The 55,083-nt window shown below is 39.7% G+C and carries 53 protein-coding genes and 5 tRNA genes; 6 read left to right on the top strand and 52 right to left on the bottom strand.

Going from position 1 to position 55,083, the window contains the following annotated elements; translation table 11 throughout:
- Positions 1-202: 202 nt before the first annotated feature.
- The 38 genes from E7274_RS12360 to E7274_RS12175 all read right to left on the bottom strand — a co-directional run bounded on the left by E7274_RS12360 (position 203) and on the right by E7274_RS12175 (position 37,368).
- A complete protein-coding gene (locus E7274_RS12360; protein ID WP_304176292.1) occupies positions 203-568 on the bottom strand; it encodes a hypothetical protein in 366 nt (121 codons plus the stop codon).
- Between the two features lie 15 nt (positions 569-583).
- Positions 584-1,012: a hypothetical protein gene (locus tag E7274_RS12355; RefSeq protein WP_304176290.1), complete on the bottom strand. Its 429-nt coding sequence runs from the start codon at positions 1,010-1,012 to the stop codon at positions 584-586.
- A 59-nt stretch (positions 1,013-1,071) separates the two neighbouring features.
- Positions 1,072-1,377: a WXG100 family type VII secretion target gene (locus E7274_RS12350; protein ID WP_090482474.1), complete on the bottom strand. Its 306-nt coding sequence runs from the start codon at positions 1,375-1,377 to the stop codon at positions 1,072-1,074.
- A 17-nt stretch (positions 1,378-1,394) separates the two neighbouring features.
- Positions 1,395-1,679: a hypothetical protein gene (locus E7274_RS12345; RefSeq protein WP_090482472.1), complete on the bottom strand. Its 285-nt coding sequence runs from the start codon at positions 1,677-1,679 to the stop codon at positions 1,395-1,397.
- A 64-nt stretch (positions 1,680-1,743) separates the two neighbouring features.
- On the bottom strand, positions 1,744-2,124 hold the full coding sequence (locus E7274_RS12340; protein ID WP_304176289.1) for a hypothetical protein: 381 nt from the start codon (positions 2,122-2,124) through the stop codon (positions 1,744-1,746).
- 5 nt (positions 2,125-2,129) lie between these two features.
- Positions 2,130-3,755 carry a protein kinase domain-containing protein gene (locus E7274_RS12335; protein ID WP_442960418.1) on the bottom strand — a complete coding sequence of 542 codons (1,626 nt, stop codon included), beginning with the start codon at positions 3,753-3,755 and terminating at the stop codon, positions 2,130-2,132.
- A gap of 67 nt (positions 3,756-3,822) precedes the next feature.
- A complete protein-coding gene (locus tag E7274_RS12330; protein WP_304176285.1) occupies positions 3,823-4,605 on the bottom strand; it encodes a PP2C family protein-serine/threonine phosphatase in 783 nt (260 codons plus the stop codon).
- Complete coding sequence (locus tag E7274_RS12325) at positions 4,595-6,076, bottom strand: trypsin-like peptidase domain-containing protein (RefSeq protein ID WP_304176283.1); 1,482 nt, start codon at positions 6,074-6,076, stop codon at positions 4,595-4,597. The genes E7274_RS12330 and E7274_RS12325 overlap by 11 nt, the downstream gene beginning before the upstream one ends.
- Positions 6,077-6,090: 14 nt before the next feature.
- Positions 6,091-9,447, bottom strand: coding sequence for an Ig-like domain-containing protein (locus E7274_RS12320; RefSeq protein WP_304176281.1), 3,357 nt, complete (start codon positions 9,445-9,447; stop codon positions 6,091-6,093).
- 310 nt (positions 9,448-9,757) lie between these two features.
- Entirely contained in the window at positions 9,758-12,766 is a 3,009-nt protein-coding gene (locus E7274_RS12315) for a toll/interleukin-1 receptor domain-containing protein (RefSeq protein ID WP_304176279.1), read from the bottom strand.
- Between the two features lie 23 nt (positions 12,767-12,789).
- Positions 12,790-13,389 carry a recombination mediator RecR gene (recR, locus tag E7274_RS12310; protein ID WP_033152660.1) on the bottom strand — a complete coding sequence of 200 codons (600 nt, stop codon included), beginning with the start codon at positions 13,387-13,389 and terminating at the stop codon, positions 12,790-12,792.
- Between the two features lie 3 nt (positions 13,390-13,392).
- Positions 13,393-13,734: a YbaB/EbfC family nucleoid-associated protein gene (locus tag E7274_RS12305; RefSeq protein WP_028243206.1), complete on the bottom strand. Its 342-nt coding sequence runs from the start codon at positions 13,732-13,734 to the stop codon at positions 13,393-13,395.
- A gap of 15 nt (positions 13,735-13,749) precedes the next feature.
- The gene (gene dnaX / locus E7274_RS12300) at positions 13,750-15,339 is read right to left on the bottom strand and encodes a DNA polymerase III subunit gamma/tau (RefSeq protein ID WP_304176278.1); all 1,590 of its coding nucleotides are present in this window, start codon (positions 15,337-15,339) and stop codon (positions 13,750-13,752) included.
- 33 nt (positions 15,340-15,372) lie between these two features.
- A complete protein-coding gene (locus E7274_RS12295; protein ID WP_033152656.1) occupies positions 15,373-16,446 on the bottom strand; it encodes a 6-phosphofructokinase in 1,074 nt (357 codons plus the stop codon).
- Positions 16,447-16,475: 29 nt separating this feature from the next.
- On the bottom strand, positions 16,476-17,912 hold the full coding sequence (locus E7274_RS12290; protein ID WP_304176275.1) for an aminoacyl-histidine dipeptidase: 1,437 nt from the start codon (positions 17,910-17,912) through the stop codon (positions 16,476-16,478).
- Between the two features lie 20 nt (positions 17,913-17,932).
- Positions 17,933-19,192: a tocopherol cyclase family protein gene (locus tag E7274_RS12285; RefSeq protein ID WP_304176273.1), complete on the bottom strand. Its 1,260-nt coding sequence runs from the start codon at positions 19,190-19,192 to the stop codon at positions 17,933-17,935.
- A gap of 17 nt (positions 19,193-19,209) precedes the next feature.
- Positions 19,210-19,713, bottom strand: a complete 504-nt coding sequence (gene greA / locus E7274_RS12280; protein ID WP_033152652.1) for a transcription elongation factor GreA — start codon at positions 19,711-19,713, stop codon at positions 19,210-19,212.
- Between the two features lie 133 nt (positions 19,714-19,846).
- On the bottom strand, positions 19,847-21,379 hold the full coding sequence (locus E7274_RS12275; RefSeq protein ID WP_304176271.1) for a bifunctional metallophosphatase/5'-nucleotidase: 1,533 nt from the start codon (positions 21,377-21,379) through the stop codon (positions 19,847-19,849).
- A gap of 11 nt (positions 21,380-21,390) precedes the next feature.
- Positions 21,391-22,200 (bottom strand): phosphonate ABC transporter, permease protein PhnE, encoded by an 810-nt coding sequence (gene phnE / locus E7274_RS12270; RefSeq protein WP_044936684.1) that lies wholly within the window; start codon positions 22,198-22,200, stop codon positions 21,391-21,393.
- Between the two features lie 12 nt (positions 22,201-22,212).
- A complete protein-coding gene (phnE, locus tag E7274_RS12265; RefSeq protein WP_033152647.1) occupies positions 22,213-23,037 on the bottom strand; it encodes a phosphonate ABC transporter, permease protein PhnE in 825 nt (274 codons plus the stop codon).
- 4 nt (positions 23,038-23,041) lie between these two features.
- The gene (gene phnC, locus E7274_RS12260; RefSeq protein WP_304176270.1) at positions 23,042-23,815 is read right to left on the bottom strand and encodes a phosphonate ABC transporter ATP-binding protein; all 774 of its coding nucleotides are present in this window, start codon (positions 23,813-23,815) and stop codon (positions 23,042-23,044) included.
- Positions 23,816-23,896: 81 nt separating this feature from the next.
- Positions 23,897-24,955 (bottom strand): phosphate/phosphite/phosphonate ABC transporter substrate-binding protein, encoded by a 1,059-nt coding sequence (locus tag E7274_RS12255; RefSeq protein WP_044936689.1) that lies wholly within the window; start codon positions 24,953-24,955, stop codon positions 23,897-23,899.
- Positions 24,956-25,089: 134 nt separating this feature from the next.
- Positions 25,090-25,317: a hypothetical protein gene (locus E7274_RS12250; RefSeq protein WP_304176267.1), complete on the bottom strand. Its 228-nt coding sequence runs from the start codon at positions 25,315-25,317 to the stop codon at positions 25,090-25,092.
- Between the two features lie 25 nt (positions 25,318-25,342).
- A complete protein-coding gene (atpC, locus tag E7274_RS12245) occupies positions 25,343-25,747 on the bottom strand; it encodes an ATP synthase F1 subunit epsilon (RefSeq protein ID WP_044936693.1) in 405 nt (134 codons plus the stop codon).
- Between the two features lie 13 nt (positions 25,748-25,760).
- Complete coding sequence (atpD, locus tag E7274_RS12240; protein ID WP_044936696.1) at positions 25,761-27,158, bottom strand: F0F1 ATP synthase subunit beta; 1,398 nt, start codon at positions 27,156-27,158, stop codon at positions 25,761-25,763.
- A gap of 22 nt (positions 27,159-27,180) precedes the next feature.
- A complete protein-coding gene (atpG, locus tag E7274_RS12235; RefSeq protein WP_090482445.1) occupies positions 27,181-28,047 on the bottom strand; it encodes an ATP synthase F1 subunit gamma in 867 nt (288 codons plus the stop codon).
- A gap of 15 nt (positions 28,048-28,062) precedes the next feature.
- On the bottom strand, positions 28,063-29,568 hold the full coding sequence (gene atpA, locus E7274_RS12230; protein WP_074792143.1) for a F0F1 ATP synthase subunit alpha: 1,506 nt from the start codon (positions 29,566-29,568) through the stop codon (positions 28,063-28,065).
- Entirely contained in the window at positions 29,565-30,131 is a 567-nt protein-coding gene (gene atpH, locus E7274_RS12225) for an ATP synthase F1 subunit delta (protein ID WP_044936702.1), read from the bottom strand. The genes atpA and atpH overlap by 4 nt, the downstream gene beginning before the upstream one ends.
- Positions 30,119-30,634: a F0F1 ATP synthase subunit B gene (gene atpF / locus E7274_RS12220; protein ID WP_033152625.1), complete on the bottom strand. Its 516-nt coding sequence runs from the start codon at positions 30,632-30,634 to the stop codon at positions 30,119-30,121. The genes atpH and atpF overlap by 13 nt, the downstream gene beginning before the upstream one ends.
- 40 nt (positions 30,635-30,674) lie before the next feature.
- Positions 30,675-30,932, bottom strand: coding sequence for an ATP synthase F0 subunit C (atpE, locus tag E7274_RS12215; RefSeq protein WP_033152623.1), 258 nt, complete (start codon positions 30,930-30,932; stop codon positions 30,675-30,677).
- A gap of 47 nt (positions 30,933-30,979) precedes the next feature.
- A complete protein-coding gene (atpB, locus tag E7274_RS12210) occupies positions 30,980-31,708 on the bottom strand; it encodes a F0F1 ATP synthase subunit A (protein ID WP_304176265.1) in 729 nt (242 codons plus the stop codon).
- A complete protein-coding gene (locus E7274_RS12205; protein WP_304176263.1) occupies positions 31,705-32,151 on the bottom strand; it encodes a hypothetical protein in 447 nt (148 codons plus the stop codon). The genes atpB and E7274_RS12205 overlap by 4 nt, the downstream gene beginning before the upstream one ends.
- A complete protein-coding gene (locus E7274_RS12200; protein ID WP_304176261.1) occupies positions 32,144-32,446 on the bottom strand; it encodes an AtpZ/AtpI family protein in 303 nt (100 codons plus the stop codon). Before E7274_RS12200 ends, E7274_RS12205 begins: the two co-directional genes overlap by 8 nt.
- A gap of 32 nt (positions 32,447-32,478) precedes the next feature.
- Positions 32,479-32,964: a deoxycytidylate deaminase gene (locus E7274_RS12195; RefSeq protein ID WP_033152618.1), complete on the bottom strand. Its 486-nt coding sequence runs from the start codon at positions 32,962-32,964 to the stop codon at positions 32,479-32,481.
- 44 nt (positions 32,965-33,008) lie between these two features.
- Entirely contained in the window at positions 33,009-33,461 is a 453-nt protein-coding gene (locus E7274_RS12190; RefSeq protein ID WP_074792137.1) for an arsenate reductase/protein-tyrosine-phosphatase family protein, read from the bottom strand.
- A 29-nt stretch (positions 33,462-33,490) separates the two neighbouring features.
- On the bottom strand, positions 33,491-34,552 hold the full coding sequence (locus tag E7274_RS12185; protein WP_304176259.1) for an L-threonylcarbamoyladenylate synthase: 1,062 nt from the start codon (positions 34,550-34,552) through the stop codon (positions 33,491-33,493).
- Between the two features lie 86 nt (positions 34,553-34,638).
- Complete coding sequence (locus E7274_RS12180) at positions 34,639-36,381, bottom strand: glycosyl hydrolase family 18 protein (protein WP_304176257.1); 1,743 nt, start codon at positions 36,379-36,381, stop codon at positions 34,639-34,641.
- An 816-nt stretch (positions 36,382-37,197) separates the two neighbouring features.
- Complete coding sequence (locus E7274_RS12175; protein ID WP_090482436.1) at positions 37,198-37,368, bottom strand: DUF362 domain-containing protein; 171 nt, start codon at positions 37,366-37,368, stop codon at positions 37,198-37,200.
- Positions 37,369-37,698: 330 nt separating this feature from the next.
- On the opposite strand from E7274_RS12175, the gene E7274_RS12170 reads away from it, so the two are divergent.
- Positions 37,699-37,905, top strand: a complete 207-nt coding sequence (locus tag E7274_RS12170; RefSeq protein WP_015550586.1) for a DUF1858 domain-containing protein — start codon at positions 37,699-37,701, stop codon at positions 37,903-37,905.
- Between the two features lie 43 nt (positions 37,906-37,948).
- Here the strand turns inward: E7274_RS12170 and E7274_RS12165 are convergent, their stop codons facing one another.
- Positions 37,949-38,695 carry an adaptor protein MecA gene (locus tag E7274_RS12165; protein WP_304176256.1) on the bottom strand — a complete coding sequence of 249 codons (747 nt, stop codon included), beginning with the start codon at positions 38,693-38,695 and terminating at the stop codon, positions 37,949-37,951.
- A gap of 244 nt (positions 38,696-38,939) precedes the next feature.
- Between E7274_RS12165 and E7274_RS12160 the strand changes: the two genes are divergently transcribed.
- Together E7274_RS12160 and E7274_RS12155 are read left to right on the top strand one after the other, a co-directional pair.
- Entirely contained in the window at positions 38,940-40,235 is a 1,296-nt protein-coding gene (locus E7274_RS12160) for a serine/threonine protein kinase (protein ID WP_304176253.1), read from the top strand.
- Positions 40,213-40,842 (top strand): hypothetical protein, encoded by a 630-nt coding sequence (locus tag E7274_RS12155; RefSeq protein WP_304176251.1) that lies wholly within the window; start codon positions 40,213-40,215, stop codon positions 40,840-40,842. Before E7274_RS12160 ends, E7274_RS12155 begins: the two co-directional genes overlap by 23 nt.
- Positions 40,843-40,994: 152 nt before the next feature.
- Here E7274_RS12155 and dnaB read toward each other — a convergent pair whose 3' ends face one another.
- Genes dnaB through E7274_RS12140 form a run of 3 tightly spaced genes read right to left on the bottom strand, consistent with a single transcriptional unit; the run spans position 40,995 to position 44,864 of the window.
- The gene (dnaB, locus tag E7274_RS12150; RefSeq protein ID WP_044936727.1) at positions 40,995-42,347 is read right to left on the bottom strand and encodes a replicative DNA helicase; all 1,353 of its coding nucleotides are present in this window, start codon (positions 42,345-42,347) and stop codon (positions 40,995-40,997) included.
- 16 nt (positions 42,348-42,363) lie between these two features.
- Positions 42,364-42,810: a 50S ribosomal protein L9 gene (gene rplI / locus E7274_RS12145; RefSeq protein ID WP_090482427.1), complete on the bottom strand. Its 447-nt coding sequence runs from the start codon at positions 42,808-42,810 to the stop codon at positions 42,364-42,366.
- Positions 42,807-44,864, bottom strand: coding sequence for a DHH family phosphoesterase (locus tag E7274_RS12140; protein ID WP_044936731.1), 2,058 nt, complete (start codon positions 44,862-44,864; stop codon positions 42,807-42,809). The genes rplI and E7274_RS12140 overlap by 4 nt, the downstream gene beginning before the upstream one ends.
- Positions 44,865-45,158: 294 nt before the next feature.
- Here E7274_RS12140 and E7274_RS12135 point away from each other — a divergent pair, with 294 nt between their 5' ends.
- Together E7274_RS12135 and E7274_RS12130 are read left to right on the top strand one after the other, a co-directional pair.
- Positions 45,159-46,265 carry an ABC transporter ATP-binding protein gene (locus E7274_RS12135; protein WP_304176250.1) on the top strand — a complete coding sequence of 369 codons (1,107 nt, stop codon included), beginning with the start codon at positions 45,159-45,161 and terminating at the stop codon, positions 46,263-46,265.
- A gap of 66 nt (positions 46,266-46,331) precedes the next feature.
- Entirely contained in the window at positions 46,332-47,225 is an 894-nt protein-coding gene (locus E7274_RS12130; protein ID WP_304176248.1) for a PucR family transcriptional regulator, read from the top strand.
- Positions 47,226-47,372: 147 nt separating this feature from the next.
- On the opposite strand, the gene E7274_RS12125 is transcribed toward E7274_RS12130, so the two are convergent.
- From E7274_RS12125 to E7274_RS12110, 4 genes are all read right to left on the bottom strand, one after another.
- Positions 47,373-48,311, bottom strand: coding sequence for a transketolase family protein (locus tag E7274_RS12125; RefSeq protein WP_044936737.1), 939 nt, complete (start codon positions 48,309-48,311; stop codon positions 47,373-47,375).
- The gene (locus E7274_RS12120; RefSeq protein ID WP_074792119.1) at positions 48,311-49,138 is read right to left on the bottom strand and encodes a transketolase; all 828 of its coding nucleotides are present in this window, start codon (positions 49,136-49,138) and stop codon (positions 48,311-48,313) included. Before E7274_RS12120 ends, E7274_RS12125 begins: the two co-directional genes overlap by 1 nt.
- Positions 49,139-49,174: 36 nt before the next feature.
- Positions 49,175-50,602: an ATP-binding protein gene (locus E7274_RS12115; RefSeq protein ID WP_304176246.1), complete on the bottom strand. Its 1,428-nt coding sequence runs from the start codon at positions 50,600-50,602 to the stop codon at positions 49,175-49,177.
- Between the two features lie 249 nt (positions 50,603-50,851).
- Positions 50,852-52,285, bottom strand: coding sequence for a radical SAM protein (locus E7274_RS12110; RefSeq protein WP_304176244.1), 1,434 nt, complete (start codon positions 52,283-52,285; stop codon positions 50,852-50,854).
- Between the two features lie 273 nt (positions 52,286-52,558).
- Here E7274_RS12110 and E7274_RS12105 point away from each other — a divergent pair, with 273 nt between their 5' ends.
- Complete coding sequence (locus E7274_RS12105; RefSeq protein ID WP_304176242.1) at positions 52,559-53,557, top strand: zinc dependent phospholipase C family protein; 999 nt, start codon at positions 52,559-52,561, stop codon at positions 53,555-53,557.
- On the opposite strand, the gene E7274_RS12100 is transcribed toward E7274_RS12105, so the two are convergent.
- The 6 genes from E7274_RS12100 to E7274_RS12075 all read right to left on the bottom strand — a co-directional run bounded on the left by E7274_RS12100 (position 53,554) and on the right by E7274_RS12075 (position 54,992).
- Positions 53,554-54,486 carry a D-2-hydroxyacid dehydrogenase gene (locus E7274_RS12100; protein WP_304176240.1) on the bottom strand — a complete coding sequence of 311 codons (933 nt, stop codon included), beginning with the start codon at positions 54,484-54,486 and terminating at the stop codon, positions 53,554-53,556. The genes E7274_RS12105 and E7274_RS12100 overlap by 4 nt on opposite strands.
- Positions 54,487-54,550: 64 nt before the next feature.
- Positions 54,551-54,623: transfer RNA gene (locus E7274_RS12095), tRNA-Phe, on the bottom strand.
- Between the two features lie 6 nt (positions 54,624-54,629).
- Positions 54,630-54,703, bottom strand: a tRNA-Met gene (locus E7274_RS12090).
- A 13-nt stretch (positions 54,704-54,716) separates the two neighbouring features.
- A tRNA-Tyr gene (locus tag E7274_RS12085) sits at positions 54,717-54,798 on the bottom strand.
- A gap of 25 nt (positions 54,799-54,823) precedes the next feature.
- A tRNA-Val gene (locus E7274_RS12080) sits at positions 54,824-54,896 on the bottom strand.
- 22 nt (positions 54,897-54,918) lie between these two features.
- Positions 54,919-54,992: transfer RNA gene (locus tag E7274_RS12075), tRNA-Asp, on the bottom strand.
- Positions 54,993-55,083 lie beyond the last annotated feature (91 nt).

Genomic DNA, 55,083 nt, shown 5'->3' with positions numbered 1-55,083 from the left:
CTTTATGAGTTTCATCATTTGCAAATGCTTCAAATGATTTGATTAAATCATCTGACATTTCAAGAAACTCGTTATAAACCTTTTGACATTCATCAAAATAACTTCTTAGTGCTGCAACATCCCACTCTATATCTACTTCGCCTACTTCTATGTTCCCCTTCTCGTCTGCGTATGGCATAATAAATCTCCCTTTTATCACATCTTAGGCAATAGTTTGCCCTGTCATTCTTACACTTTCTGTTTGAGCAGTTCTTTTGCTTTCTTCATCAACATTAAGATAGTTTTCTTTAATGTTGTCCATAGTTTCTGTAATCATAAAAACCTGTTCCTTTAACTGCTTTAATAAATCAACCATATTGTGGTCTTCTTCCTCATATTTAGGAACAGTAACATTGTTGCTTGTAAAAGCATCTACTTCTGAATATGCTTGATCTGTACTTATGATTAATTCAGCCTGATCTTCTATTCCTTTAACCAGCTCTTCATATACTTCCTGGTCAATCTGTATTTCTGATGAGCTGGTTCCAGATCCACACTCACGCCTTCCCTTCTCGTCTGCATATGGCATAGCCTGCCTCCCTTACTATAATTGTGATTCCAAATCCGCTATTTTATCTTCTAAATCATCTCTCTTACTATACAATTCAGTTAGTTTTTCATTTGTTGTTTCAATCGCTGAATCAATATCGCTGCTTAAGCTATTTGTATCTGAAATATATAGTGTCTTTTCCGCTTTAGCTGTCATTAAATCGGTAGCCGCAGAATTTTCTTTATTGCCGCCCCACGGAGTATCACCTTTTAAATCATAGCTACCTACATAATCATATACAAATGTAGTCAAATCTTTTTTCATACATACAAGAGAACTATCTTCATTTTGTAGGATTCTAAGGATAGCTTCGTAATATTTGATTGCAGTATTTACCCCAACAAGCTCAATTTTTAATGCTGCTATTGCAGCCATTATGGCAGCTCTTCTAGCAGCTTCTTCTTGTTCTGCTGTTGTTCCCATTTTTGCCTCCCTTTATACAATATTCATATGGCGGACAAAGCCGCCATATGAAAAAAACCTTAGCCTACTGTATATGTAGGAACTGACGCTGATGCAACAGCATCGACTTCTTCAAAATCGTTAGCCTTTTGCTGAAGTCCGCTACCATATACTTCTAACTCTTCAACGTATTGCTTCAGCTTTATATCTAAATCCTCATAATTATCTAATAATGCTGGAGATGATTTTCCCTTTGTTGCATCTGCAATTGTTGTAATATTATTTCTTATTTGATTAAGTCTAGCCTCTAAGTCTGAACTAAAAGTAGTCAGCTTATTACTAGTATCAGCCATATCATCGGTCTGTCCGTAAATAATGTCTGCCATGGTTTATCCCTCCCTTTCTAATATGTATTACTTCCGTCAGTGGCAACTTCTTCATAATTGTTTCTTAATACGACTGTCCAATCATGAATAGCCATAATAGCATCTGACATTGATTTCATATTCTGTCCAAGTTCTGCTAGGTATGCTATATTATCCTCAGCATTACCGCCTTTCCAAGCCTCACTTAAAGGCTCAGCCAACCCAAAAACAGAATCTGCTATAATGTCCAACTCTGCTGCCTCTGTCACTATCGTGTTTAATGCAGTAGTGACTTCTTCCGTATTCATACCTGTTTCTGCCATTATTCTTTCCTCCTATTATAAAATTTTATTTAAACCCATTTTTTATGGTGTTTAATACAATTTGCTATATAGTTCTATCAGTTCCAGTTATTACTATGTCTTCTTCTATCTCAAATCCACTTGGTACCTCTGTCAATAACTGTGTTTCATCATTTAATAATTCTGTTGAAGTATCTAAGATTTCCGTTTCTGGACATTCATACACTTTTTTGGTTTTTAACATCTCAGATGTATTCCAGTTAAGAACAGCGTTTGACTTTTGTACCCCTGGAGTCTTTGTAATCGCTACTTCCTTGTTTGTGCCTATTCTTGTTAATACTCTAATCGAATGAGCTATATCAAATACAAACCACAAAACAACGGCCACTATGAGAAATGTAATCGCTGTAACAGCTAAAACTATGGCTATATTATTGAGTAATTGTGTTTGTTGAACTGTATCCACTTTTATTAATTCTCCTGTTCCGCCAATGAAATACTCTGTCTTGCTTTTTCTATATTGGTTCGCAATTCTTCTTCCATCGTCGTTACTCTTTCGATATTTACAGCGTCTGTGCTATCAATATCATTCTTTACATGTTCCTCAATGTTTTGTAATGCAAGTTCCATATCGTTATATGCAACACCATCTCTATGAAACTTTTCTGCATTGCTTGATATCTGACTTGCAAGCTCCTTATATATAACCAAGGCTGTGGTTGCATTATCCAATTCGGCAATATTGCCATCTGACAATGCCATTAGATCATCCCAGTAGTCACTATATGAGACACCGCCATCACCTGATTTATCTATTGTTCCTAGGGAAATATAATAATCTGCTATACTTCCCAATCGCACAGCTCTCTCCTTTTGACTCTGTTCCAAGTCTCCCTCAGCTGCTTTTTTGAACCAATAAGCTGACTGCTGTTTATTTCCAGTGCCTTCGTAGCTATAGAAATATGCCAAGCCTAATCGATATGCAAACAGTGCATACTCTGACCCATTTTGACTTAGGATATCCTCATATGTGCGATTTCCACTGGTAGTTATCAACAATTGCCTAAGTTCTGTCGCCTCAGCTTCTGAAAAATTTTCATCTGCCAAATAAACTTTATCTACCAGATTTATATATGCATCTGCCTTAGAAGGATCAATATTTATTGCCTCTATATAATTTGTTTCCATATCTGCAGAATTCTGATTTTTATCAGCATTATCTATATGTGTTTCATAGCCTGATTGTTGTAGATTGCTAGCATATACATGACATGTAATTGCAGCTACCCCTGTAATCAGCGCCATGCTCATTGCTGCAACAAAAGTTCCTAGCTTTACTTTTTCTTTTTTACGATAGTTTTGATCCAACTCATAATAGTGTTCTAAATCGTAAATTATAGACGAACATTTTTGATAGCGTTTTTCAGGATCAAGCTGTGTACACTTAAGTATTATTTGCTCCAATCCCTGTGAAAACTCCTGATTCCAATAGCGTATTGGATATATTTCATAAGGTGGCTCACTAGGATTTTTCCCAGTCAAAAGATGATACATAGTTGTTCCAAGGCAATATATATCTGTTCTTGCATCTGTTTGGCCATGACCACCAAACTGTTCAGGTGCAGCATATCCTCTTGTACCAAGACAGGTAGTATCTTCTATATTGTCTACCTTGTACTGTCTTGCTGTTCCAAAATCTATAAGAACAATAGTGCCATCTGGCTTTAGCATTATATTGGATGGTTTCAAATCCCTGTAAATAATCGGCGGATTCTGAGAATGTAAATATCCCAATACGTCACACAACTGCTTTGCCCATTCAATAACAAATTCTTGGGGTTGTGGGCCATATTCCTCCAGTGCTTTTCCTAAAGTATTACCTTCTATATAATCCATTACGATTAGAATGCTATCTTCGTAATCTATTATGTCTATAATGCTTGGCAAATTAGGATGTGATAAGTTTTTTAGCAACTCTGTTTCAGTCTTGATGCTTTGCAGATTTACATCAGAATCTATCATTGCATCTTTTCGGATTTCTTTTATTGCCCATTGCTTATTTGCACGCTCATTCATTGCAAGATAAACAATGCTCATTCCACCTTTGCCAATTCTATTTAGTATTTTGTATTTGTTGTCAATTACACTTCCTATTTCCAGCATTTTAAATACTAATTAATAACCCTGATATGTTATCCGTCTCTCCTCTATTTTTTACTAACTCAGTGAGCTTCTTTAACCCATCCCTTTGGGCTGCAAATTTCACTATTTCATTTGGATCTAGCTTTCTCCATAATCCATCTGAACACAATAAGTAGTTTTCTCCTTTGTTACAGAAGCCTGTATAAAAATCCGGCTTTACTTCTTCGGATGCTCCTATGCACTGAAGAAGTATGCTTTTCTTATCGCTATTCACGGCTTCTTCATATGTCATTTTTCCTAAATCCATTTGCTGCTGCACATAACTATGATCATGTGTTAAAAGACCTATTTGAGAATCCGTAAATACGTATGCCCTTGAATCTCCAACATTCATTACTAAGTATTCATCATTAACAACCACCATTATTACAACAGTTGTTCCTATTCTGAATCCCTGAGTGCGACCATACTCTTTTAGTTTTTCATTCATCTGCTGCACTATTAGATTTAACTGTATTTGAACCTGCTTTAAGGACTTATTATCCATATCGTTGGCGCTAAGCTCTTCCGTTTTTTCCTCTTTACTAAGTGCTCCCGGCAGTTCATTTCTAAACCACTCATCTATTCTACGAACAAAGCTTGAGCTTGCCATTTCCCCTTGGGATAAACCTCCCATTCCATCACATAAACATGCTACACACACTACATCTCCTGCAGCTGTTTTCCCTTGCTTTACCAGTAACGAATCTTGGTTTACCTCTTTTTTTGTTCCTATATCAGTATTGACGTCTGTTTTATAACTCATATTTAAACTCTTCGTTTGAAATCTTAATTACTGAACCATTTGAAAGCTTTTGCTTGCCACCCTTTTCCAGTTTTACTCCATTCAACCATGTTCCATTTGTGGAGTTACAATCCTCTAGGAAAATACCATTATTTGTTTGACGAATTGCAGCATGTTGCCTACTAATCGTTCCATTATCTTTAACATAATAATCTGCATGCAGGCTATCCTTTCCTATGGTGAAATAACCTTTGTTCAATGGTATTTTTTCTCCAGTTTTCACTCTTATAAGAGTTCCCATTTTAATCTGCTGGGAAATTCCTTGCCCTTGACCAAGGATAGTAGTTTCGCTTGAAGCTGGTTTGCCAGCTAATATAACAGTGTCTGTTGGCCCATAGTTGTCATTAGCAGCTTCAAACTTAAACGGGTCTTTTGGAGTTTTTACTCCCGGCTTATTTATAAAGCTTTGCATTCGGGCTTCTTCCTCTTGCTTAAGCTGCTTCTTTGACTTCTTTTTAGGTTTATCTTTATTGATTACAATAACAATTACTGTGGTCGTTATACCTGCAACAACTGCAACTATGCCAACACATATTATTACTATTATGTATGTAGGTATTCCCTTATCTTTTGTATCAGATATCTCAGTTTCAGGGGCTTCCTCTTCCTCTACAGGTCTTTCATATTCACAGGAATATTGAATTCCAAGGCCATCTAAAAGCTTTGTTATTTTGGTTGAGTCCAGTGCACATGAATACATTCCATCACTTGTAAGAAGATTCATTCCTATAACATATCCATACTCGTCTACAAGTGGACCGCCACAGTTATTTGCTCCTACTGCTGCATCACTTTCTATCACTTGAACATTTTGTAGATTTACAAGATTTACGATATGCCCCATGGTCATAGCCACTTGTTCATCTGAATAGTACTGGGTTTTAGAATCATAAGTTATTGCATCCGGATATCCCATAGCATATACGGTATCTCCTATCGCATAAGGCAGATTAGCCACCTCATAATTTTGTGATGTAAGAAGTGTGAGTGGACTCTTTGTATATATAGGCTGTGGCAATTGCAAAACAGCTAGATCCAATTCTGCGCTGGTATTTACAACCGTTGTACTAAGAACAACATCTCCTTCTACTACCACCTCTGTGGAAAATGAAATTTTCGCTACATCTTCCTCTGAATTTGGTAATTCAAGGTATTCTAAAGCTGCAGTAATAGTCTCATCATCAGGATTAAGGATGTGATTGCAGGTTATTACGTACTCACTTCCCTCTGAATCTCCAATTAAAAATCCCGATGCACCACATATAATATGTTTAACATTGCTCTCATCCGTAAATACGGTATTAACTTGAACAACACCATTTTTTGCGCTTTCAGCATTTGATGTGTCATCTGCAGCCTGCACTTTATAAACAGGCGAGAATGCCATTATTAATCCTAACGTAAATATACAAAGAGCCTTAAATCCCTTCATTAATAAATCTCCTACTATCTAGTCTTTATCTTTTTAAAAGCAAATACTCCAACTCCTGCACCTGCTGCACCAAGTGAAGCAACAGCAGCTATTGCTATTGGAAGTGCCGAACCAGCAGCTTTTGGTCCTGGAACTTCACTAATAATCTCGTTATCTCTTAGTTCTTCCGCTTTTTGCGAAACAAGCAAATTGTTATAACTAAGATTTGTTACATTACCAGCAACATCGGAACATGTTATTTCGATATTTTGCAAATCTGCTTTTTCAGGAATAGTCAGAGTCTTTGTTCCACCACTCTCTGCCAATTCCTCGCTTGTATAGCTTCCTAGCTCTTCTCCATTTAGTGTGATAGTCATTGCTGATACACCAATTGTGTCTGTAGCATTTACTGAAAAATCATGATTTGCTTCTTCGTAAGTTCCGTTATCTTCAATTCCTGATACAACTACACTTGGAGCTGTCATATCCATTAAAAATTCTATTTCAGCATCTTTGGATTGATTACTTTGCTTATTAGTCGCTCTATCCTCTGAGAATACAGTCACATTGTATATTCCATCATTGTTGAAATTATTTTTTCCAACAACATAGCTTATAGAATGCCAACCACGATCATTAGCCAAATCACTAGTGGTATATCCTCTACCTTCTGATAGTGTTTTTACATTTCCTTCAAATCCCACTGATACTTCCTTGTAAGCAAGGCTATCTACATTGATTTCTGTTATCACAACATCCTGTGGAGATGTAACATAATATCCATCAACCATATCTTTAGTTGCTTGTGAAAGAACATAAACAGAACCAAATCTATTTACGGAGTACTCTATCTTTCGCTCAGATTTATTTCCTGCCAAATCAGTGATAACTGCATTAAGAGTATATAAATCATCCTTATCCTTTTCATGAGCGATATCAGAAACCTTGATTTGATACCCATCGGCAATTGTAGTCGTAGTCATACCACCATTCACAAGTCCGTTATTTGAACCAGTAAGAGTTACTTCTAAACTTTTTTCCTCTAGGTTTTTGTCCGTTACACTTATGAGTGGCTCAACTGCTCCTTTATTTGCAGACATGTTTTCTACACCAGTTATATCTATAACAGGAGCTGTCGTATCTATTACAAATGAGCTGCAAGTATATGGATCAGATACATTTCCTGCCAAGTCTTCACAAGATACATTGAATCCGTACGCGCCATCCTTTTCAAATCTAATAGTCGCCTCATGTTCCTCATCTAAATCATAATATCCACTGATTTCAGGTAATTCATTTAGGCCTTCTTCTGAAGACTTTGTTATTACAGCCTGAGAAGCTTTTGTATTTATATCCTTGATTTTTATTTTTGCTGTTCTTGCAGAATTAAAATACTTTCCATTCTGTACAGAATTATTATCAAACTCTACAGATACCTCTGGTGCTTTTGTATCTATTACAAATTCGTTAACCGTTTTTGTTTCAGAAACATTTGTAGCTTTATCTTTACAGCTAAACTTAAAACTATATGTACCATCTTCTGAGAATGTTACCGTCTTAGTATATGTACCATCCCCTGACTGCTGCCAAGCGCCAATCTCTGCTTTGCCACCATTAGATGTTATTTCTAAACTTGTAAATTTATCATCTGTACTAAAGTTTTTCTCTTGAACCTTAATTGTTGCAGTTCTTGCTGCTTTGTAGTATTTTTCGTTCTTGACTTCATTGTTATCAAATGTAATATCTGCTACTACTGGAGCAGTTTTATCAATCGTAAAGTTTGTCTGTTCAAATGAGCCTTCTGCATTATTGTTTCCAGCTTTATCAGTTACGCATCCACTTACATGATAATCATCTTCTGAAGAAACCTTTGCTTCATACGTATATACGATATCTCCATTCTCTAATGGTTCGGAAGCTGTTTTCTTTTCGAAGGGTATTTTTTCTGTTGAGTTTCCTACTACTGTTAATCCTGGTAATACATCCACCGCATCAAAGTTAGCCTCAGTAATCTTAGCAACAACTATTACATCATTATTGTAGAATCCAGCTTCTGCTCCCTCTGAGCCTGCTGGTGCTGATTGATTGTTATAGGTTATTTCAAGCTTTGGAGGTTCGTTGTCTATGAATGTTTTTATGGTTTTTGTATATGTATTTGTTGTGTCTCCCTCTATGGTATAGTTAACTGTGTATGTACGAGATGCGTCTGTAGGTAGCTGGGCTTCATAAATGTTGTCTACTACCCATACATAGATATCCCAAGTCCATTCATATCCAAAGATAGAAAAAGTAATCTGTCTTGTCTCAAAGCGGCCATTCCCATCTTTTCTTTCAAATTCAATTGCCTGTCCCTGACCATATTCAATACTATTTACTTGAATCTTGGCATTTGCTTTTCCTTCGATTTTTAGGTTTAATTTATCCTCACTGTTACCACTATTTGAATACCACTTTATTTCGTTATCATTAACATCCTGCTCTGTTAATGTATATGTTCCATCACTACTACTTATTGTGTATTTAAATTTGTCGTTTTCTTTTGCTGCATCAGCATTGCCTACTATGTCATTAAGCTCATAATTATCTGCTGCAATCGAAATATTATCTTTTACATTATTGACTGCTACGACGTAACCAAGAGAATACATCTTTCCTACTTCGGGTTCTAATGTCCAGGTCACTGTTAGAGTTCCATTAGCACCGCTTCTTTCAGGTGTGCATATGCTATTCAAACTAAATCCCGCTTGGTTGTCTGTTGATGTCTCATCGCTATAATCATATACACAAATATCTACCTCAACGTTATCTAGGTTTTTATCTAATGCATAGCCTTCAACTTGTACCGTTGCTTTAATTGTTGTTTTGGAATGAAAGATTTTCTCTTGTTCTTCTGACTCTTCGCCTGTAACATCTACCTTTGTAATTACAGGCTTTGTTGACTGTTCCTTTGTATAATCGCAATTTGCATTTGTGCATTTATAGATTAGTTTGGTTCCATCCTCGCTATAGATCGGATCAGCAAGTACATGCTCGGTACATTTATCTTCATCTGAGCTGGCAGCTTCACCACCATTTTCGCCATTTCCATCCGATTCTTGGCCTGACGATGTTACCTTTGATTCATTCAAATCCACTCCATCAGATTCAGTAACAGCATCTAACGTAAATGTTTCCTGCTGGATTTCCTCTTCTGCATTCTCCTGTTCTTCTGTCTGCGTTTCTTCCTCCGCTGTTTCTTCTTCTGGCTGAATACTTTCATCTGTGATTGTATCTTCCTGACCATCCAAATTTTCAGCTAAAACGCCTATTTCTGATGTGGAAAAAAGTAATGCAGATAGCATTACTGCTGCCACTAATCGTTTAGTGACAAATAGAATTTTATTATTCTTCAAAACTTATTCTCCTCCGCTTCGTTGTGTTAATGGTAATTATTTCACAATTAATTCAATTTTATTCCTTTTGCTATTCATTTTCAATCTTTAACTATTTTATATTAAAAAAATTTATAACGCCTGCATTTTCGGCGTTTCTCTGTATCTCGTATAGGTGTATTTTATTGTTTGAGCCACAATGTTAAAAATTATTGTCATAAATTTTGACGTATTATAGGTAGTATATTAATACTTAATATCTTCCACGTCAATACTTATAATAAAAAGACCGAGGAATTTCTTCTTCCTCGGTCTTTTTATGTCTTTAATCTTATTGAACTAAATATTTCAGTTTTTGGAGTTCTGTTAACTTAGCATCTCCATATTTTTCTTTTACTTTTTCTATCAAGTCATCCTGTGTTTTAACATTGAACTCTGTCATTGTTGTTCCATATGCACTAACAATCACCTGCGCTTGAGGTATATATAATCTTCCGTACTCTGCATAATCTATAAATCCATATGTATTCAAATCAATTATGTACATATCTGTGTAATTGAAAATAGATAGTTGATTCTTTTCTTCATCATAAATCGTATATGACAAGTCATTAATCTGGTTGCTCATCAGGAACACATTCTTATCTTGTTGCCTATCGTATATACGGAAATACAAATCATCACCCTGTAAATACAATAGATTGTTGTCCTTAGAGAATTCTACATAAGAATATTGGTCTCCATAATATTCTATAGCGTTTTCCGCTTTCTTGGTATCCCAGTTATAGACTCTCAAATAACCATCTTCTGTTATGACAGCAATTATATTATCATCTTGGCTTGTCTTTATATCATTTACTTTGTAGTCCTCAAAAATTGGTCTTGACTTCCCTGAGATGGCATTAACCTTGTATGCTTTGCCATAAACATCTATACCATATACCGTTCTTCCGTCATTTGACACAGCAATGTTCCAGAAATTGAAATCAACCTCTCCACTGTATATTATTTTTCGAGCTTGTGTATCGATTACATAAAATTCCTTATCATCACCATAAGCAACATATTTCAAATTTGTAGATATTGCATAATCAGTACTAATAAGATCTTCTTCTGATATTTTGACTTCCTCAGTCTTTTTATCGCTAACTGAATAATAAATTACTGTCCCACTATAGGTTGGGAAGATGATTGTATCTTCATCTATATAATACAGTTTTCCGTATCGTCCACCGTCGATATCAATGGTTCCAATTTCTTCTCCAGTAACTGTGTCGAAAACTCTACAGGTGTATGCATTTGAGGCTGCATCGTTGCTTGTCTGTAATACAAATGTATCACCTGATGGGCTTACCGCTGCTCCGCCATAAAATCCTGTTTCCATCTCTGTTTGTGCCAGATAATCGTCATCCTCTTTAAACTTCAATACCATAAGATTTGGACTTCTAAATCCAGAAGATACAAATACCGCATTTTTTATATCAAAATCAATTAATGAATCCGAAACATCTACCAAGCCATCATCTGCCACTTCACCTGTTAAAGCATCGTAATATGAAAGCTTTCCATCCGAAGTTCCTACAAATAGCAATTGGCTGCTTCCGCTCATCATAAAATTTTGAATAAAGCCGTTTGTGGAGAAGGAGCATACATCTTCACCTGTGTACAAATCCAAGATGTACATCTTCTTTGTGCCATTTATTATCAATTGAGGATATTCCACTCCATCAATATCTAAGATTCTACTTCCTATATGAGAATAACTTGTACTAAGTGCACCTCCTATATAATCTACATCTCGCGACCACTTTATTTCACCGGTTTTTCTATCACACTTATATATATGCATTGGTGCATTTTCATATGACATCAACGCATCATAACTCATGCTGGCAATGGCAACATCTCCATCTTTAGTAGGAACAACATCCATAATTGCTCCGCCTTCAACGGGAATATCAATCATATCATCTGTTGTAAGATCAATTACTGTTGCATAGTTTGGATCTTCATCATTACCTGGCAAATGCTCAATATAGAATGTTTTACCATCTTTATCAAACATCATCGTAGCGCCAAAATCTGTCTCCGTTTGATTATCGTATTTCTTTAAAGATTCACCTGTTGCAGCATCGACAATTTCGACATAATCATGTTTCTCGTATTCATCATCATAATACGCTGTTTTTATAGCCACATACTTTCCAAAGTCATCTACTTTTGCAAATGTGATGCCATCCTCAGGCGCGTATTCATACTGAAGTTCACCTTGGTCATTATAACCGCGAAGATAATTCTCTGATGCAACAACAGCAATATCTCCTGCGAACCCTACGGCCCTAATGCTGTCATCTTCCTCTTCAACAACATCAACCGGCTTTTTAAAAGTGCATTCACCGTTATCCAAATTCCAGATGTAAATCTTGTTATTGTTATCTACTGATATGACTCTGTTGCCATCTTCATTAATAGCAAAATCAGAAATATTTACATCATGATTCAGCTTTAAATCATGCTCCAGATTTAATCCTAGATTATAAGTGCCAAGAGCCTGAGACAGCGCAAACACTGGGTCTGTCACATATGGACGGCCGTTTTCTTCGGTACCTATTCCCTCCATTGCAACTAAGGCTGCTGTTTTGGCATCACCATCATCTAGCACATCAAGTGATGTGGCAGCAATTACCCTAGCTTCATTTACAAGCTTTTGCTGATACTCTTCATTTATCTTTGCAAGGTTGTAAGCTGTGTATCCACCAAATGCCACGGCGATAGCTGCAATAGCTGCTGCAATCCCAACATTGCGGCGCATCTGGCGCTCTCTATGGCGCTGCTTTAAATCGTCATAATCTACATGCAAAATAGAAGCAGCTAGACGAAGTGTCTCTGTCTTGAGCTTCTTCTTTACCTCTTTCTTGTTTTTACCTCTAACATCTGCTGCAAGAGGCTCCACAAGATTGCCATTTTCATCTGTTAAAAGCTGTGGTGGAAATGAATCTGCTGGTTCTCCATCTACAAGCACTGCTAAGATATTCTCACGGCCGTGCATCTCAATGAAGGTGTCGATTTCCTTCATTACCCAATATGAATCTTTTGTCTGTGGAGAACAAATGACAACTAGAAAGGCTGCCTCTCTAAGAGCTGCCTCAATATTAGAGCCCAGGTCGCTTCCGATTGGAAGCTCCTCCTGGTCTCTGAAAACTCTATCTATCTTTTTTCTGCCAATTTCCTTCTGAATCTTTCTAGGAATCTTGGTTGTCTCGAGAGCCTTGTGCACTCTCTTTGCCACAAACATATCCCGCTCCAAATGTCTGTAGCTAATAAATGCATCGTATTTCATAATCATTCTTCCCTTTTGTTTTTCTATAACTCTGTTCTGCCGTCTAGCGCTCGAAGCAATGTGACCTCGTCGATGTATTCCAGGTTTCCGCCAACTGGAACTCCTGAGGCGATTCGGCTCACCTTGATGCCTGTTGGTTTAATCAGCTTGCTGATGTAGGCCGCTGTGGTTTCACCTTCCAATGATGAGTTGGTGGCGATGATAACCTCCTCTACATCTGTCTGCTGCAAGCGAACCATCAATTCCTTCAGCTTGATATCTCCTGGGCCTATGCCGGCCATTGGGGAGATTGCTCCGTGAAGCACATGGTAAACGCCCTCGAATTTGCCTGTCTTTTCATAGGCCGCCAAATCTCTGGTGTCTTCTACTACCATGATGATGTTTTGGTTACGCTTTGGGTTGGAGCAAATTGGACATAGCTCATCATCAGTAAGTGTGAAGCACTGCTTGCAATATCTCACATTTTTCCTAGCCTGCACGATGGCATTGGCCAAATCGTTAACCTTTTCCTCATCCATCCCTAATATATGGAAAGCCAGCCTCTGGGCTGACTTACTTCCAATACTAGGCAAATCACTTAGCTCCGCTATTAAGTTGCTAATTTCTTTGCTGTAATATTCCATCTATTAAAATCCTAGTCCACCTGGCATCTTTGGCATAGATGCTGCTGTGATTTCATCAATCTTGTGAAGTGCTTCGTTTGTAGCTGCCATAACAAGGTCTTCAAGCATCTCTACATCATCTGGATCTACTGCTTCTGGATCGATGTGTACCTTTGTGATTTCCTTTGAACCTGTAACTGTAACTTCAACAACACCGCCACCGGCTGTGCCTGTAACTTCTGTCTCCTCAAGCTTTGCCTGCGCCTCTTCCATCTGGCGCTGCATACGCTGTGCCTGCTTCATAAGGTTGGCCATGTTGGCTCCACCCATTGCTCCTCCTGGAAATCCGCCTCTTCCTTTTCCCATATTTAAATCCTCCTATTACTCTGGGTCAGTTTCAATTTCTATACCTAATCCCGCGAAGTAGTCTCTTACGTCTGTTTTTGTGTTCTGTGAACTAACACCGCTGGAATTAATCTCTACTTTAATGGTTACTGTCTTGTGAATCATGCCTTCGATTGCTGCCACGATTTCATCCAGAACTTCTGGGCGATTAACAAAATCTCCTGCCATACGCTCGGAACCTGCTGGCTGGTCAAATATCAGCACAAGCTCACCCAAGTCATTAGTTGTGACTGTAGTAACCTCTTTCAAATACATTTTTATATTTGGTGCCACCTTGCCAAGCACTGCGTTCCAGTTGCTTGCCACCTGCTTTACCTCTTCTTTTACTGCTGCTGGTAATGGCTCCTTTTTTACAGGAGCTGCACTGGGTGTGGCGCCTTGTGCCTGAGGTGCTGCCATCACTACTTGCACTCCCTCTTCCACCTTTTTCTCAAGGTTTGCCATTCGATTGTTGAGCGCTGAAATATCCTGCTCCATCTGTGGCTTGCAAAGCTTTATCAGGGCTATCTCTATCAGTACTCGCTTTTGGCTGGCGTATTTGATGTCGTTAGAAAGCGCTGACAGAACTTGAATGTATCTCATTAATATCTCTATGTCAACCATCTGGGCTTCTTCTTTTAGAAGTGCCAGGTTATCAGAAGACATTTCAAGCACATCTTCCATATCATCTGAGCTCTTAATAAGCATCAGGTTTCGTAAATACCATGTGAAGTCATTTACGAACTGATTCAAATCGCGGCCCTGAGTGATGATTTCCTCAAGGATGCCAATGCACTGGGTGATTTCGCCATTAATGATATGACGAAGCAATCTGGAGAACACCTCTGTATCAATGGCACCAAGTACCTTTAACACATTGTCATATGTAAGGGTCTGGCCAATGTAAAATGCGATACACTGATCCAGCAAACTAAGGCCATCACGCATTGAACCATCCGCAGCCTTTGCGATGTAACGCAAGGCTTTTTCCTCTACCTGCACGCCTTCCTTATCCATCAGCTCCTGCAAACGAGCAGCGATTGTGTCGATGGAAATACGATGGAAGTCGTAACGCTGGCATCGGCTAAGGATTGTGATTGGAATCTTGTGCACTTCTGTTGTGGCCAAAATGAACACAACATAAGAAGGTGGCTCCTCCAAAGTTTTCAGCAAGGCATTGAAAGCACCGGTACTAAGCATGTGTACCTCATCGATGATGTATACCTTGTATTTTCCTTCTGTAGGAGGGTATGCCACCTCCTCAACAATCTGTCTGATGCTGTCTACACCGTTGTTTGATGCAGCATCCATTTCTATTACGTTCATAGAATTGCCGGCTGTGATTGATTTACACATGGCACATTCCATACAAGGGCAACCATTCTGTGGGTTCTCGCAGTTGATTGTACGGGCGAGAATCTTTGCGATAGTTGTTTTACCTGTTCCTCTTGTTCCTGTAAAAAGATATGCATGTCCTATACGGTCACTTTTTATTTGGTTTTGAAGAGTTGTAACGATATGGTCCTGTCCTTTTACATCTTCAAACGTCTGCGGACGGAACTTTCTGTATAATGCCATATAAGACATGTCAATTACCTACCTATTATTTATTAGCCTGGCTTAGTCGCCGAAGCTTATTCCGATTCGTTTTGCTTCCTCTATCATCTGGCAATCTGGCTCAACTACTTTGAGCTTACCAGCTACCTTTTCAAGTGGGATGCGCTTTGTCTTGCCATCTACCATTGCAATCATGTTGCCAAAATCGCCATCCATGATAGCCTGGGCTGCTGCAGAACCAAGGCGTGTGCAAAGCACTCTATCATATGGATCTGGGCTTCCGCCTCGCTGCATATGTCCTGGCACTGTAACACGTACTTCGATTCCTGTTTCTTTCTGGATGCGGTCTGCAATCTCGTAAGAAACTGATGGATACTTCGAAGTCTCAAGCTTCTTTTTGTAATCCTTCTTTGAAAGCTTAGCATCTTCTTTGGAAATTGCACCCTCGGCAACTGCAAGAATTGTGAAGCCCTTGCCTTCTTCCGCACGATGATTAATGGCCTTGATGACCTTCTTGATATCGTATGGAATCTCTGGAAGCAGGATGATATCTGCGCCTGATGCAACACCAGCATAAAGGGTGAGCCAACCAACCTTGTGGCCCATAACCTCTACGATAAACACACGGCTGTGTGATGATGCTGTTGTGTGGATGCAGTCGATTGTGTTACATGCAATGTCGATTGCACTCTGGAATCCGAATGTCACATCTGTGCCGAAGATATCGTTATCGATTGTCTTTGGCAGATGGATGATATTTAATCCTTCCTCGCGAAGGAGGTTTGCTGTTTTCTGAGTACCGTTTCCACCAAGGATAACCAGGCAATTAAGATTGAGCTTGTAGTAGTTTGACTTCATAGCCTCTACCTTATCAAGTCCATTCTCATCTGGCTCACGCATAAGCTTGAATGGCTGACGGCTTGAGCCCAAGATTGTTCCTCCTCGTGTAAGGATTCCTGAAAAGTCCTGGCTAGTAAGGAGTCTGTAGTCCCCATAAATCAAACCCTTGTAGCCATTGAAGAAGCCGTACACCTCCAGGTCCTTTACATTTGCAGCAAGTCCCTTTACAACACCACGCATTGCAGCGTTCAGTGCCTGGCAATCACCACCACTTGTAAGCATTCCGATTCTCAACATAAAAACCTCCTCTTAATTTTGATACGTTTTTAGTTCATATCCTCAATAACTTTTCTTACATAATTGTAAACACGCTCTGTTGAAGCGATAGATAAACGCTCCTTTGGAGTGTGAATATCGTACATCTCTGGTCCGATTGAAACTGCATCAAGTCCTGGAAGCTTTGAAGCTAAAAGTCCGCACTCAACACCTGCGTGGATTGTCTCTACGATTGGTGCCTCGCCGTACATATCTGTGTAAATCTTTACCATCTCATCTCTGAAGCTAGACTCTCTTAAATACTCCCATGCTGGGTACTCGCCGTGGATTGATGTCTGGCAACCGAATGCCTTTGCAACCATAAGTACCTTGCGGATAAGTGCGTTCTTTGCGCTATCTACTGAGCTTCTAAGTGAGCATGAGTACTTGATTTCGTCATCTAATACATTAAGGATACCAAGGTTAAGTGATGTCTCTACTAAGCCTTCGATATCGTGGCTCATTGTCTGAACGCCGTTTGGCATAGACTGAAGGAGCTGGATGAAACGCTCTGACTGAGCTGCATTTACGCCATCTACTACTACATTGCCTTCTTTTGTGATAACGATTTCCATCTCTGGGTCTGTGATTGCAAACTCATTCTTGATTGCAGCTGCTTCCTTTGTCATAGCATCAACAACTGCTGGAGTTGTAACAACCTTTGCGCTTGTAGCACGTGGGATTGCATTGTCCTTTGTTCCACCAACTAAATCTACGATGCAAACCTCGCCTGCCTCAAGACCTGCTGCGAGAACTCTGTTTGCTACGTAAGATGCGTTTGCTCTACCCTTATTGATTTCTGCACCTGAGTGTCCACCTGTGCAGTTCTTTACTTCGATTGAAACAAGTGCGCCCTTTAAAGACTCCTTCTTTACAGGGAACTCAACATCTACACGACATCCACCTGCGCAACCTGCAAGGAAATGTCCTTCTTCTTCTGAATCAAGGTTGAGAAGCTTGCGGCCCTTAAGCATTGAAACATCGATGCCTGCTGCACCTTCCATACCTACTTCCTCTGATACTGTGATGATAACCTCGATACGTGGGTGCTTAAGCTCCTCATCCTCAAGGATTGCAAGTGCCATTGCTACTGCGATTCCGTCATCACCACCAAGTGTTGTGCCCTTTGCTGTAACGAAACCGTCAACGATTTCAAGGTCAAGACCTTCTGTAAGCATGTCCTTCTTGCAGTCATCATCCTGCTCTGCAACCATGTCCATGTGTCCCTGAAGGATGATTGGAGCTGCATTCTCCATTCCCTCAGATGCTTCTTTAATCATGATTACGTTGTATAAATCATCCTGATAATACTCAAGATTGTGTGCCTTTGCGAAATCAACTAAGTATGCGCTGATTTTCTCCTCGTGATAACTTGGGTGAGGAATGTTACAAATCTCCTCGAAATAATGAAATACTCTCTCTGGCTTACAATTGCTTAATACTGCCATTTTATAAATCTCCTAACTATTTATTTATCATATTCACCGAACTCACATCCGATGTTATAAGCTTCCATATCGTCCACCAATTCCCAATCGAATTTGGCCATAGAACCATCCTCGTTGTCCTTGGTTTTCAAAATCTTTTTGTATAGCTTTAATTCGCCTACGCCATTGCCGCCATTCCAAAGATTGTTGTGGCGCTTTTCTCCATTTGGCGCTTCGTAATTAATAAGAAGCATGTCCTTTTTCTGACATGTGAAGTGGCCCTCTATCTTTGCAAGAGGTGTCTCCTGGGTGATATTCCAAACCACCTCATCGCCATCTGTGGTGCAAGCAAAATCTGTCTTTGTAAGAGTCCAGAACTTTGAGAAGTTGAACTCATATGGCTCGCCTTCATACCAGACTGCACCAAGGATAACATTTTCAAATGTCTTTCCTGTGCGAATCTTTGGACGTCCGCCACCTATATCAAATGCTGTATTTTCAAGCCACTGACCGGTGAGTTTGCTCTTTAAATGAGAGCTTGCCAACCATACCCATGGGGATGTGAAATCCTTTCCCCAGTTTTTATCTGCATAGCCGTAGCAGCTGTCCTTATCTACAACATATTCTTCACCATCTAATATAACAGAGCCGTTGAAGAATGTCTTCATTCCCTCGGCGTGCCAGAACATTTCGAAGGCCTCTAATTCACGTGATGCCCAGCTTGCGCCGTAACCCACGTTGAAGGCAATGTTCTTTTCGATGTTTAGGTCCCAAATCATCTTGCCTGACTGGCACATCCACTCTGGATGATTTGCTGCATCCTCCTCTGTCACCTCCACCATACCAAGGGTACGTGTCTCTGAGCAGAAGCAGTTATCTGCGCTAATCAAAAATGGGGCGTCTTCCTTTATATTGACCTGGTTCCAGCCAAAGAAACGATGAAGCTGCTTTGCGCCCTCACCCCAGCATCCTGCCTTTACCATCATATAAGATGGCTTTTTGCCTGCTGCTTTATTCTCTGGAAGCTGGCCAAACACTGGCTCATCCCCACCAAGCTCTGGGTTGATTGTAAAAAACTCTATAAAGAATGCCTTTTCCTCACCTGTCTTTTTGTTGTGACCTGTGAAGCTATGCCACCACCAGTCATAACCCTCACTGGCCAAGGCACCCTTTAACATGAAGTTGTTTCTCAAAATATCAGAGTGATTAAAGCTGCCCTCGATGAGCTTTTCCTTCACATCTAGGCCGTCTATTTTTTCAAGAACTGTCTCCCCTAGTTGACTAATCTTTTCCTTTACCATAATTCTGTCCCCGCTGTTTAATAACGCTTGATTTGATCATCCTCATCAGTTGTAGTCTTATCGATATTACGAATTTCTACCTCGTATGAATAGCTGTCATTAACCTTTACTGTTGCTTTATCACCAACATGCTTTCCTCGGATGGCTGCACCTAAAGGCGATTCTATGGAAATAAGTCCCTTTAATGAATTGCCTCGAATGCTTGTAACAAGCTTATATGTTTCCTCGCAATCATCCTCTGGAATGTATATTGTAACTGTATTATTTATACCAATCTCATCATCTGCACTTGTATCATCTACTACCTCTGCAAACTTAAGCATTTTTTCAAGATAACGTATACGGCTATCATTCATATTCTTTGCTCGTTTTGCCTCATGATACTCAAAGTTCTCCGAAAGATCACCCTGTGCTCTGGTTTCTTTTACTTCTTCTAATAACTTTGGTCTAAGAACTAGCTTGCGCTCATCTATCTCGGCCTGAATCTTTTCTATATCTCCTTTTGTAAGACGCTCGCCCATTGTACTGCCTCCTAATTCTTACTATATAATTTCTCAATCTGTATTATACCACAAGTGATGCTGTATCTAAAAAGCAATCTTCAACTAATATAGCCAAATATCAAAAGGCGCCGCTATACGCGACGCCATCTTATTAATACACAATCTTAAATTTGCTATTTACAATTTCCCCGACAGGAGTGTTCTTCCTGATGAAATCAATAACCAAGTCTGGCATTTCTTCTGAGTAGCTGCGAGCGAGAGGGGCTTTGCCGATGCATTCGTAGCCACCGGTGCCTGTTGCTCGGTAGTTGCTGGTGGAAAGTGTGTAAGTTTCTGTGTCAGAAAGCTCTGTGCCGTCCAGCTTTTTGAGAGTGACAACTCTGTCCCCTACTGGGCGAGTGATATCAAATGTGTACTCGAGGCCAGCGTAGAAATCATAGTTGTAGTGCTCCACCTTTGGCTCAAGGAATACCTTGGAAATCTTTACTTCCTTAGTAGCAGCATCGTAGTCAAAGTACTCAGCGCATCTTTCCAATGCTTCCTTGATAACTGCCTTTGTTACCTGCTTTACTTCTACCGTATTTGCGAATTGGTAAATAGCAAGTACGTCTCTTACAGTGATCTCCTTCTTTAGTCCAAGTGGATCATTTGCAAGGCTAGTGCAAGAGAAATCTGCTCCTGTAAAATCAAGCTGCACCTGATTGAAAATAGCTGCTACCTTGCTGCCATTTACTGCTGCATCTATCTTTGACTCTGGAGCAATTTCCTTTTCCAATGAGCCGATTGGCTGATCCAACCAAACCTCTACGCAGTCAGTTAAGTCATCCATGAAATTATGCTCATCGATAATGTACTGAAGTCTTTCATCAACAGGATTTACATCCACAAGCTTAGATGAAATACTAAGTCCATCATCGCCCTTTACAACCTGTAGCTCGCAGAACTTTGTGGCATTTGATGGTGGCTGCACACCGTAAGTACCAGCAATTTCAACACCCTCAACTGGCATATGCTGATGACCTGTAAGAAGGATATCAAAGCCAAATTCTCTTGCCATTTTGCATGCCTGATTTTCTGCAGTATCTGATAAAAGCTTTCCTGTAGCTAAGTCTTCTTCGAATCCACCGTGATAAACGCATACAGTGATATCGCATTTATCCTTGAGATACTCATACTCTTCTTTGAGCACATCCATTGGTTCGAGCACCTGGAGAAGCTCCAAATTTGCTGACTGCTCCCACACATTTACATAGCCTGTAACTGCACCTGTGATACCTATCTTTGTGCCGTCTGCCATTGTATGAATCACATGCTTTTTAATATCAAGCTTGCCACCCTTATCCAAAACATTAGCGCAGACAAGTGTGGCATTCATGCTATTTGCATAATCAACAATTGCATCATAGCCAAAGTTGAAATCGTGATTACCAAATGTGTAGTAATCAAGGCCCATTTCATTGAAGCCCTCGGCCATAGGATGGAAATTGTATTCATCCTTGTGCTCTAAATAATATGTCATAAGTGGAGTTCCCTGAAGTGAATCACCACCGTCAATAATCAATGTATCATCGTCTTTTTTTATCTGGGAAGAAATGCAAAAAAGCCCTGAGTTCTCAGGGCAGTTTTTCGCATAATTCACTGGAAAGAGATGACCATGTGTATCAGATGTAAATAAGATACGCATATTTGCCTCCTTTAACCTCTAGTGAGCTTAGTTCTGATTTTTGTTGAGATGTACTCAATAACAAGAATCAATATAATTAATCCAGCAAGGATTGCTCCTGCCTCGTTCCATCTGTATGCATTCATTGCAAAGATAAGTGGAGCACCGAAACCACCGGCACCTACTAAACCAAGGATTGTTGCATCTCTAAGGTTGATATCAAATCTGTAGATTGCTGTTGATGCAAAGTTTGGCATAAGCTGTGGCAAAATACCGTAGCGGATTTTCTGCCATGTGCTACATCCTGCTGCATCAAGTGACTCGATAACGTGGATATCCAAATCCTCGATTGCTTCTGTATACATCTTTGTAATCATACCAACTGAGCAAACACCCATTGTGAGAAGACCGGCGAAAGCACCAGGTCCTGTAACACGGATAAACATAAGACCATATACAAATGCTGGGATTGTACGAATGGCCATAAGAACGATTCGTCCAATGAAAGCGATTGGCTTTGGTACTAAGTTTACTGCTGAAACAAAAGCAAGTGGTATTGAAATGATAGCACCTACGATTGTACCAAGGAAAGCGATACAAATTGTTTCAAGCATCAAATAAGGTACGCCTGATGTGGAAAAGTCAAACAAAAATCCAAGGTCAGGTGTAAAAAGTCCCTTGATGATGTTCCATGCGATAGTGCTGCTTCCATCTGCTGCACCTGTTGCCTCAACTGCACTGCAGCTCCAAATAATAAGCGCAAGTGTGATTACAGCGATGCATGTATTGTAAACCCAATTCTTGGGTCTCTTTTCATAAGCTTGTTCTATTCTACTATTCATTACGCACCTCCATTAAACCAATTTCTTACGGAAATATCTGCTGATTGATTCAATGATAAATACCGTAACGAAGAGTGCTATAAGAATCATACCAACGCTTGGATAATCTCTCCAAGAAATACGCTCGTTAAGAATAATACCGATACCGCCGGCACCTACATAACCAAGTACTGCTGCATATCTAACGTTTCCTTCGAAGTTGAAGAGGCAGTTAGATAAGAAGAATGGTAATACCTGTGGGATAATTGCTGTAATGAATGCCATTGGACGTGTTGCACCCATAGCTTCCATTGCCTCAAATGAACCCATATCAACTGTTTCGATTTCCTCGTATGTAAGCTTTCCAATGTAAGCAAATGAGAAAACAGCGATTGAAATAGTACCTGCAAGTGTACCGAATCCTACGATAAGTGTTGCTACTAGAGCTGTTACGATAGTAGGAATTGTTCTTACGATACTAAAGAACAATCTAACGATTGAAACTACTACTTTGTTGCGACATACGTTTGTGCTGGCAAGCATTGCGAAAGGCACTGATAAAAGTGAACCTACTAATGAACCAAGAAGTGACATCTTGATAGTGTCGAAAATTGGTCCCCAAACGTAATCCATAAACTCTAATCTAGGAGACTTAAACATATCGCCGATGATGACGAAGAATTCTCCTATTCTCTGGGCTAAAACTGTCATGTTGAAGCCTGTAATCTTGACTGACAAAATACACATTGCCAAAATGATGATTGCGTAAACAGGGCCGCGGGAAGCTTTCTTCTCTACGGATTTGCCATTAGGCAATGTGTAAACGTGAGGCTTAAAAACCTTATCATAAATACTCATTCGTTTACTCCTCTTCTTCCTGTACGTTACCCTCGGCATCTACTTTGCCATTATATATATTTGCTAAAACCTCCGGTGTTACTTCACTGGCAGGTCCATCATAAACGATTTCACCGGCTCTGATACCAACAACTCTGTTAGCATATTTGAGAGCTAAATCAACGTGGTGGATGTTAATTAAGATAGAAATGTTCATGTCCTCGTTGATTCTCTTGAAATCACCCATAACCTGATTTGCTGTAACTGGATCAAGTGCAGCAACTGGCTCATCAGCAAGGATGATTGCTGGATTCTGTGCAAGTGTTCTAGCAAGAGCTACTCTCTGCTGCTGTCCACCTGAAAGCTGGTCAGCACGAACGAATGCTTTATCCAAGATTCCTACTTTATCAAGACACTCAAGTGCCTTTAACTTTTCTTCCTTTGAATAAATACCAAATACTGATCTGTACCATGGCATGTCTGGTACAAGTGCTGTTAAAACATTTTTAATAACTGTAGTTCTAGTAATCAAATTGAATGATTGGAAAATCATTCCAATTTTTCTTCTGAAACGTCTTAGCTGCTTTCCTGAAAGTGACATAACATCAACATCATCTACTGTGAGCTTTCCGCTTGTTACATCGTGCATTCTGTTGATTGTACGGATAAGTGTTGACTTACCTGCACCAGAAAGTCCAATAATAGCAACAAATTCCCCCTGCTCAATTTCAAGGTTTACATGCTTTAATCCCTCGAAACCATTAGGATATTTTTTTCCAACATCTTCAAATTTAATCATTTAATAACTCCATTTCTTTAAAAAAAGGAAGATACCGAAATATCTTCCTTTAATAGTTCGATTATTCGAATAAATTAAACATTATTGTAATGACATAATAAGCTCTTGAGCTTTTCTCTCTGAATCGTAATCCTCTGAATTAGCCTCAACATAACCATTGTGGCTGTAGATAGCGATTACTTCCTTACCAGCATCTGTGTTACCAATATTGATGAAGGCCTGTGAAAGAGCAGCCTTGAAAGCATCATCCATGATTGGAGATGACTTGCTAACGCTGATTGTATCGTTGTAGATACCATCTGTTACACCAATAACATTTGTCTCATCCCAGATGCTTGCGCTTCTGCCGTACTCTGATGTCCATTTATCCTCGTTGTCACGTCTTGCGTCAGCGTATGTAACAAGTACGTCTACCTGACCAGATGCAAGTCTTGAGAATGCTGTACCATAGTTATCTGATAAAGCTGTGTGTGAAAGATCTGTAATGTGCTTTCCGTAATTGTCCTGAAGCCAAAGTGAAGGATAAATATATCCTGCTGGAGATGAAGAATTCATTACGCTCCAGTTAAGTCCATCTAAATCTTCCCATGTAAGCTCTTCGCCATTGTTTACCTTTTCAGCAACAGCCTGACCTGCCTCTGAAGGACCTGCAATGATAAGTGCTCTATAGTATGTTACCTGCTCTGATGTAGCCTCTGTAGGCTTGTTGTCGTTCCAATCCTTTGCGCTATCGCTGTCGATTGAAAGACCGTCTCTAGTTGCTGTAAGAAGTACATCGCAACCATCGTCGTATAATACATATGTACCACCTGGAATAAGTCCAACGTCGATAGTACCAGCTGAAAGTCCCTCTCCTACTGCCTCAAAGCTAGTTCCAACTGTGATATCTACCTCGCCGATATCATAACCAAGGCCTGCAAGCTCGTTTGTAAGGAGCTCCTTAAGTGGCTCTGTAGCTGTTACGATTTCGTCTGGCTCACGTGATGGTACGAAACCAATTGTTAATTTGTCAATTTTGACATTTCCGCTTTCTGCGTCTGTTGTCTGAGCTGTCTCAGTCTTTGTAGCGTCACTACCGCATCCAACTAATAAAGACATAGCTGTGACACCAACAAGCATTTTAGAAATAAACTTCTTCATCTTTCCCCTCCTGGAATATAATTATCGTAGATATGCTACATTATTATAGGAGGATATGCAAGCACGATTTAATTTCTGTTTTTATTTAAATACAAAAAAATGGCGCCACGCATGGCGCCATAATTTTACAAAATTTATTCACTTGGTTTTTGGGATGCTCCACGCCTCTGCTGATAGACCATATTAAGCATGTCCTGTTGATATTTATCATCATTGCTAAGGACCTTTAATTTATCCTTAACCACATTCTTACGAGCACGGAGAGTTTCAAGCTCCTTAAGAAGATTAGCCTCTTCGTCCTCATATGATTTTAATTCTCTTTTGAGATCTTCTATATCTCGTTTTGTCTCAGCATCTAACATGTTATGCCTCCCCTAATTCCTATGATTATTTTGCTTTTATGTCCTGACGAACCAATGCCTTCTTTAAGGCAACCTCAGCTCTAAGCACATCAAGATTTGCATCCTTTTCAGCTAGACGAGCTCTCGCTCTGTCTTCCGCGCTACGGGCACGTTCAACATCAATCTCATCTGGCCATTCAGCAATTTCAGCAAGCAATGTCACTTTGTCTGGAAGTATTTCAGCGAGTCCCGCATGAACTGCAGCCTTTTTCACTCCCTCTGCCTCAGTGATGGTACAAATACCTGGTGCTATTACTGTAGTTAAGGGGATGTGCTTTGGCAGAACGCCAATTTCACCCTCAACTGTATTGAATTCAACCATTGTTGCTTCACCTTCGTAGAAAGTACGCTCAGGTGTAATGATTGAAACTTTAAAGGTGTTATCTGCCATGAAACGCCACCTCCTATTTGTTCTGATTCATCTTGGCACGAACCTCGTCGATTGTACCAGCATTGAGGAAGTAGCTCTCTGGGATATCATCGTGCTTACCTTCAAGGATTTCCTTGAAGCCGCGAACTGTCTCAGCGATTGGCACATACTTTCCTTCAAGACCAGTAAACTGACCAGCTACGAAGAATGGCTGTGACAAGAATCTCTGAATCTTACGTGCACGGTTAACAACAAGCTTATCCTCTTCTGAAAGTTCGTCCATACCAAGGATAGCGATGATGTCCTGCAGCTCTTTATATTTCTGAAGAATCTCCTGTACACCACGAGCAACCTCGAAATGCTCCTGACCAACGATACGTGGATCAAGGATACGAGATGTAGAACCAAGTGGGTCTACCGCTGGATAAATACCAAGCTCGGCGATAGAACGCTCAAGAACTGTAGTAGCATCCAAGTGTGCGAATGTTGTAGCTGGAGCTGGGTCAGTCAAATCGTCGGCAGGCACGTAAACAGCCTGTACTGATGTGATAGAACCGTTCTTTGTAGATGTGATACGCTCCTGAAGAGCACCCATCTCTGTCTGAAGTGTTGGCTGATAACCAACGGCTGAAGGCATACGACCTAAGAGGGCTGAAACCTCTGAACCAGCCTGAGTAAAACGGAAGATATTATCGATGAAAAGAAGCACATCCTTTCCACCCTTATCTCTGAAGTACTCAGCCATTGTAAGTCCAGTAAGACCAACTCTCATTCTGGCTCCAGGTGGCTCGTTCATCTGACCGAAAACCATGCAGGTCTTGTCGATAACGCCTGACTCCTTCATTTCATAGTAAAGGTCATTACCTTCACGAGTACGCTCACCTACACCTGTGAATACTGAATATCCACCGTGCTCAGTAGCGATGTTGTGGATAAGCTCCTGAATAAGTACGGTTTTACCTACACCGGCACCACCGAACAAACCGATCTTTCCACCTTTCTGATATGGGCAAAGAAGGTCAACGACCTTAATACCTGTCTCAAGCATTTCAGTTGATGTTGCCTGCTCCTCAAACGCTGGTGCTTTTCTATGGATTGGCATCTTCTCAACACCTGTAGGTGCTGGCTGCTCATCGATAGCTTCACCAAGTACGTTGAAAATACGTCCTAATGTTGCCTCACCAACAGGAACCGAAATTGGTGCTCCTGTAGCTACTACATCCATTCCACGTACTAAACCGTCTGTAGGACCCATGGCAATACAACGAACTGTATCGTCACCCAAATGCTGCGCAACCTCAACAACCAGTCTCTCGCCGTTATCTCTTGTGATTTCAAGAGCGTCGTTGATTTCTGGAAGCTGGCCTTCGCCAAACTTTACATCAAGTACCGCACCGATGATCTGAGTGATTTTACCAATATTATTTGCCATCTTTTCACTCCTATCTGCTTTTTTAAGAAAGCGCCTCTGCACCAGCGATAATCTCGGTCAATTCCTGAGTGATTGATCCCTGGCGGGCACGATTGTATTTTAATGATAGATCACTAATGATTTCCTCAGCATTATTTGTAGCTGAATCCATTGCCTGCATACGTGCACCGTTTTCTGAAGCAACAGCTTCAACAAGTGCGCCGTAAACTAATGAAGTAACATACTTTGGAATGATAAGCTCTAAAGCTTCTTCCTCGTTTGGCTCAAAATTCATAAGAGCTTCAGCCCCTGTAGATTTTGCAGCCTCTACATCCTCTTCACTAATTTCAGCTGGTAACAGCTTCATAAGCTTTGGAATCTGGCTTACTGTATTTTTGAAGTGTGTGTACACAAGATAAATCTGTCCGATCTCGCCATTAGCATAGTCGGAAAGAACGTCATTACAGATTGCCATAGCATCTGCATAAGTTGGTGCCTCCATTACTGGAGAATAGTCCTTTGCCACGGTGTAACCCTTGTGGGCAAGGCTCTCACCACCTTTATGACCTATTGTGTAAAGCTTTACTTCATCAGGCTTCATGCCGGCACCTGTAATCATCTTTACAACGTTTGAGTTGTAACCACCTGCAAGACCACGGTTTGATGTGATGACGATAACGCCAATCTTATCAGAACCATTATCCTGCAAATATCTGTTGTTTACGTTGCCAGCCTTGGCAAGCATACTACAAATTGTGTTGTACATAGCATTGAAGTATGGTGTAGTCTGCTCTGCCTTGCTTCTAGCCTTCTGGAGCTTTACTGTAGATACAAGCTTCATGGCCTTAGTGATCTGCTGAGTGCTACTAACACTCTGTTTTCTTCTTTTTATGTCTCTCATTGAGGCCATAACAGATCACCCTCCTTACTTGTAGCTCTTTTTACACTCCTCAATAGCAGCGATAAGCTTCTGCTCCATGTCATCCTCGAGAACCTTAGTTGTCTTAATAGCCTCTGGAATCTCTGGATACTTTGTATCAACAAGATCAAATAAAGCTTTTTCAAATGCCTGAATATCTGCTGTAGGAATATCAAGAAGATATTTCTTTGTAGCAGCGTAGATAATCATAATCTGATACTCTACTGGCATTGGTGCGTACTGTGGTTGCTTAAGCATTTCCTTGATACGCTCACCTTGTGCAAGCTTCTCAGCTGTATCTGCATCAAGCTCTGAACCGAACTGTGCGAAAGCTGCAAGCTCTCGATACTGAGCAAGCTCTACACGGATAGGAGCTGCGATTTTCTTCATAGCCTTAATCTGAGCAGAACCACCTACACGGGATACTGAAAGACCTGCGTTTACGGCTGGTCTGAAACCTGCGTTGAAAGCTTCTGTCTCAAGATAAATCTGACCATCAGTAATTGAGATAACGTTTGTAGGGATGTATGCAGATACATCGCCTGCCTGTGTCTCAATGATAGGAAGTGCGGTAAGTGATCCTCCGCCCAGTTTGTCTGAAAGTCTAGCAGCACGCTCAAGAAGTCTTGAGTGTAAGTAGAATACATCACCTGGGTAAGCCTCACGTCCTGGTGGACGACGGAGAAGTAATGAAAGTGTACGGTATGCAGTAGCATGCTTACTTAAATCATCATAGATGATAAGAACATCCTCACCGTTTTCCATCCACTCTTCACCGATGGCACATCCTGAATATGGAGCGATGTACTGAAGTGGAGCAAGCTCTGAAGCTGTAGCAGCAACAACTGTTGTCCATGCCATAGCACCATATTCCTCTAAAGTCTTAACAAGGGCTGCAACTGTTGATGCCTTCTGGCCAATTGCAACGTAAATACATTTTACGCCCTGTCCCTTCTGATTGATAATTGTATCGATAGCGATAGCAGTTTTACCTGTCTGTCTATCACCGATAATAAGCTCACGCTGTCCACGTCCGATTGGAATCATGGAATCGATGGCTTTAATACCTGTCTGCAATGGTGTATCTACGGATTTACGAGAGATAACGCCTGAAGCAACACGCTCGATTGGACGGAACTTTGTAGTATCAATAGGTCCCTTTCCATCGATAGGCTGTCCAAGTGCATTAACTACACGTCCAAGCATTGCATTTCCAACTGGAACCTCAACAACACGACCAGTTGTCTTAACTGTATCGCCTTCATTGATGTTCTTGTCGTTACCTAAGAGTACGCAACCAACATTGTCTTCCTCAAGGTTTAATACCATGCCGTATACTTCGCCAGGGAACTCTAAAAGTTCGCCCTGCATAGCATTCTGTAATCCGTGAATACGTGCAATTCCATCTGCAACCTGAATGACAGTTCCAACGTCTGACACGTCAAGCTGCGCAGCATAGCGTTTCATCTGCTCTTTAATAACCGAGCTAATCTCTTCTGGTTTTAAATTCATGGAGCGCATTCACCTACTTTCAATTGAATATTTGATAACTCGTGAGTTAATTTACTAATCTGAGTCTTGATTGAACTATCAATGACTCTATCTTTAATGCGAATTACCATACCCCCGATTAATTCAGGGTCTACCTTGTATGTCATGACAAATGAAGCATAATCGGTAGTTTGAAGTAAACGCTTCTCGACATCGTTTTTCTGTGCTTCTGTCAATTCCATAGGAGTTGAAACTGTTGCCTTACCAATCTTTTTATAATCGAATACTCGATCAATAAAGTAGTTGAGCACTGTCTCGATATCCTTTGAATGGTCCTTCTCTTCAAGCATTCTTAAGAGACCTACCATTTCATCACTGACTCTGCCTTTGAAAACCTCGTCGATGATTTGAAGCTTTTCTTCTTTATTAATTTTTGGATGATTCATCATCTGAGAAAAGCCGTCGTTTGATTTAACAACATCAATGACTCCTTCAGCTTCCTTCAGGAAATCATCGATTTTCCCTGATTCCACAGCTAGCTCAAACAATGCATCACCATATACGTTTGAGACTAATTTAGCCATGTTCCTTCACCCATTTCCTTAAGTGTTTGCTCTACTAAGGAATTCTGAATTGTTGTGTCGATGTTTGCAGCTACAACCTTCTGTGCCATCAATGCGGCAACGGAAATCATTTCCTGCTTAACCTCGTCTGCAACCTTCTTCTTCTCAAGCTCAGCTTCCTCATTTGCTCTTGCAATGATTGCTGCAGCTTCTTCCTTAGCATCGCTTACAATCTTGGTTTCACTCTTTAAGGCTTTTTGTCTTGCTTCTGCTAAAATTTCATCACGCTCTTTGCTGATGTTCTTTAGCTTTGCTTCGTACTCTGCCTTTAGCTTTTCTGCCTCTTCCTTTTCTTTCTTTGCATCTGCAATGTCCCTTGCAATGCCATCTTTTCTATCCTGCAAAAGCTTTCTTGCTGGATTGAAAAGCTTGTTTGACATTATAAGGAATAGGAAGAACATTGCTATGGCTAAAAGCACTGCATCATTTACTAACTGAAAGTCTAAATCAAATAGTCTTTCCAACTTTTAGCCCTCCTTCTTAAAATTTTTCTTCCTAGTTTCCTTAGCCTACTAATGGCTGTACAAAGAGTAACAGAAGGGCAATTACAAGTCCGTAAAGACCGGTTGTCTCGGCAACGGCCTGACCAAGTAACATAGTAGACATGATCTGTCCCTGTGCTCCTGGGTTACGTCCAACGGCTGCTGCACCATGACCAGCTGCAATACCCTGTCCAATACCAGGACCAATACCAGCGATAACTGCTAAGCCGGCACCGATTGCTGAACAAGCTTTAATTAAATCTTCTCCTGTAATGTTCATAAATGTTTTCCTCCTAATATAGTAAACTTTTTGTTTTCAGTCCCTTTTTAAGAATCACCGTAAGACTGAGCTATGTATGTCATTGTCAACATACAGAATACATAGGTCTGGATTGCACCTGAGAAAATATCGAAATATACATGCAATGCTGCAGGCCATATCAAGGCGAACTTTCCTAGCAATCCATATACAAGACCCATAATGATTGTTCCTGAAAGAACGTTTGCAAATAAACGTAGTGACATTGAAATAGGCACCGCAATATCGGATATTACGTTTATTGGCAGCCAGATTGGTAGCCATGGTGGCAATGGAGAACACTTGTCAATCCAAATGTCCTTCGCGCTCTGGTGCCTTACCTTTACTACATGAATGCAAACAAAGGTAATTAATGCAAGGGCCAATGTTGTGCCGTAATCGGCTGTTGGTGGTCTTAAGCCAACCAAACCGGATAAGTTAGATACCAAAATGAAACAGAATATGGTACAAATCCAGTTTGCAAACACTGGTGCGTGCTTACCCATACTTCCTTCCACCATCTTATCTAAGAGTCCTACTATCAACTCCAAGATACTCTGGAAGGTATCAGGAACTTCAGTGGCATGCTTCAGCTTACGATTGGCGATAAGAGAAAATATTACCAATGAAAGCCATACGATAAGGATGCAGACATGGGAAGTTGTGATCCAAACTTCATGACCAAAGACCTTGTAACTGAAAAGACCTTTTATCATGTCCACAGTATCACTCGAGGCCAGCAAAATTCCTTCTGTCACACTTTCACCTCCTTTGTATTAAGTTCTTCATTATTACCCTCGGATATATTGGAACTAGTTTTTCCGAGTCTCTTTATTAGCAAAGGCTGTGCATACGCACTGACCTTAAGCCCTAAAATACCGATGATAGCTGTAAACATGTTGCCAAGTTTAAATACCATCATCAAAATCATTACTGCGCATACGATTAAGTATCGCATTACAGATTTGAAGGAAAGATATTTTTCATGCCCCTTTCCTATGCGAACTGATTCTTCAATAATCATCGCTATGTGGATTGCCATAAATGTGGCACATCCAATGCCTATTAGAAGTCCGCTGGTGTATCTGACTTTGTCAGTTACAAACCAGACCCCAATCAGTTCAATTAAAACACCATATATAAGTATTCCTAAAACCAAGCCAGGTAGAGCTTGATTTAGTCTTTTCATCCAATTAATCATGCTTTTCCTCTGACTGATTTTTTGCCTCTTCTTCCAGACGTCTTGCTCGCTGCCCTGGGGATTCCTCGTTTTTTAAATACCCCTTAACAGAACGATATGCTCCGTTAAATGCTGCAACTATGCCTATCAGAATTCCTCCGATGATATACATGTCGCTGTGGGAATTAGTTACCTTCGATAAAAAGATTCCCACCGCCATACAAAAGAAAATCGGCACTATTACATTTATTCCAAATTGAAGCACCATTACTAGTGAATTGGCCACTTCACGATTTGTCTTTTTCTTGTCCCTCAATGTAAGCTCCTATTAGTTCAATTTACAGTTGCTTAAAGTGTAAATGAAATCTCTCTACCAGTATGCTGATACTGATGGAATTCAACTCCAGCAGCTCTTAGCATACGCTTTGATGCTATAACTGATGGTGTATTTTCGTATTTATCACTGTCATAGATAACAGTTTTAATGCCTGACTGAATAATAGCCTTTGCACATTCGTTACATGGAAATAGTGACACGTACAGCTTTGAACCTTCCAGTGAACCACCTCTGTAGTTTAGGATTGCGTTCAATTCGCTGTGTGTTGTATAGAAATATTTATTTTCCAGAGGGTCCCCTACTCTTGCCCAAGGGAACTCATCGTCTGAACATCCATTTGGAAAACCATTGTAGCCCATTGATAAAATCTTATTGTCCTGGCTAACAATACAAGCTCCAACCTGTGTATTTGGGTCCTTAGATCTCATACCCGATAATACTGCAACGCCCATAAAGTACTCATCCCAGCTAATATAATCAAGTCTCTTATCACTCATGGTCTATTCCTCCAATACGTATATAATTCTTGCCTTATTTATATTTATGCCTCAATAACCCTCATTAACTTCTCAATCGAAGCCTTCAAGACTTCGTAGCACAAACCGTAGGTCTGTACTGAGCCACCGTAGGGATCCATCACCTCAAGCTCGTCCCCAACGAGCTCGTTTAAGAGGCGTGTATTTTCCTCTGTGGCGTTTGCATATTCACTTAATATTTTTTGCCTTTGGGTCTCTTCCATTGTGATTACAAGTGTGGATTCGGAAAAATCCGTATCTAGTAACTGTTTGGAAGAGTAATCCTTCAGCGTAGTGCCATTACTGATTAATATCGCTTCCGCCTTTTGATTCAACGGCTCCGGGAACTGAACTATAAGTCCCCTGGCCTCACAAATAATCGGCCTGCTGTGCTCAGTGGCATGGAAAATCGCCGCCGCCATGGGGGCTCTCGATGTTCCACTACCGGAAGCAAAAATCACTCTATTAATATTTTTCATTTCATATTCTCCTGACTGCCGGTTGATGCCTAAACGTCAAGTGTCTTCTGACCAGCTGCTTTCAACAATCGATTCATGATTGCCTGCCCCATATTTGGAGTAGCGAAGCTTTCAGAATATATCAAATCTACACCAAGTTCGTCAAACTTTCGTAGAATGTCGTAAAGATTGTGAGCTATGCTGCCCTCGTCAGATCTGTCCCCTATTACAAGAATCTGACCATCGCTATATCTATCCGCAGTTTCTGATGTGGCGATAATACCAACCTTTGAACCAGCCTCAATTGCTTGTTTTGTAAGCTCATTGATTTTGGCTACGACTTTATCCTCATCACCGGAAATGATAGTCAAATCACCCTTAGGTGCATAATGCTTATATCTCATTCCTGGTGCTTTTGGCTTTGCTCCACTGGTGGTGCCTTTGTCGTTGTAGACAATTCCTGGGTCAATTCTGACCTCTCCAACCACCTCTTTCAGCATTTCCATATTGATGTATCCTGGCCTAAGGATTGTAACAACATCCTCTGTCAAATCTACGATGGTAGACTCCAATCCGATATCTACAGCACCTCCATCCAAGATGGCGTCTATCTTTCCTGATAAATCCTCGTATACGTGACTAGCCTTTGTAGGGCTTGGTCGGCCTGATGTGTTGGCGCTAGGTGCCGCAATCATACATCCACTTTCCTCAATAAGTGCTAAGGCGATTGGATTGTTTGGCATTCTTACTGCCACCGTATCAAGACCACCTGTTGTCTCGTATGGGATAACCTCGTTTTTGTTGACCACCATTGTAAGTGGCCCTGGCCAAAATGCATCTGCCAGCTTTTTAGCGTTCTCTGGCAAATCCTTTGAAATTTCTTGTAACTGTGAGAACCTTGCAATATGTACAATTAAAGGGTTGTCCGATGGACGACCCTTTGCTGCGTATATCTTACGCGAGGCCTCCTTATCTTTGGCGTCTCCGCCTAATCCGTAAACTGTCTCTGTCGGAAAGGCTACAAGCCCTCCCTTTCTAAGTATCTCAGAAGCCTCACTGATATATTCCATATTGATTGGCTCTGCAGAAACATCCATAATCCTAGTAATCATACTCAAAATTATATCACTTTTCCATTAGAACTCAATCTTTTTGAACTGTTACAAAGCCCATAAAACCATGATTTTTTTGTGTTCTCTTATAGGTACTTTGCAATAATATTCCATACTCCTGTGCTATCAAAGCCTTTCTTCCAGAAGGCTCCTCCAGCCAGATTGTATTTATCCATTACCTTTAGCTTTTCTTCGATGGAAGTTTCATCCTCCACCCAAATCTTGTAAGTTGTGCTTCCATCAGCATATTCTGCATAGTACTGACCGTACTCATCTGACCATGCTGCAGACACACCATTTGTCTTAAGATATGACTGAATTGCATCCATTCCGTAAGCTGTGCTATCAACAGAACCATCCTCTGCCACTTCCCAAACTCTACAATAGAATGGCATACCGAGGATTACCTGCTCAGCTGGTACATCATTAAGCGTGTCAGCCACACCCTGTTCTACCCAATTGATTGATGCAACAGAACCTGCTTCCTCGCTTCCGCCGTAGTGCTCATCGTAACCCATGATTATTACATAGTCTGCATACTTAGCCTGCTCTGCTCGATTATAAATCTCAGATGAAGCAGTAGGTACATAGTTGTCTACTGAAAGAATGATATCGTTCTTTTCACATTTAATTGAAAGCTCCTTGATGAACTGAATATATCCATCAGCTGCACTTCCTGAGAGCTGCTCGATATCGATATTGATTCCATCAAGACCGTATGTAATAGCCTGCGCAATAAGATTATTAACTAATGCGTCTCTTGATGATGTAGTGTTTAAAACTGTTGTTGTATCAACATCTGCATCCTCAAGATTGCTCACAAGGCCCCATACCTGTACATTATTTGCATGACATGTACTTACATATGAAGAGCTTGCGATTGAAGCAATTCCGCCTTTGTTATCATTCAAATAGAACCAGGTAGGTGACATAACATCAACACCTGTTGAGCTTGCAAGAACTGTGGCAATATCTCCATTTGCTGACTGGTTTGTAACCTGATGCCAAAGCAATGAAATATCCTGTCCTGCTGAAATATGGTTGTATGTACGCTCAGGCAACTCTGCTTCAACTGTCTCAGTGCTCTTAAAGGAAATAGCACTATTTTTGATGTAACCCATAACACCATTCTCTGAAACAACAAAGCTCCACTTACCTGTATCACGAACAACGTAGATAGCTTCGCCCTTTGTGACATCCTCAAGAACTGGGCTCTTTGGACCATTAAGCTTTCTAATCTGAGTCTTACGCTTTGCTGTATACAAATCTGTAGATGAACCTACAGTCTGGACAACAACTCTATCAGGCTCTGAATAATAATTAATCTTGAAATCTGTAAGAAGCTTAAGATAATCCTCCGCAATATAGACTGTATCATCCTGCGCCAAAACTACTGGCAAGCCAAGGCTATTATTGCTCTTATCTATTGAATAATCTGCACTACCAACTGTTGCAGTATAAACCTCAGAATCAGTAGCATATCTCAGAGTAATCTCTGATGAATCGTAAACATATCCATCATCCAGATAATCCTTTACAAATCCAAGCTCCAAATAAACATTGCCATCATTTACTATGGCATAGCCATGTTCCTCAAGCTCAGAACTGATATACTCTCCATCCAAAACGACCGCTGCTTCGTTTTCATGGAAGACCTGGAAGTAATCTGCCAAATCCATATGCTCTTTTGTAGGCGTATACTTCTTAATGGCGTATATTCCCACAATCAACACCGCAAGAGCTATAATTCCTGCCGCAATGTAAATATAACCCCTCGGAATCCTAAATCTTTTCTTTCTCTTTCGTCTATGTCTATACGTATTGCTCATAAGCATCTCCCTCGTATCTATATTCCCTCAAAGTATAACAAACCATCCCGCCAAATTCCACCTTTATGTGGCCCCGCTCCCCTGCACTGCACCCCGGCCCAGGCCCCTCCCAACTTAATAAATTGTAATACCCGCCCCTAGTGTACAAGGCTCATACTTATTTACTTGCATCGTCTGCGGATTATGTTTTTCTAAGCATCACGTGTCGCATTTATTATGGTGCGTGTTCTTTAAATTCTTTGCACTTCTAACGCCGCTGTTGGTAGAGTGGGCAGACACACACTATTTGTAAGTATTAATCTCCACAGCAAGCTTAGGAATAATTGCCGCGACATTTGAAGTGAGCCAAGAAAATTTAGAAAGGGTATTTTGCGATGAATAGGCGTGAGGCGCCATGGACGGCGCCGAGAGCCCGACAACGAAACGGACTGAGTTAAAGGACGGCGCCTAAGCATCCAAAATCCCCTTTCTAAATTTTCTTGGCAAACGGAGTATGAGCGCAATTATCCTAAGCCTTGTGTGGAGACTAATACGTAGACTTCAAGTGTCTGCCCTCTACCCACAGTGGCTTCGAAGTGCAAAACCAATTAAAGGACACGCACTTAATGCTCCCTTGTGATGCTAAGAAAAACTATAATCCTTGCGCTGTCAGCGTAAATAAGTATGAGCCCTGTACACTATGGGCGGGTATTCATACTACACTGTCGGGAGGGGCCTGGGCCGGGGACCTTACTCACAACAGGGGTGTGGGGAGCAGGCACAAAAAAAGAGCACCGCGATTGCGATGCTCTTTAACCGGTTTTCTTGATTAAGCTATTAGCCCTGAGAGATTGCTCCTGTTGGGCAAACACCTGCACATGTACCACACTCAACGCAAGCGTCAGCGTCGATGTTGAACTGTGAATCTCCCTGTGAGATAGCTCCTACTGGGCACTCAGGCTCGCATGTACCACATGATACGCATGAATCAGAAATAACGTATGCCATAGTTAAAATCCTCCTTAAATATCTTAATTGATAAAAATTAATCAATTTCATTTGATGTCTCATATATTACACCTAAATTGTGTCTAAATCAAGGACAAAATTGTTTTTTTATGAATCCCTTTAAAATCAAGGCCCACCACGGTTATATTAATCTAACTCCTGTTGATTTAGGCTAACAGTTGTTTTAATTGTGTACACAAATTAGTTTCACACTAGCTTCAAATTGAGCACAATGTAATTGTATATAATCCACAACAATGGAATAATGGTTTGCGAAAAGAAAAAAAGCATGTTATTATCAATTGAAATGTTAAGAAAGGAGAAGTCAAAATGGCAAGAGTTTCTAAAGCAACTATGATCGGCGAGCTTCTTCAGATTGATGCTGATGTAGCTCCTATCTTACTTAATATCGGCATGCACTGCCTCGGATGCCCATCTTCACAGATGGAGACTATCGAGGAGGCAGCAATGGTACACGGTATCGATGCTGATGATCTCGTTGAAGAGATTAATACATTCCTTGATTCAAAGGCTTAAGACGCAAATTAAAAAAGAGCTTCGCAATGCGAAGCTCTTTTTTTTATATCATTGCTAATTTCTGTACCGCATCACCGTTGACAAGTACTTCATAGTGCTCAGCCATGTATTGGTCTGTACCAACTACATAATTCTGCTGATCACTGTATTCTGATAAGATGTTGCATACTTTATTGTATGTTTCAGCTGTATCATCTGATTTACTAACTACTAAATAGTATTTGTTATCAAATGGACTCTTATAGAGAGAATTCTTTCCCTTGTAAAAGCTACCAAGTATTCCAGAAAGTCGAATCACATCATCCATGTTGTCGAAAACAAACATCTTTGTGATGTCCACTGGCAAGCCATTTTTTGCTGCCTTTTCTGGTGAAGTTGTTATAGCTTCCTGTGCCTTTTCAATAAGACTGTTGAATATGTTAAGTATGTCGTCTGCTGCTGCCTCATTAAATGGCTTTGCTGGTGCATCGAGGATTTCGTCATCATCATCGTAGTCATCGTCATCCTCTGAAAATCTCGAGAAACGAGTATCAAGCTCGTCAGGATTTTCTACCTTTGTCACAAGAAGGACAATGGATTCTGATGAAAGTGGTATAGCTTCTATCATAAGTGGAATATCTTCCGCTTCAAAACCGTACTGGTAGGAAGCCTGTTCCATAAGTTCTCTAAATAATTCTCTGGCCTTTGCAGAACCATAAGCTAATTCTGAGAGCTTAATGTGTCGGCTTATTAAATCTTCTCTAGACAGAGTGCATCTGATCTGGTTTTCGTTGATTCTTTCAATCTTCATAAAAATCACCTCCCGATCGATATAAGATGCGCTACTATTAGCATTTTTCTTATATGGATTATATATATATTATATCGGAAAGTAAAGCAAAGATACCATATAAAAGGTGATAAAAGTATTAAATTTTTCTTAAGTGGTTTGTTATAAAAAGAAAATAATTTTCAAATTTATGCTTGCAATATAATTTATTCTGTGATATAAACTTGTCTGCGAGATGCCTTTCCGAAAGGAAGGAGCTGATAGATTGATACCAAAAGGTATTGAAGACAAGTACGAAGTCATTCGTATACTGCAAGAAACAGCAGCTACCGCAGTATTACTTGTCAATTATAAGTCGATAGGAGCATTAAGAATTCTTAAAGCCATTCACAAGGCGAGTCCTAATGCACACAGCATCCTATCCGAAGCACATCTTTTACAAGGGATTAAATCATCCCGAATACCCACCATTTTTAGTGTAGAAGATACAAATGATATGTACTACCTAGTTGAGGAATTTATTGAAGGAATTTCCCTCAGGGAGTATCTGTTACAAACTAAGTTATCTAAAGAAGAGCTATATAGATTGGCCATTGAAGTATGCCATATCTTTGAAGCGTTGCATTCTGCAGAACCGGAGCCTGTGCTTTACAGGGATTTAAAGCCAGAGCATCTTATTTTGCAGGGTGATAAACTACGCCTTATTGACTTTGGTATTGCTATAAAAAAGTCTCAGTCGGCTACGGCTATGCCCTTAGGCACAAAAAATTGGGCCGCACCTGAACAGTTAAAAGGCCAAAAGCTTGATGAGCGTTGTGATATATACAGCGTTGGAAAGATAATCGAGTTTTTGCAGATTAATAGTTATGCAAAAGATGATTTCAGGTTGAAAAAACTAGTAGATAAAGCCACTGCTGCAAATCCATCTGATAGGCACAATTCTATCAGTGAATTAAAGTCACAGTTGCTAAAACTACAGGGAGTTAGAGCTAATGAAAATACGGAATCAGGCATTCTCGATAGGAAAATAGCCGTGATTGGAGCCGATTGTGGAGTCGGAACCACTCATATCGCTATTAATCTATGTCGCTATCTTAATAGCAAACATATAGAAACATACTACAAAGATTTTGAAAAAAACACTGTTCATCATCTTTGGGAACATTTCAAAGACAGCCACGTTAGGTCAGGTGTTTTATACCACAAAAACTTTAGAGGCATTCTAAATTATGGGGATGCCATAGAAAGTTACACACCTCCAAAAGGTCTTTATGTCCTGGACTGTGGTACTAATGACAAATACATTTCAGATGCTCAAATTATATTTTATATAGTAAGTGCATCTCCTTGGAAAACTATAAATTATCCATATTGGATCAAGGATAAAACTGTTTATGTTATTTCTAATTTTTCTAACAAACTTTTTTCCTTGAAACTTGCAAAGGATTTACATAAAAAGGTTTTCATGTATCCATCAAATAAGTGGTCTTTGAGTTTATCTAAGGATGAAGATAGATTTTTTTCTATGGTTCTGAAGAATGAAAAGGATTTTACTGTTTAAACACTGGCTTAATAAGTCAACAAAAAATAAATTCGAAAAAAATAAAAAGATATCTGTTACAGCGGTTTCTCATAAGCTTGGTGTCACTCACTTGTGCCTTTGTTTAGCAAATTTTTTAAGCTCTGGGCTTAAAAAGCCGGTTCTTTATATTGAAATTTCTGATGATAGCCAACTATTGGGATTTGTTGGAGAACATCAAATGAAATATAAAGACATCACTTGCTACAAATATATGGATGTTGTTTACGCTTTGGGATGTAACACATCTGTTGCCAGCTATCTCATTAACGAATGGGATGGATATGTGATTGTGGATTTTGACAAGCTTACTCCAGAAAACGCTTCTATTTACAACCAGTGTGATAAACAATTTTTGATAGGTTCTATTATGCCTTGGTGTAAACGAGACGTTTACAGATTTATAAATAATATGGAAGGAGTAGTAGATATGAAAAATATTGGGTTTTTAACCAAATCAAATGAAGTTAATGATAAAGCGTTATTTAATATAAAGAAATATGATTCTATTCAAGGCCTCCCTATCATAAACAATCCTTTTCGTTTGAAAGAATCAGACTTTGAAGCATTGTTTCAATTAATAGAGTAGCTGCGGGGAATGAGTTATGCGAGTATTACTCTGATAAAGGACTCCAGTATCGTCAAATTGAAGTTCTTCAAGAAAAAGACAAATAAAAATGAATTAAAAATTGAAAATATATTAGAGTACAAAAATAGAGGGCGAAATATCGCCCTCTTATTTTATTCATCATGGTTTGCATACTGGCTTCTGTCGCGGTTTGCGAATCTTGTGTATTCTGGGAGCCATGTAAGCTCGATAGTTCCGATAGGACCGTTACGTTGTTTAGCAACGATGATTTCTGAAACATTTTTTAATTCTGTATCGTGGTTATAGTAATCATCACGGTAAATGAACATAACCACGTCGGCATCCTGCTCGATGGCTCCGGATTCACGCAAATCCGACATCATAGGTCTGTGGTCAGGACGCTGCTCAACCGCACGGGAAAGCTGTGATAGTGCTATAACAGGTACGTTTAGCTCACGGGCAAGTCCCTTTAGTGAACGTGAAATATCTGAGATTTCCTGCTGTCTACTTTCTGATTTACCGTTACCAGACATCAACTGTAAGTAGTCGATGATAATAATAGACAAGCCAAATTCCATTTTGAACTTTCTACATTTGCTTCGAAGCTCACCAATTGAAATACCTGGTGTATCATCAATAATAAGCTTTGAGTTACCGATTTTACCAGCACCTTCGATGAGGTTTTCCCAATCTGCCTCCTGAAGATTACCTGTTCTAAGCTTTTGCGCATCTACTCTTGACTCCAGAGCAAAAAGACGGTTAACCAATTGCTCCTTTGACATTTCCAGTGAGAATATTGCTGCACAAAGATGCTCGTGAATAGTGATGTGCTGTGCCAGGTTAAGAACGAAGGCTGTTTTACCCATTGAAGGACGGGCCGCAATAAGGATAAGATCCGAAGGCTGAAGTCCAGCAGTCTGTCTATCCAAATCGATAAATCCTGTTGGGATACCTGTAACTACACCCTTCTGCTTTGAAGCCTGTTCAATCTTTGCGATTGCATTCATAACAACCTGACGGATTGGAACATAGTCTGTGTTACCTCTGTTCTGAACCAATGAGAAAATATCTCTTTCAGTCTGGTTCAAAATAGTATCAACATCATCAGTGCCTTCAAAGCACATGTTCTCTATTTTTTGATTTACTTTAATTACGTTTCTAAGTACTGCCTTATCTTTTACGATATTAGCGTAGCTTTTAGCATTGACTGTGGTTGGTACTCCAAGTACAAGCTCCTGGATGAATTCCAACGAAGCAAATTCCGGTGGAACCCCCTTTTCTTTAAGCTTATTTTGAAGAGTAACCTCATCAACAGGCTCGCCAGCATTAAATAGTTCTACGATTGCTTCAAAAAGCATTCCGTACTGCTGATGATAAAAATCGTCTTTGATGAGGATTTCTGAACACTCAACAATTACATCTCTATCAACAATCATTGAACCGATTACTGACTGCTCCGCCTCCAAAGAGTTGGGCATTTGTCTGCGAATTACATCTTCCATTATGTATTCTTTCCTTTATTTATTGTTCTGAAACATGTACACGAAGTGTTGCTGTTACCTTTGGATGAAGCTTTACCTTTACCTCGTATGTTCCAAGGGATCTGATTGGATCATCAAGAACAATTTTCTTTTTGTCGATTTCTTTGCCGTACTGCTTCTTTGCAGCCTCAGCGATTTCTTTTGTTGAAACAGATCCGAAGGTTCTTCCGCCCTCACCTGTTTTAATCTTTGTTTCTACTTTCCACTCTGCAATTTCTTTTTCAAATGCAAGTGCTGCCTCATAGTTTTCCTGAGCGACTTTTTCATCGTGTTTATTCTGAAGCTTAAGGTCATTAAGTGCTGCGTTTGTTGCCTCTACTCCAAGCTTTTTCTTGAAGAGCATATTTCTTGCGTAGCCTTCGCTAACCTCTACAACCTCACCTTTTTTACCAAGTGACTTAACGTCTGAAAGAAGTATTACTTTCATAGCCTAATTTCTCCTTCTTCTAGCATTTTATCTATTGTTGCTTCAAGGTCCTCACGAACCTCATCAAGTGTACGATTTTGAATCTGGGCTCCTGCAATATTTACATGTCCACCACCACCCAGGCGGGCCATAATACTCTGAACATCGATTTCATCGATTGAACGAGAACTGATGTAAATCTTGTCCATATATTTTGTCAAAACAAATGACGCTTTAATACCTACGATATTAAGAAGCTCGTTAGCTGCCTGAGCGCCAACTACTGTTGGGCTTTCAAGATTTCCATCTGGCTCGCATTCTGCAATGGCAAATGCATCTCTGTATACTGCTGCATTTCTAACGATTTCTGCGCGTGCCTTGTATGTCTCCATATTTTCACGAAGCATCTTTCTAACTCTAGTAACTTCTGCTCCATTTCTACGGAGGAAGGCAGCTGCCTCAAATGTACGAACACCAGTCTTTGTCATAAAGTTGTTTGTATCAATCAAGATACCTGCATAAATACAATCAGCCTCAGTTGGGTTGATATTGATTTTCTCTGCGAAATACTGAAGCACCTCGGCAATCATCTCACTTGCAGATGATGCATAAGGCTCGATGTAAGAGAGAATTGGATTTTCAATAATCTCCTCCACCTGTCTGTGGTGGTCAATTACAACGATATTTTTGTTTTTATATAGAAGTCCTGGACATTCTACATAGCTTGGTCTGTTGGTATCAACAACCATAATAAGCGTGTTTTCATTGCAAAGATTGAGTGCCTGCTCACTTGTGATGAACATGTCATCTGGGTACTCGCCCTTTTCTGTAAAGCTCTCAACTACTGGACGCATAGAGCTTGTGATTGTATCAATAACGATATTTACAGGCTTTCCAATTTCTCGACCTGCGCAGAACACACCAACTGATGCTCCTAAGCAGTCTGCATCAGAAAGATTGTGTCCCATAACGATGATTCTTTCTCTTGTTTCCATGAGCTCGCGAAGGGCCTGTGCCTTAACTCTGGCCTTAACACGAGTTGAACGCTCCACTTCCTTACCATGAGTACCATAATAAGAAACGTCCTGTCCATTCTTAACAACTACCTGACATCCGCCACGAGCAAGAGCAAGATCAATTGCAACATGCGCATACTGAGCCTTTTGATTGTAGTTGTCGCTTCCAAGTCCGATACCAATACTTACTGTGATATCTTTATCATTTCCCATCTTAATTCCAGTAATATCTTCCACGATAGAGAATTTATCATCCTCGAAGTTCTTGAGATATTTGTGCTGGAACATGATGAGGTATTTGTCTTTTTCAAGACGGCTGACTATTGCATCAGCTTCGCCAAAGTATTTGTTAATCTTTCTATCAAGGAGTGCTAAAAGCATTGAGCGCTTTGCATTCTCTACCTGATCAAATACTTCATCGTAATTGTCTACATAAAGAAGGGCCATTACCATGCCCTGGTCATTGATTTTGGCTTTTGTAGCTTGAATATCTGTCTCATCAAACAAGATGATAGCTACTAATCCATCAGTAACTTCATCCATATTAGCAACAAGATTGCTGCCCTGAAGAGGCTCGGTCATATCAAGTCGCTGAAGACATGCTAAATACTTTCTTTCATTATATTCAATATGAATATCGAAGTTGTCGTCCTTAGCATGGTCGATTCCTTCACGTGTGATTTCTGAGAATATGCTTGTGATTGATTTATTGTAAGTTTTGTTTTTATCTACAAGCTGACAAAACTCCTCATTCATCCACATGATTCTTCCAGTAGAATCTAGCAATACATATGGCAATCTAAAGTTCTTTAAAAGCTCCTTTTGGACTGTTCCATAATGAACTGCATATTCAATTATTGTGTTTTTAAAGGATTTAAGATTTGCCTTGTAATATGCAAAGCAGGCTACACCATAAACTAGAACAAAGATAAGTGTTATGCCGGCTGCCTTTGGATTTACAAAGCTTAGAATGATACAACCTATTAAAAAAATAATAAGCATGTACAGAGGGAATCTCAGATATCTTTTCAGACGATTCCTATACTTTAATGCTTCCATAATATTCTCCCGATTAGTCAATTCTCTACTATCATCAGATAGTTACCTCAATTCTACCTTTGGCATGTATTATATCATATCACATCCAGTTTTATATAATTTATTATCCAAGTATGGAATATGTGCTCAATTCATACAGGGCTATTTTGTATATATTTCACAGCCCGTTGTTAAAATAACGAAACGTTTTTGTATTTTTTGGTTATTCTAACATTGTTCACAGTTTAACCATTTTTTATAATTTTAGATAGTTCAGGGGGGAACCCTAATTTTTCAAAGAGAGGATATTTTATTATGGCAGACATTTCATTAAAAAACATTAATAAGGTTTATCCAAATGGCTTCCAGGCTGTTAAGGATTTCAACCTTGAGATTAAGGATCAGGAATTCATCATTTTCGTAGGACCTTCTGGTTGTGGTAAGTCTACAACACTTCGTATGATCGCAGGTCTTGAGGAAATTTCTTCAGGTGAACTTCTCATCGACGGAAAGCTTATGAACGACGTAGAGCCTAAGGACAGAGATATCGCAATGGTATTCCAGAACTACGCTCTTTATCCACATATGACAGTTTACGATAACATGGCATTTGGTCTTAAGCTTCGTAAAGTACCAAAGGACGAAATCGATAAGAAGGTACGTGAAGCTGCTAAGATCCTTGACCTTGAGAAGCTTCTTGATAGAAAGCCAAAGGCTCTTTCAGGTGGTCAGAGACAGCGTGTTGCTATGGGTCGTGCAATCGTTCGTAACCCTAAGGTATTCCTTATGGATGAGCCTCTTTCAAACCTTGATGCAAAGCTTCGTGTTCAGATGAGAACAGAGATTTCTAAGCTTCATGATTCACTCGGAGCTACAATGATCTACGTTACACATGATCAGACAGAGGCTATGACACTTGGTACAAGAATCGTAGTTATGAAGGACGGTGTTGTTCAGCAGATCGATACACCTGCAAACCTTTACCAGAAGCCATGCAACCTCTTCGTTGCTGGATTCATCGGTTCACCACAGATGAACTTCCTCAATGGTACACTTAACGCTGATTGCTCAGCTATCCAGGTTAACGGTGCTACAATCCAGATTCCACCAGCAAAGACAAAGGCTCTTTCAGAGAAGAACTACGGTGGTAAGGAAGTAATCCTTGGTATCCGTCCAGAGGATATTCATGATTCTCAGATTTACGTTGATACACAGTCTTCTTCAGTTATCGAAGCTAAGATTTCTGTATACGAGCTTCTTGGTGCAGAGGTTTACTTATACTTCGATTATGCTGGAACTCAGGTTACAGCAAGAGTTGACCCACGTACAACAGCTAGAGGTGGCGACACAGTTAAGTTTGCTCTTGATATGGAGAAGGCTCACTTCTTCGATAAGGACACAGAGCTTACAATTGCTAACTAATCAATTGATTAGTCCAATTTAATGATTTAAAATGGAGGTATCTTTTTGAAAGGTACCTCTTTTTTTATGAATTTCGATGATAAAAAGGAAAAATTACTAGAACAATTATCAAAGGCTACAGGCATTAATTTTCAAATCACTGATTCAGAATTATCAGATGAGGAAACCGTTAATAAATTAAAAGAAATGGTTGTCCGCTTTAATGTGCTGGACTCGAAGAGCTCTTTTTATAGGGCCTATTTAACCAGAGAGCTTTCCTACTCTGATGCAGCCGCTTACATTCATCGCTTTCATATTGATGAAAATGCCATCCGTATGCTTTTCTATTTGGAAAGTCAGGTTGATTATCCAAAGGAAGCCGTGTCGTTATTGAAGAGTTTATTGCCTGATTCCCAGGATGCTTTGGTTCAAATAGATTCAAAGCACATTGCGATAATCGTCCACTTCGACACTATTCCATCTGACGAGGATATCCTTCAGTACTGCAATGAGTTCTTGGATATGTTAGAGTCAGAAGCATTTTTGAGTTTTAAGGTTTCTTACGATTTGCCTATAAGCAAATTCACTGAGTTACCTAATTCTTATAAAGATATTGTTTTGGCTATGCATATTGGAAATATATTCAGAAGCTCTGACCACGTATATTCATACAGCACCATGGGTCTGGGACGTTTGCTTTACAATATTCCTGAGGATGAAGTTGAAACATATCTAAACAACCATATTAATATCGACATTTTAGCGCAGCTTGACGTGGAAACTTTAAACCTTTTAGAGGCATTTTTCGATAATGATTTGTCACTTGCCGAGACTTCCCGCAAAATGTTCATTCATCGAAATACCTTGATATATCGTCTGGATAAATTCGCCGATTTGACTGGATATGACGTAAGAAAATTCAGCGATGCCATCACCGTGAAGCTGTCACTGATGCTCTACAACTACATTCGTAGTCGATAAATAAGAATTATCATTTAAGTTAATACAGAACATAAAAATAGCCAATTAGTAGGCATCAAGCTCTGAGGTTACTCAAGCGAGACATGTTGTCGAGCGGAGTAACTCTCAGGCTTGTAGCTGTAACTAATTGGCTTTAATTATACTTGATTATACAAATGCTTTAATCTGCTTGTAGATTCCTTCGGCGTCGAGCTCATACTTAGCGAGAAGCTTAACAGCTGGACCTGACTCACCGAATGTATCCTTTACGCCGATGCGAAGCATCTTTGTAGGGCACTTCTCTGAAAGAACTTCTGCAACAGCTCCACCAAGACCACCGATAACTGAATGCTCTTCTACTGTTACAACCTTGCCAGTCTTAGATGCGCTCTTTACGATAAGATCTGCATCGATAGGCTTGATTGTGTGGATATTGATAACCTCTGCATCAATTCCGTCTTCAGCAAGCTTCTTTGCAGCTTCAAGTGATTCATTAACCTCAAGACCTGTAGCAATGATTGTAAGGTCCTTGCCCTCTTTAAGAACAACACCCTTACCAATTTCAAACTTATAATCTGGTCTGTCGTTGATTACAGGTACTGCAAGACGTCCAAAACGAAGATAAACTGGACCATCCATCTTGTAAGCAGCCTCTACAGCAGCCTTTGCTTCAACATCATCAGAAGGATTGATGATAGTCATGCCTGGGATTGTACGCATAAGAGCGATATCCTCGTTACACTGATGTGAAGCACCGTCCTCACCTACTGAAATACCAGCGTGAGTTGCACCAATCTTTACATTGAGGTGTGGGTAACCAACTGAGTTACGTACCTGCTCGAAAGCACGTCCTGCTGCAAACATTGCAAATGATGAGCAGAATGGAACCTTTCCTGTGCTAGCAAGACCTGCTGCAATACCAACCATGTTTGACTCTGCAATACCACAGTCAATATGGCGCTCAGGAAATGCCTTCTTAAAAATACCTGTCTTTGTAGCCTCTGCAAGGTCAGCATCAAGAACTACTAAATTGTCATATTTCTCACCTAAAGCAACGAGAGCGTTACCGTAGCTCTCACGAGTTGCGATTTTCTTAACATCTGCCATTACTCTTCACCTGCTTTCTTTAATTCTTCCATAGCGATAGCATACTCCTCGTCGTTAGGAGCTTTTCCGTGCCATCCTACCTGGTTCTCCATAAATGAAACACCCTTGCCCTTTACTGTCTTCATAACGATTGCAGTAGGCTGTCCTTTTGTTTCTCTTGCTTCTTTGAAAGCAGCGCGAAGCTGATCAAAATCATTTCCATCTGCAACTTCTACTACGTGGAAGTTGAATGCTCTGAATTTGTCTGGAATTGGATATGGGCTGTTTACGTCCTCGATACGTCCATCAATCTGAAGACCGTTGTTGTCTACGATTACGCAAAGGTTATCAAGCTTCTTTGCAGCTGCGAACATAGCAGCTTCCCATACCTGACCTTCCTGGATTTCACCATCTCCAAGAAGTGTATAAACTCTATAAGATTCATTAGAGAGTTTTGCTGAAAGAGCCATACCTGTTGCTACAGAAATTCCCTGGCCAAGTGAACCTGATGATGCATCAATACCTGGTGTATGCTGCACACATGGATGTCCCTGTAAGTGACTTCCAATGCTACGAAGGCCCTTTAAATCCTCAACTGGGAAGAAGCCTCTCTGCGCAAGTGTAGCATAAAGACCTGGTGCTGTGTGTCCCTTTGAAAGCACGAATCTATCTCTGTCTGCCTTCTTTGGATTCTTTGGATCGATATTCATCTCCTCAAAGTAGAGATATGTAAATACCTCTGTTGCTGAAAGAGATCCGCCTGGATGTCCAGCTTTTGCAGCATGAACACCTTCAATGATTCCCTTGCGGACTTCAATAGCAGTTTTTACTAGCTCTTGATTTGTCATTTTTCTCCTCCTAAAATCATTGGGTAAAACCTATAATTATCTCATTTCATCCAACGTAATCAACATAATGTTTTTGATTGCTGATGAAATGGTGATAGCATTTTCATGGAAGCCTGCATTAGAAAATACCAAATAAAATGCATCTCCCTGTCTGTGAAGCTGCTTTGTTTTTTCAATTAATGACTTTAATTGAGCAACTTCTATTGGCTCATGGATATAATAGCACTGGGCAAAAATCGTAGCTGACTTGCCATCACATTTTCCAAGTGATACCAAATCAAATCCGTCTGTGGTTCCTGCTTCATCGTCATTAACCCACCAGTTTCCAATCTCTTCGATTGTAAATGGAAGAAGGTTATTATCGCTTCTATCTCGTAAGTATTCAGCACATATTTTGATGAATACTTCCTTCATATAGTCATCAATATCTGCTTTGATTGTGTCCCAAAGCTCATCAACCTGACCTGAAATATATAAATTGTAGTTTGCAACAATGTGCTTGTACCAGAATAATGTGCTGGTATTAACTATCGAATAACGAGTTTTCTTTCTATTTGTAATCTCAGTGATTGCTGTATCCTTTGTACAAACACCAATCGACATTAGTGAGTTCAAGTAAGGAACCACAACATCCTTTGGCTTTTCAACCTCTGCTGAAATCTGATTAACTCTATTTAATCCCTTGGCAAGTGTCGCAAGCATATAGTTGTAATATGATAGCTCACGAAGCTCAGTAGCCATAACCTGCTCCGGATTCAAACCAAGATTGCAATTCTTATCCAAAAACAGCTTGTACGCCACTTCTTTTATTTTATCTTCACCATGTATTGGACTGATGCCGTACATATCGTACCCGTCTATTCCAAGTAGTGCTGCTGTGCGTACCAGGTTGTATGGAATACCGCCTGTAATGCCATATAAAAATGCAGCTTCCTTCGGACTAGCATCTGCGAAAAACTCGCAAGAGTCATAAAATCCAAGTGGCTGAACCACTAAATCAAGTGTTATATCGTTTTTCCAAAGGGCCTTTTTGCCCTTTATGTATTTATCAACAAGCATAAACGCATCGGAACATAGAATGAGCTTAACTGGTAATTTCTTCCATTCTCCGACTATATATTCATGAAGTTTTTTATCAAAATCTGGATCTGACTTAACAATATGAGGGTATTGGTCAATGATGATAAGCTGCTTAGATTTTGCAGCCCTCTTAGAAATTTCTTGGCAAAATGCCTCCCCATCAAGAACAGTTGACGAGCCTATAGTTTTGCTAATCTGCTCAAACTGATGCTTAGCAGTAGTCTCGTAAGCCTCGAAAAAAATGGCTTCTTTATCCTTTGCAAACTCTCTTAATAGAGCTGTCTTTCCAACCCCCAATTGGCCAGAAACAACTGCAACGGATGCTTCTTCTCCCTCATAAAATCCATTTAGTTTTTCAATTTCTGATTTGCGTCCTTTAAACATAACACCTCTCCTTTACACACTAACTAGCGTGCAAATCCATGGTATCACGTTTCAACTATGGATGCAATATTCTGAAAATATTAAGATTTAATTTTTATTATTCTAAACTATTTTATAATAATCTTTAATAACCTTTCTTTACTTTAGCATTATCTCTTATTTTTATCAACTATGCATTCTCTTTTTTTACCTTATAATGGCTAAAAAAAGACCTGACAGCTGTTCTCTGTCAGGTCTAAAGCATCTTTATTAATTTACTTTATATGCATATCCCTTTTCTTCTGCATTTGCATAATTAATATATCCTTTTTGTCTGTATGGATGCTCTTCCCAAAGCTTATCTGCTGTTGGCTTCCAGTTTGCTGCATATTCTGCGCACTTTTCACATAAATGCTCAACAGGCTCTTCCTGCTCAACATCTGTAGAATGAGCACCTGAACGCTTAACCATCTCTTGAAGAAGTTCTGGATTTTCAAGCATAGGACAAGGTCTAAGCATATTATCATTAAATGGCTGTCCCTTTCTGTACTCCATGAATAATGGCTGCTTTAAGCACTCAATAAGAGATTTTTCACGAATATTTGCACCAGAATAATGTATAAATACGCATGGCTCTACATCGCCCTTTGGATTAATATGGCAATAGTTTCTACCACCAGCGATGCATCCACCAACAAACTCTCCGTCATTCTGGAAGTCCATGACATAGATTTCCTTACCGCCTTCACGGCCACGAACTTCACGAAGTCTATGATAAATGTACTCTCTTTGCTCTGGAGAAGGCATTAATTCTGGAGAAGCCTTCATTCCAACTGGCATAAGATGGAAATACCAAGCAAATCTTGATCCATGTTCAATCAACAAATCAAAAAATTCATCAGAAGTTACTGAATCCATATTCTTTGATGTATAGCAAACTGAATTACCGAAAATCAATCCATTTTCATGGAGTAGATCCATAGCATGAATTACCTTTGCGAATACACCTTCACCACGGCGGAAATCATTTGCATCTTCAAAGCCTTCAAGAGAGATTGAAAGTGATAAATTTCCTACTCTCTTCATTTCATCACAGAATGCCTGATCTACAAGTGTACCATTAGTATAGCTATGGAATGCACAATCATTATGCTTCTCGCAAAGCTTGATAATATCAGCCTTTCTAACAAGTGGTTCGCCACCAGTTAACATATAGAAGTAAATTCCAAGTTCCTTACCTTGGGTGACAATGCTGTCTAATTCTTCAAATGTTAAATTAAGTTTATGACCATACTCAGCTGCCCAACATCCTGTGCAACGAAGATTGCAGGCACTTGTTGGATCCATGAGAATCAGCCATGGTATATTACAACCAAATTTTTCTCTATTCTCCCTAATCATCTTGGTACCTTTAAATGCAGCCTGGTATCCAAGATTTAATGCTGTCATTTTTGCAACATGTGGATCTGTTTCAGTTAATAATCGTGTAACATAGTTCATCCACTTAGAGTCTTCTTGATTAATGAGATCTCTAGCTCCTGCAAAAGCAGCTGTACGGAATCCTTTACTACTTCCACCCATCATTTTCTCTGTCATATCAACAATCTTTAATAGGCTTTTCTGTGGATTCTTTTTTACATTCTTCAGAACTTCATCTATAGCCGCACTAAATGCAGCTCTTTCAACATTATCTTTTACTCCCATTTTAGTTCCTCCGTTTCATTTAACCTAACTTTAGTATAGATTCCACAAATTTTTATGCTATATACAAAGTTTTTTCTTTGTTTTTTGATTTATACAATTTTTTTCATATGTATAGGTTTGCTATATAATCTTATTTCACAGTATTTTAGCAATATGTACCACTATATATGGTATTATGGATTTATACCAAGTTATTGCATTTATTGTTCCTTTATCATAAAGGTATTCTAGCTTGGTAAATTCGGGGTAAATTTTTTTGTATTGGGAGAATATATGCCAGGTTTTATTACTCATTTAACTTTCGGGGAACAATGTATATCATTCATCGAATCTGACGATACTAAGAATCTGATTGAAAAACATCAGACATGTTTTGGATTGGGCCTTCAAGGGCCTGATATCTTTTTCTATCATATCCCTGCATATGTCTTTTATAAGAAAAATATTGGAAATGTAATGCATAGAGAACGGGTTATGCTGTTTTTTGATTACCTTTTTGATGCAAGAAATAGCTTTGATGATACTCATGATAGACGTATTTGTGATGCTTTTATAATGGGATTTATGGGTCATTATTCATTAGATGTGATTTGCCATCCTTATGTCTACTTTAAAAGTGATCATTTTAATAATCTGAAGAAAAGTGGCGTATATGATTTTGGAAGACATGTTTCTCTAGAAACTGATATAGATCATTTGGTTCTAGATTATTTTAAGCATGTACTCCCTAGTCAATTTGATTATGCTAGAACTGTATCACCTTCAGACAACGAGAAACGAGTTATTACAGAATTGCTTTTTATAAGCATAAACCGAGCTTTCCCAGAATATCACGTACGATATGGAACTATAAAAAATGCTATAAAATCATTTATAAAACTGAATCGATTAATGAATGATCCATCAGGAAAAAAGAAAAAACGCATTCAAAGAATAGAGCACCTATTCTTTAAATGCGATGTTATTTCGTCTATGATTCCCAGCGATACTATTATTAAGTACAATGATCCATGTAATTCATTTAATGCGAATTGGCATAATCCTTGGAATCCTTCAATTAATAGAAACGAAAGTATTTTTGAGTTATTCAATGAAGCTATGCCTGATTTCATAGAACGAATAAACCTTTATATGAAATCCTGCGGTAATACTTCATTCTTTGATTCAGATATCGATACTGTCACTGAAACCAATATGTATCTTCATTATAGAAACAAATTATTAGTAAGTCTCAGTGACAATAGTTATCTATCAGGTTTACCTCTTGATTAATTAAAGTAATCCTTTACCTGATTGTAAATAATCTTCATCAAGCGCTGTCTTGCTTCTACAGCTGCCCACGCAATATGTGGTGTAATGATAAGCTTGTTGCTATCTTTAATATTGCGTAGTGGATTTTCTGGAGACATAGGCTCAACATCAAGTACGTCTAAGCCAGCTCCAGCTATTTGTCCACTCTCAAGTGCGTCCGCAAGGTCTTTTTCCACAACGATTGGACCTCTACCAACATTTATGAGAATGGCACTATTTTTCATCTTTTCAAATGCATTCTTATCCATTAAGTGTAAGGTGTTTTCATCTAAAGGAGCGTGGATAGAGATAACATCTGATGTGGATAACAAAGTGTCAAAATCGACTTCTTTGTAGATATCGCTGTGATTCTTTCCACTAGTAGAATAGTAAACTACATTCGCACCAAGGCAAGTTGCTATTTCTGCCACTCTTTTTCCAATAGCACCTAATCCAATAATGCCCCATGTCTTATTAGCTATTTCGTTAAAATGCATCTCAAAATGTGTAAATAACTTATCATCTACATACTTTTCGCTTTTTACATAATCATCGTAATATCTTAAATGCTCGTATAAGTTTAATAATAATGCAAAAGTATGCTGCGCTACTGCTTCTGTAGAATACCCTGCAACATTTCTCCATTCTATATTTCTCTTAGCTAGATAGTCTTTATCAAGATTATTTGTTCCCGTAGCTGTAACACATACAAGCTTAAGATTATTAGCCTTGCCAATTGTATTTTCATTGATTGGTACTTTATTTATGATAACCACATCGGCATCTACGGTTCTTTCAGCTGCCTCTTCTGGGGTAGAATAATCATATCTAACAACTTCCCCAAATTCATTAAAACAACTTAAATCTATATCTTCACCTATAGATTTTCTGTCTAAGAATACTATTTTCATATTGCCTCCTATAAATACAAAAAAACCTTCAAGCATTATATCTTGAAGGTTTATAAAAAACAAGTGCCCAGAGTCGGAATCGAACCAACGACACGAGGATTTTCAGTCCTCTGCTCTACCAACTGAGCTATCTGGGCACGTAGTTGCGGGAGATGGATTTGAACCACCGACCTCCGGGTTATGAGCCCGGCGAGCTTCCAGACTGCTCCATCCCGCGATATTAAAAAAGATGGGCGGTGGTGGATTCGAACCACCGAAGCAATTTGCAGCAGATTTACAGTCTGTCCCCTTTGGCCACTCGGGAAACCGCCCATATTATAAACTATATTCAATTAAATGGGACCTACAGGGCTCGAACCTGTGACCCCCTGCTTGTAAGGCAGATGCTCTCCCAGCTGAGCTAAGATCCCACAAATAATATAGAACTGGAAACGACCCCAGAGGGACTTGAACCCTCGACCTCCGCCGTGACAGGGCGGCGCTCTAACCAACTGAGCCATGAGGCCATTTAAGGTTATAACAACCTCAAAACTTCACACAGTATTCCGATACTACATATCTTCTTTTTAGAATAAACCTTCGATCTATTAGTATTCA

Origin of the sequence: Pseudobutyrivibrio ruminis (assembly GCF_015057245.1) — a bacterium.
GTDB lineage: Bacteria > Bacillota > Clostridia > Lachnospirales > Lachnospiraceae > Pseudobutyrivibrio > Pseudobutyrivibrio ruminis_E.
This window is presented reverse-complemented; position numbering and strand designations above follow the sequence as displayed.

Coding starts and splice junctions, on each gene's coding strand:
- E7274_RS12255 (WP_044936689.1), bottom strand. CDS start 24,955: ATGAAGAAGTTTATTTCTAAAATGCTTGTTGGTGTCACAGCTATGTCT.
- E7274_RS12350 (WP_090482474.1), bottom strand. CDS start 1,377: ATGGCAGACATTATTTACGGACAGACCGATGATATGGCTGATACTAGT.
- E7274_RS12315 (WP_304176279.1), bottom strand. CDS start 12,766: ATGAAATACGATGCATTTATTAGCTACAGACATTTGGAGCGGGATATG.
- dnaX (WP_304176278.1), bottom strand. CDS start 15,339: ATGTCTTATATGGCATTATACAGAAAGTTCCGTCCGCAGACGTTTGAA.
- recR (WP_033152660.1), bottom strand. CDS start 13,389: ATGGAATATTACAGCAAAGAAATTAGCAACTTAATAGCGGAGCTAAGT.
- E7274_RS12295 (WP_033152656.1), bottom strand. CDS start 16,446: ATGTTGAGAATCGGAATGCTTACAAGTGGTGGTGATTGCCAGGCACTG.
- E7274_RS12195 (WP_033152618.1), bottom strand. CDS start 32,964: ATGAGTGATAAGAGACTTGATTATATTAGCTGGGATGAGTACTTTATG.
- atpC (WP_044936693.1), bottom strand. CDS start 25,747: ATGGCAGATAACACCTTTAAAGTTTCAATCATTACACCTGAGCGTACT.
- E7274_RS12205 (WP_304176263.1), bottom strand. CDS start 32,151: ATGATTAATTGGATGAAAAGACTAAATCAAGCTCTACCTGGCTTGGTT.
- E7274_RS12250 (WP_304176267.1), bottom strand. CDS start 25,317: ATGTTAGATGCTGAGACAAAACGAGATATAGAAGATCTCAAAAGAGAA.
- E7274_RS12275 (WP_304176271.1), bottom strand. CDS start 21,379: ATGCGTATCTTATTTACATCTGATACACATGGTCATCTCTTTCCAGTG.
- E7274_RS12285 (WP_304176273.1), bottom strand. CDS start 19,192: ATGGTAAAGGAAAAGATTAGTCAACTAGGGGAGACAGTTCTTGAAAAA.
- E7274_RS12105 (WP_304176242.1), top strand. CDS start 52,559: ATGCCAGGTTTTATTACTCATTTAACTTTCGGGGAACAATGTATATCA.
- E7274_RS12110 (WP_304176244.1), bottom strand. CDS start 52,285: ATGGGAGTAAAAGATAATGTTGAAAGAGCTGCATTTAGTGCGGCTATA.
- atpE (WP_033152623.1), bottom strand. CDS start 30,932: ATGAACATTACAGGAGAAGATTTAATTAAAGCTTGTTCAGCAATCGGT.
- E7274_RS12125 (WP_044936737.1), bottom strand. CDS start 48,311: ATGGCAGATGTTAAGAAAATCGCAACTCGTGAGAGCTACGGTAACGCT.
- E7274_RS12360 (WP_304176292.1), bottom strand. CDS start 568: ATGCCATATGCAGACGAGAAGGGAAGGCGTGAGTGTGGATCTGGAACC.
- E7274_RS12185 (WP_304176259.1), bottom strand. CDS start 34,552: ATGATTACTAGGATTATGGATGTTTCTGCAGAGCCAATCAATATGGAA.
- atpD (WP_044936696.1), bottom strand. CDS start 27,158: ATGGCAAATAATATTGGTAAAATCACTCAGATCATCGGTGCGGTACTT.
- E7274_RS12190 (WP_074792137.1), bottom strand. CDS start 33,461: ATGAAAAATATTAATAGAGTGATTTTTGCTTCCGGTAGTGGAACATCG.
- E7274_RS12115 (WP_304176246.1), bottom strand. CDS start 50,602: ATGTTTAAAGGACGCAAATCAGAAATTGAAAAACTAAATGGATTTTAT.
- phnE (WP_033152647.1), bottom strand. CDS start 23,037: ATGAGTATTTATGATAAGGTTTTTAAGCCTCACGTTTACACATTGCCT.
- E7274_RS12290 (WP_304176275.1), bottom strand. CDS start 17,912: ATGGCAGTATTAAGCAATTGTAAGCCAGAGAGAGTATTTCATTATTTC.
- E7274_RS12335 (WP_442960418.1), bottom strand. CDS start 3,755: ATGAGCATTGTTTATCTTGCAATGAATGAGCGTGCAAATAAGCAATGG.
- E7274_RS12135 (WP_304176250.1), top strand. CDS start 45,159: ATGGCAGACATTTCATTAAAAAACATTAATAAGGTTTATCCAAATGGC.
- atpA (WP_074792143.1), bottom strand. CDS start 29,568: ATGAATTTAAAACCAGAAGAGATTAGCTCGGTTATTAAAGAGCAGATG.
- E7274_RS12175 (WP_090482436.1), bottom strand. CDS start 37,368: ATGGCATACGTTATTTCTGATTCATGCGTATCATGTGGTACATGCGAG.
- E7274_RS12140 (WP_044936731.1), bottom strand. CDS start 44,864: ATGGAAGCATTAAAGTATAGGAATCGTCTGAAAAGATATCTGAGATTC.
- atpG (WP_090482445.1), bottom strand. CDS start 28,047: ATGGCCTCAATGAGAGACATAAAAAGAAGAAAACAGAGTGTTAGTAGC.
- E7274_RS12330 (WP_304176285.1), bottom strand. CDS start 4,605: ATGAGTTATAAAACAGACGTCAATACTGATATAGGAACAAAAAAAGAG.
- E7274_RS12325 (WP_304176283.1), bottom strand. CDS start 6,076: ATGAAGGGATTTAAGGCTCTTTGTATATTTACGTTAGGATTAATAATG.
- E7274_RS12155 (WP_304176251.1), top strand. CDS start 40,213: ATGAAAAGGATTTTACTGTTTAAACACTGGCTTAATAAGTCAACAAAA.
- E7274_RS12165 (WP_304176256.1), bottom strand. CDS start 38,695: ATGAAGATTGAAAGAATCAACGAAAACCAGATCAGATGCACTCTGTCT.
- E7274_RS12355 (WP_304176290.1), bottom strand. CDS start 1,012: ATGGGAACAACAGCAGAACAAGAAGAAGCTGCTAGAAGAGCTGCCATA.
- E7274_RS12120 (WP_074792119.1), bottom strand. CDS start 49,138: ATGACAAATCAAGAGCTAGTAAAAACTGCTATTGAAGTCCGCAAGGGA.
- E7274_RS12170 (WP_015550586.1), top strand. CDS start 37,699: ATGGCAAGAGTTTCTAAAGCAACTATGATCGGCGAGCTTCTTCAGATT.
- E7274_RS12180 (WP_304176257.1), bottom strand. CDS start 36,381: ATGAGCAATACGTATAGACATAGACGAAAGAGAAAGAAAAGATTTAGG.
- atpH (WP_044936702.1), bottom strand. CDS start 30,131: ATGGCTAAATTAGTCTCAAACGTATATGGTGATGCATTGTTTGAGCTA.
- phnC (WP_304176270.1), bottom strand. CDS start 23,815: ATGATTAAATTTGAAGATGTTGGAAAAAAATATCCTAATGGTTTCGAG.
- E7274_RS12345 (WP_090482472.1), bottom strand. CDS start 1,679: ATGGCAGAAACAGGTATGAATACGGAAGAAGTCACTACTGCATTAAAC.
- E7274_RS12305 (WP_028243206.1), bottom strand. CDS start 13,734: ATGGGAAAAGGAAGAGGCGGATTTCCAGGAGGAGCAATGGGTGGAGCC.
- greA (WP_033152652.1), bottom strand. CDS start 19,713: ATGGGCGAGCGTCTTACAAAAGGAGATATAGAAAAGATTCAGGCCGAG.
- E7274_RS12130 (WP_304176248.1), top strand. CDS start 46,332: ATGAATTTCGATGATAAAAAGGAAAAATTACTAGAACAATTATCAAAG.
- phnE (WP_044936684.1), bottom strand. CDS start 22,200: ATGAATAGTAGAATAGAACAAGCTTATGAAAAGAGACCCAAGAATTGG.
- E7274_RS12100 (WP_304176240.1), bottom strand. CDS start 54,486: ATGAAAATAGTATTCTTAGACAGAAAATCTATAGGTGAAGATATAGAT.
- rplI (WP_090482427.1), bottom strand. CDS start 42,810: ATGAAAGTAATACTTCTTTCAGACGTTAAGTCACTTGGTAAAAAAGGT.